The sequence below is a fragment of the Aldersonia sp. NBC_00410 genome (genome assembly GCF_026342035.1).
GTDB lineage: Bacteria > Actinomycetota > Actinomycetes > Mycobacteriales > Mycobacteriaceae > Aldersonia.
Genome location: NZ_JAPENM010000001.1, coordinates 1 through 57,671, shown reverse-complemented (window position 1 = coordinate 57,671; position 57,671 = coordinate 1). Strand labels below are relative to the sequence as shown.

The following is a 57,671-nucleotide window of genomic DNA, read 5'->3' as shown; positions in this document are numbered from 1 at the left end:
CCCGCCGACGCCGAACCCGGTGCTGTCGAACCGGGTGCTCAACCGCACGCTGCTCGCGCGTCAGCACCTGCTCGAACGCTCGTCGCGCAGCACCGACGAGATGTGCACGCACCTGGTCGGACTGCAGGCGCAAGAGGTGCGTCCTCCGTTCATCGGGCTGTGGAGCCGGATCGCCGGCTTCGACCCGGCGGCCGTCTCGGCCGGTCTCGACGACCGAAGCCTGGTCCGGATCACGTTGATGCGCGGCACGATTCACTTGGTTACCGCCGACGATGCGGTCCGAATCGCGCCGCTGATCCAACCCGAACTGGAGAAGGCACCGTTCCGTAAGGGGTTCTTCTTCGGCGCCACGGTCGGGATGGAACGCGAGGACGTGCGGGCCCGGGCGCAGCAGCTGATCGGCGACGAGCCGATCTCGTCGAGCGAGCTGCGCAAGCGCTGCGCCGCGGAGTGGCCCGACCGCGATCCCGGCGCAGTGATGCAGGCACTGCTGTACCTGTTGCCGGTGCTGCAGACGCCGCCGCGCGGGAAATGGGGGCACAACGAGCGGCCGCGCTGGGCACGAACCGAAGCGTGGCTGGGCAGGCCGCTCGAGGATTATCCGGTCGAGGAGCTGCTACTGCGGTACCTGCGCGCATTCGGTCCCGCGTCCACGATGGACATGCAGACCTGGTCACGGTTGACCGGGCTGCGCGAGGTGATCGGACGGTTGGGCGACCGGGTCCGTAGCTACCGCGACGAGCGCGGCAGAGTGCTCTACGACGCGGCGGACGCCGAACTCGCCGACCCCGATCTGCCCGCCCCGGTGCGTTATCTCGGGGTCTACGACAACGCGCTGCTGTCCCATCAGGACCGTGCGCGGGTGGCAACCGAAGCCGCGACGAAGGTGCCGCAGTCGCTCGCCTACGCGCCCTCGCCGGTGCTGTTCGACGGGTACGTGGCGGCCTGGTACCGGATCGATGCCGATGCCGCGAACGCCCGGCTCGTGATCCGGCCGGTCGGCCGGATCAGCAAGCGTGGCGCGAGCGCGATCGAGGCCGAGGGCAGGCGGCTGCTCGCCTTCCTCGAACCGGGGAAAGCGCCGGCCTTTGAGCTCCTGCCTACCGAGTGAGCGTTTCTCGAGTACGTTGTGAAGATGCCCGTTGCCCACGGATTCGGTCCGCCGCCAAGACGTAACGCCCGCGTCACGTCGCGTCGTTAGCCTTGGCCGATGTCCGCCGAGGTGCGCCGCAAGATCGGCGTTGAGGAGGAGTTTCACCTGATCGACGCCGTGACCCGGCGTCTGACTCCCCGAGCCTCCGAGTTGCTCGACCGGCTCGCCGGCGCCGCGTACGTCGCGGAATTGCAGCGCTGCGTCATCGAGACCAACAGCGCGGTGCATACCGATCTCACCGCGCTGCGTGCCGATCTGGTCACGCACCGCAGGATCATGCGCACCGCGGCGGCCGAGATCGGGCTCGGCGTTGTCGCGGCGGGCGCGGTCCCGCTCGCGGTACCGGCCGAGATGGAAGTGACCGAGACGCCGCGCTACCGGCGCATGCTCGCCGATTACCAACTGCTCGCGCGCGAACAACTGATCTGCGGCACCCAGGTGCATGTCGAGCTGCCCGACCGGGACGAGGCCGTGCTGGTCGCGAACCGGGTGGCGCCCTACCTGCCGATCTTCCTCGCACTGAGTGCCAGCTCGCCGTTCTGGTCGGACGGCACCGACACCGGCTACGCGAGTGCGCGCACGCTCATCTGGCAGCGCTGGCCGACTACCGGCGTCGCGCCGCCCGCCGGGTCGGCGGCCGAGTACGACGCGATCATTGTCGACCTGGTGGCCAGCGGCGTCATCACCGATCCGGGCATGGTCTATTACGACGTGCGACCCTCCGCGAAATTGCCGACGCTGGAACTGCGTATCTGCGACAGCTGTCCGAGCGTGGACACGGTGGTGCTGGTGGCCGGTCTGTTCCGGGCGTTGGTCGAGCGCGAGCTCGCGCGCAGCAGGGCCGGGGTCGCACCGCTGGTGATCTCACCGACGCTCGGCCGTGCCGCGCTGTGGCGGGCCGCGAGGTCCGGGCTGGAGGGCGATCTCGTCGACGTCGCGGTGCCCGCTCCGCGTCCGGCGGCCGAAATCGTGTGGGGCCTGGTCGACGAGTTGCGCGACCAGTTGGATGCCAACGGTGATTGGGACGAGATCGCGGTGCTGACCGAGCGCGCGCTCGAGCTGGGCAGCTCGGCCTCGCGGCAGCGTCGGGCGCTGCGCAGGCGCGGCAGGCTCACCGACGTCGTCGATCTGCTGACCGAGGAGACGGCGAGCCTGGAAACGTCGCTGCCCAAGGTGAACGACCCGGACCGCACGCTGCTGCACGGCTACGTGCCGATTGTCGTGGAGCGCAACGACACGGGGTACGACGAGGCGGTACAGCCGGACGGCCGACCGCGTCCCGAGTACGTCGAAGTTCTTACCGGGGCAGCGGGCCTCGGCTCGGCGGCGCTGCGGCAGCTGCAGGTCGCGATCGAACACGAACAGAGCGTGCAGGGCATGACCTTCCGGGTGAGCGGCGAGGGCCGCGCGCAACTGTTCCCGATGGACGTGCTGCCGCGGATCATCACCGCGCAGCAATGGGAAGCCCTGGTGCCCGGACTGGAACAGCGGGCGCTCGCGCTCGACGCCTTCATCGCCGACGTCTACTCCGAGCGGGCCGTGGTGCGCGACGGGATCATGCCCGAGGAGGTCATCGATCGCGCCCCGGGGTTGCGCGACAGCGGTCGCTGCGCAGCGAATTCCGCTGTGCGGGCGCATATCTGCGGCGTCGACCTGGTGTGTTCCGGCGACGGTCGCTGGCTGGTGCTGGAGGACAACCTGCGAGTGCCCTCCGGCATCGGCTACGCCATGGCCAACCGCGCACTCATGACCGACGTGGCCGTCGACATCCCGATGCCGCCGGTGCGCGATGTGTCGGGAATGCCGGACATGATCCGCGATACTCTGCTGGCCGCCGCGCCGCCCGCCGCGCCCGACGATGTCTGCGTCGCCATGCTCAGCTCGGGCTGGGAGGACTCGGCGTGGTTCGAGCACAAGATGCTTGCCGAGCGCGCCAAGCTCCCGCTGGTGCGCACGCAGGATCTGGCCGTAGTCGACGGCGTGTTGCATTTGCACAACGGCTCGCGCTCGGATCGGATCGACGTCCTCTATGTGCGCATGCAGGAGGACATGCTGCTGTCCTCGATCGGGCGCGACGGAAAACCGTTGCGCGCCGGCCTGCTCGACGCGGTACGCCATGGGCGACTCACTATCGCAAACGCACTCGGCAACGGTGTGGGCGACGACAAGGCTGTGTATGCTTATGTCCCGCAGCTCATCTCGTACTATCTTGGACAAGTGCCACTGCTCGAGCAGGTGCGCACCTATCTGTGCGCCGAACGCGACCAGCGCGACTATGTGCTCGAACGGCTCGATCAACTCGTGGTCAAGCCGGTGGACGGCTTCGGCGGGTACGGCATCACCATCGGACCGGAATCGTCGGAGGCCGAACTCAACGCTCGACGGCTCGAATTGCTCGCGCAGCCGGAACGATTCATCGCCCAGGACGTCGTGGCGCTGTCCACCCATCCGACCTTCGACGGCACCGGGTTCCACCCGCACCACGTCGATCTGCGTGCGTTCGTGCACCTGCGTCCCGGGCCCGCCGGCCCGACCGCACGCGTTGCGCAGGCGGCGCTGACCCGAGTGGCGCCGGCGGGCAGCATGATCGTCAACTCCTCCAAAGGCGGTGGCGGCAAGGACACCTGGATCCTCGAGTAGAAGGAGATCGAATGTGCGGACTCTGCGGGGAGGTCCGGTTCGACGGGGCGGCACCCGATATCGCCGCGGTCGGCCGGATGTGCGCGGCCATGGCGCCGCGCGGGCCCGACGGGTCCGGGGTGCATCAGCACGGTGCCGTCGCGTTCGGCCACCGCAGGCTCTCGATTATCGATCTGTCCACCCGAGGCAGCCAGCCCATGGTGGACAGCGAACTCGGGCTCACTCTGGTATTCAACGGCTGCATCTACAACTACCAAGAGTTGCGTGATGAACTGCGCGGGCTCGGCTACCGGTTCTTCTCGAGCGCCGACAGTGAGGTGGTGCTCAAGGGTTTTCACGCCTGGGGCACGCACTGCGTCGATCGGTTCAAGGGGATGTTCGCCTTCGCCGTCGTGTCGCACGATTCGGGCACCGTCACGCTCGCCCGCGACCGGCTGGGTATCAAGCCGCTCTATCTCGCCGAGTCGCCGGGCCGGCTGAGGTTCGCGTCCTCGATCCCGGCCCTGTTGCGGGCCGGAGACGTGGACACCTCGATCGACCGGATCGCGCTGCACCATTACCTGACGTTTCACTCCGTGGTGCCCGCGCCGCACACCATTTATCACGGGGTGCGCAAACTGCCGCCGGCCACGATTCGCACCATCGACGCACACGGTAAATCCACGAGTCGCCGGTACTGGCAGCCCGATTTCTCGCCCGCGCCCGAGCGCGTTGGATGGTCCGCGCTGGATTGGCAGGCGGCACTGCTCGATTCGCTGCGCGCCGCGGTGGCGCGCCGCATGGTCGCCGATGTGCCGGTCGGCGTGCTGCTGTCCGGCGGTATCGATTCGAGCCTCGTCGTCGCGCTGCTCGCGGAGCAGGGGCAGCGGGACCTGGCGACGTTCAGCATCGGATTCGATTCCGCCGGAGGTGAATCCGGGGAGGAGTACGCCTACTCCGATCTGGTCGCCGAGACGTTCGACACCAGCCACCACAAGATCCACATCGACTCGGACCGGTTGCTGCCCGCGGTGCCGCGCACCGTCGCGGCAATGAGCGAACCGATGGTCAGCCACGACTGCGTGGCGTTCTATCTGCTGTCGGAAGAGGTCAGCAAGTCGGTGAAGGTGGTGCAGTCCGGCCAGGGCGCCGACGAGATCCTCGGCGGTTACGACTGGTACCCACCGTTGCAGGGCGTGGACCGCAGCCACACCACCGAGGCCTACGCGAAGGTGTTCTTCGACCGCTCGCACCAGGACGTGAACGCATTGATCACGTCCGAGTACGGCCTCGACTACGACCCGAGCCGTGAGTTCGCCGCCGCGCATCATGCGGCGCCGGGCGCCGAGACCTCCGTGGACGCGGCGCTGCGGCTGGACACCACGGTGATGCTCGTCGACGACCCGGTGAAACGGGTGGACAACATGACGATGGCGTGGGGTCTGGAGGCGCGCGTGCCGTTCCTCGATCACGAGTTCGTCGAACTGGCCGCGACCTGCCCACCGGAGCTCAAACTCGCCGCCGGCGGCAAGGGCGTGCTCAAGGACGCGAGCCGCGCATTGCTGCCGTCCGCGATAATCGACCGCACAAAGGGGTACTTCCCCGTACCGGGGATCCGGCACCTCGACGGCGCGGTGCTGGATCTGGTGCGGGACGCACTCGGTAGCCGTAGCGCCCTGGACCGGGCCATCTACCGGCCGGAGGCGGTCCAGCGGCTGCTCGCGGCGCCCAACGAGGCGCGTACGACGCTGGGCAGCAACGCGCTGTGGCAGGTCGCCATGTTGGAAATGTGGCTGCAGACGATGGAGGAGAACAACGTTGGCGGTGGTGGCTGACTCCGATGGGGCGCCCGTCTTGGATGGGGCACCCGCGGCCGTCGTAGCTGGGGCCGAGGTCGATCTCGACCACATCCGGTTCACCTCGGGTGCGTCCCTGTCCCCGGACGGTTCCGCGTTCGCCTGCATCGTCGACGACGGTGGCTACCCGCGCGCGGTGCAGCGGTTTCTGTCCGGCCGACGCACCACGTCGGCGCGCTGGGTGCAGCTGCCGGTCGACGGCCCGATCACCCGGGTCATTCACTCCGCGGACGGCCGCTGGCTCGCGTGCCAGGTCGCCCCGCACGGCGGAAACCGCACCCAGGTGTGGGTGGTCACCACCGATCCCGACGATCGCGCCGCCCGTCGCCTCGGCACGGCGGACGACCCGATGGTCGAGTTGGTTGGCTGGGACGGCACGCTCGTCGCGCTCGTGGCGACCGACGAGGAAGGCGTGGCGGAGGCCCGACTGGTCGACCCGTCGACCCATGATGTCGTGGTACTCGATCGCCGCTCGGGCGGTCACCTGGTGGACGCCTGGCGGGCCGACGAGGAGGACGGCTACGCCCTGCTGCGCGTCGGTCCACGTGGCTATCGGGAGTTGCTGCTGTTGTCCCGCGGCGAGAAGGCGCCGCTGCTGCCGGCCGACCCGGGCTCGACCACCGAGATGGGCATCATCCTCGACGATCACAGCCCGGCCGGTCCGGCCAATCCGTTCCGGCGCAGCGGGGCATACGGTGCGCGCGCCTACGGTGACCGCATCCTGGTCCGTAGCGACAACGGCTGCGAGTATGCCCGGCTGCTCGAGGTGGTCGCCTCCGCGGAGGGCACGTCCTACCGGGTGCTCGCCGAGCGGCTGGACTGTGAACTCGACGAGTTCATCGTCAGCGACGACACCAGCACCGTGGCGCTGCTATGGAACATCAAGGGCTGCAGTGAACTTCAGATTCTCAACCTTGCGGACGGTTCGCTGAACGACCCGATCGCGCTGCCCGGCATGGTGGCCTCGGAGCTGTCCATCAGCGCCGACGGATCGCTACTCGCGGTAACGGTGCAGGGCCCGGGCATGCCGCCCTCGGTGGAGTTGGTCGATCCGCGCACCGGCGAATGGGGTCCGGTCGAGCCGGCTCGCACCGAGATCGAGAAGATGCACGTCCCACAGTTGGTGGAGTTTTCGGCGCGCGACGGCACGCCGTTGTCGGGCTGGCTGCACCGCACCGGCGGGCCTGGGCCGGGTCCGGTGCTGCTCTATTTTCACGGCGGTCCGGAAGCGCAGGAACGACCCGGCTACAACTTCCTGTTCCCCGGGCTGGTCGCCTCCGGGATCGCCGTGTTCGCGCCGAACGTGCGCGGGTCGAGCGGCTACGGGCGCGCGTTCTCCCACGCCGACGACCGCTACGGCCGGTTCGCCGGCATCGACGACGTCGCGGACTGCGTCGCCTATCTCGTGGACACCGGTATCGCCGATCCCGAGCGGGTGGCCTGTGCCGGCCGTTCCTATGGGGGCTACCTCACGCTGGCGTCGCTGACCTTCCACGCCGGGCTGTTCGCCACGGGTGTCGCGATCTGCGGCATGAGCGACCTGGAGAGCTTCTACGCCAACACCGAGTCGTGGATCGCGGCCGCGGCCTACCCGAAGTACGGCCATCCCGAATTCGACCGCGAGTTGCTGCACGAACTGTCCCCGATTCACCGGATCGATGACCTCGTCGCGCCGCTGCTCGTGGTGCACGGCGCGTACGACACCAACGTGCCGGTCTCGGAGTCCGAGCAGATCGTCGAGGCACTGCGCGAACGGGGGCGACGCGCGGAGCTGCTCTTCTTCGACGACGAGGGCCACGAGATCGTCAAGCGCGAGAACAAGGCGATCATGTCGGCCACGATCGTGGGGTGGCTCGCCGAGATCCTCGCGCCCGCACCGTTGCCCGAAGGGCTGCACGCCGCTCGTGCCGGTGCGGTGCGTCGGTAGAGTTCGGTTCGTGCGAAGCAAGCTGGCGATCGGCACCACACTCGTGTGCGGCCTGCTCCTCACCGGCTGCGGGGGTGGCAAGGCAGAGGAAACGGCTGCGCCGACCACGACCCGGCCACCGGTGGCGGCCCCCGGCCCATTCTTCGGCGAATGCGGATCGGTGAGCGACGAGGAAGTCGAGGCCGCCTTCGCCATCCCGGATCTACCCGTGGTGACCAGGGATTCGGTGGGGTGCGTGTGGGAGACCGGCGACATCCTCGGTCCGAGCGTGAGCTTCAGCTGGTACCGCGGTTCGCCGATCGGGCGCGAGGCCGCGGGGTCCGGGCTGATCGGCCGGCCGCCGGAAAAGATCGAGATCGCCGGGCATGCGGGTTTCCGCGGCTCGATCGCCAACGAACTGTGCGAGATCGGCGTGCAGTACGACGACAGCTTCTTCCACTGGTCGGTCAGCTACTCCGACACTCCCGCGACCGCGGATCCATGCAGGGTCGCGACCGATCTGGCCAACCTCACCGCATCGAGGACGAAATGAGGGCGCAACTGCGTCGCTGGGCCGGCGCGCTGTTGTCGGCGGCGGCGATTGCGACGCTGGCGACCGGATGTTCGAAGACCGTCGAGGGCACCGCGCTCCCCGCTGGGTCGTCGGGGGAGCACGGTGAATTCCGCAATCTGCTCACCGAGTGCGACGCGGTCGGCGACCAGCAGATCGCCGACGCGGTGGGCGCCGAGGCGATCTCGCGGACGTTCTTCGGCGCGATCTGCCGGTGGGATGCGAGCGGGCCGAGCGGACGAATCAAGGTGGTGTTCAACTGGTTCGAGACCGGGTCGCTCGAGGTGGAACGGCAGACCAACGAGCAGCTCGGCTACGGCGTGGAGGACACCACCATCGAGGGCAGACGCGCGATCCTGCTGCACCGGCCCGGCGACGGCGACTCCTGCGGGGTCAGTGCCGGTGCGCCGGACCAGGGTGTGATCGGGTGGTGGGTGCACTACCGGCCGGGGTCGCCGCACCCGGATCCGTGCGACGCGGCGCGTAAGCTGGCCGAGTTGACGCTCTCGCTGAGCAGGTGAGCAGCGGATTTGTAGAGCCGATCGCGGGCGCGTTTTGCCGCAGGGCACGCCGACGCGTATTGTGGAACATTGTGCCCGGAGCGTGCGGGCAGTGTGAATGCAGTGCGTAGGCCAGCGAGAGCGGCTGACTCGGAGAGTCGTGCCCTGAAATGCTGGCTATTGCTGCGTCCGACACGCCCGACCCCGGGATCCGGGACGCGGCGCGCGGTCTGCACGAGGCGCTCGAGTATTTGAGACAGACGTAAACGACACGAAGAAAGCCGGTCTATGCCAACCATCAACCAGCTGGTCCGCAAGGGTCGTCGCGACAAGGTCGCCAAGACCAAGACCGCGGCCCTGAAGGGGAGCCCGCAGCGTCGTGGCGTGTGCACCCGCGTGTACACGACCACTCCGAAGAAGCCGAACTCCGCGCTCCGGAAGGTCGCTCGCGTGCGCCTCACCAGCTCGGTCGAGGTCACGGCCTACATCCCCGGTGAAGGCCACAACCTGCAGGAGCACTCGATGGTGCTCGTGCGCGGCGGCCGTGTGAAGGACCTCCCCGGTGTCCGCTACAAGATCATTCGCGGTTCGCTCGATACCCAGGGCGTGAAGGGCCGCAAGCAGGCGCGCAGCCGCTACGGCGCGAAGAAGGAGAAGAGCTGATATGCCACGCAAGGGGCCCGCACCCAAGCGTCCGCTGATCAACGACCCGGTTTACGGTTCGCCGCTGGTCACGCAGCTGGTCAACAAGATCCTGATGGACGGCAAGAAGTCGACCGCCGAGCGCATCGTCTACGGCGCGCTCGAGCAGGCGCGTGAGAAGACCGGCACCGATCCGGTCGTCACCCTCAAGCGTGCGCTCGACAACGTCAAGCCGGCACTCGAGGTGAAGTCTCGCCGCGTTGGTGGCGCCACCTACCAGGTGCCGGTCGAGGTCCGCCCGGGCCGGTCGAACACCCTCGCGCTGCGCTGGCTGGTGACTTTCGCGCGGCAGCGTCGTGAGAAGACCATGATCGAGCGCCTCGCCAACGAGCTGCTCGACGCGAGCAACGGCCTCGGTGCCGCGGTGAAGCGCCGGGAAGACACGCACAAGATGGCCGACGCAAACAAGGCCTTCGCGCACTACCGCTGGTGACGGCATGCCGGGGCGGAGCACTTTCCGCATCGTCCCGGCGCTTTGAACAGGCGCTTTATCTGCGCCGACCGACTGGAACTACAAGCTACGAGCGGGGAAGAATCCTGTGGCACAGGACGTGCTCACCGACCTGAACAAGGTCCGCAATATCGGCATCATGGCGCACATCGATGCCGGCAAGACCACCACAACCGAACGCATCCTCTTCTACACCGGTATCAGCTACAAGATCGGTGAGGTCCACGACGGCGCAGCCACCATGGACTGGATGGAGCAGGAGCAGGAACGCGGCATCACCATCACGTCCGCGGCAACCACCTGCTTCTGGAACGACAACCAGATCAACATCATCGACACGCCCGGCCACGTCGACTTCACCGTCGAGGTGGAGCGGTCGCTGCGCGTGCTCGACGGTGCGGTTGCCGTGTTCGATGGCAAGGAGGGCGTCGAGCCCCAGTCCGAGCAGGTGTGGCGTCAGGCCGACAAGTACGACGTGCCGCGTATCTGCTTCGTCAACAAGATGGACAAGCTCGGCGCGGACTTCTACTTCACCGTGCGGACCATCAAGGAGCGTCTCGGTGCCAAGCCGCTGGTCATCCAGCTGCCGATCGGTGCCGAGGACCAGTTCGAGGGCGTCGTCGACCTGGTCGAGATGAACGCCAAGGTGTGGACCGGTGAGACCAAGCTCGGTGAGAAGTACGAGGTCCAGGAGATCCCCGCGGATCTGCAGGAGCGCGCCGAACAGTACCGCCAGGAACTGCTCGAGACCGTCGCCGAGTCCGACGAGGCGCTGCTGGAGAAGTTCTTCGGTGGCGACGAACTCACCGTTGACGAGATCAAGGGCGCGATTCGCAAGCTCACCGTGAGCTCCGAGCTCTACCCGGTGCTGTGCGGCTCCGCGTTCAAGAACAAGGGCGTGCAGCCCATGCTCGACGCGGTGATCGACTACCTCCCGTCGCCGCTGGACGTCGAGTCCGTGCAGGGCCACGCGCCCGGCAACGAGGACGAGCTGCTCACCCGCAAGCCGAGCACCGATGAGCCGTTCGCGGCGCTGGCGTTCAAGATCGCCACGCACCCGTTCTTCGGCAAGCTGACCTACGTCCGGGTGTACTCGGGCAAGGTGGACTCCGGCTCGCAGGTCATCAACGCGACCAAGGGTAAGAAGGAGCGCCTGGGCAAGTTGTTCCAGATGCACTCCAACAAGGAGAACCCGGTTCCGGTCGCGTCTGCCGGGCACATCTACGCCGTGATCGGTCTGAAGGACACGACCACCGGCGACACCCTGTGCGATCCGCAGCAGCAGATCGTGCTCGAGTCGATGACGTTCCCGGACCCGGTTATCCAGGTCTCGATCGAGCCCAAGACCAAGTCCGACCAGGAGAAGCTGGGCACCGCGATCCAGAAGCTCGCTGAGGAGGATCCCACCTTCTCCGTGAAGCAGGACGACGAGACCGGCCAGACCGTCATCGGCGGCATGGGCGAGCTCCACCTCGACATCCTCGTGGACCGCATGAAGCGCGAGTTCAAGGTCGAGGCGAACGTCGGTAAGCCGCAGGTCGCCTATCGCGAGACGATCACCAAGCGGGTCGAGAAGCACGATTTCACCCACAAGAAGCAGACCGGTGGTTCGGGTCAGTTCGCCAAGGTGATCATCGCCCTCGAGCCGTTCGTCGGCGAAGACGGTGCGACCTACGAGTTCGAGAACAAGGTCTCGGGTGGCCGCGTTCCGCGCGAGTACATTCCGTCGGTGGACGCCGGCGCTCAGGACGCCATGCAGTACGGCGTGCTGGCGGGCTACCCGCTGGTGAACCTGAAGCTGACCCTGCTCGACGGTGCCTACCACGACGTCGACTCGTCGGAAATGGCCTTCAAGATCGCCGGTTCGCAGGCGCTGAAGGAAGCCGCCCGCAAGGCCGGGCCGGTTATCCTCGAGCCCCTGATGGCTGTCGAGGTCATCACCCCGGAGGATTACATGGGTGATGTGATCGGCGACTTGAACTCCCGCCGTGGCCAGATTCAGGCCATGGAGGAGCGCAGTGGTGCCCGTGTCGTCAAGGCGCTGGTTCCGCTCTCGGAGATGTTCGGCTACATCGGTGATCTGCGGTCGAAGACCCAGGGCCGGGCGAACTACTCCATGGTGTTCGACTCGTACGCGGAGGTTCCGGCCAACGTGTCCAAGGAGATCATCGCGAAGGCGACCGGCGAATAGCCGATCGCCGGCGCTGGCCGAGTAGCTCCGGCGCTGGTTCACCGAAATAAAAAACAACCGCACTGCTGCAACACAGCAAGTACCAACAAGTCCAGGAGGACACCACAGTGGCGAAGGCGAAGTTCGAGCGGACGAAGCCGCACGTCAACATCGGGACCATCGGTCACGTTGACCACGGCAAAACGACGCTGACCGCGGCTATCACCAAGGTCCTGCACGACAAGTACCCGGATCTCAACGAGAGCTTCGCGTTCGATCAGATCGACAAGGCTCCCGAAGAGAAGCAGCGCGGCATCACGATCAACATCTCGCACGTCGAGTACCAGACCGAGAAGCGCCACTACGCGCACGTCGACGCGCCGGGTCACGCTGACTACATCAAGAACATGATCACCGGTGCTGCGCAGATGGACGGCGCCATCCTCGTGGTCGCGGCCACCGATGGCCCGATGCCGCAGACGCGCGAGCACGTGCTGCTCGCCCGTCAGGTCGGCGTGCCCTACATCCTGGTCGCGCTGAACAAGGCCGACATGGTCGACGACGACGAGATCATCGAGCTCGTCGAGATGGAGGTCCGCGAACTGCTGGGCGCCCAGGAGTTCGACGAGGACGCGCCGGTCATCAAGGTGTCCGCGCTGAAGGCGCTCGAGGGTGACCCGGAGTGGGCCAAGTCCATCGAGGAGCTCATGGCGGCGGTCGACGAGTCCATCCCGGACCCGGTTCGCGACACCGAGAAGCCGTTCCTCATGCCCGTCGAGGACGTCTTCACCATCACCGGTCGTGGCACCGTCGTCACCGGCCGTGTCGAGCGTGGCATCGTCAACGTGAACGAGGAAGTCGAGATCGTCGGTATCAAGCCGACCTCGACCAAGACCACGGTCACCGGTATCGAGATGTTCCGCAAGCTGCTCGATCAGGGCCAGGCGGGCGACAACGTCGGCCTGCTGGTGCGTGGCATCAAGCGTGAGGACGTCGAGCGTGGCCAGGTTGTGGTCAAGCCCGGCACCACCACGCCGCACACCGAGTTCGAGGGCCAGGCGTACATCCTGAACAAGGAGGAGGGCGGCCGCCACACGCCGTTCTTCAACAACTACCGTCCGCAGTTCTACTTCCGTACCACGGACGTGACGGGCGTTGTGACGCTGCCCGAGGGCACCGAGATGGTCATGCCCGGTGACAACACCGAGATGTCGGTCAAGCTGATCCAGCCGATCGCCATGGACGAGGGCCTGCGCTTCGCGATCCGCGAGGGTGGCCGCACCGTCGGCGCCGGTCGCGTCACGAAGATCGTCAAGTAGGCTCCGCCTACGGGATCGTCAAGTAAGCTCCACACCAACAGAACGGCGTCGCTCCGCAAGGGGCGGCGCCGTTCTGCTGTCTGGGCACTGCCTGGGCCCCCGGGCCCGCGGTGATCACGAGCAAATGGCCGCACCCACCGGCGTGTCGCGGGCCAGATGTTCGGGCTCGTGGACGAGTCAGGGGTGGGCGACCGGACGGCCGTGCATCATTCCGTTGACGGCCGGCAGTGCCGCGACAGCGACGACGATGGTGAGCACTCCGACGATCCACGCGGTCCACGCCGCGCCCCCGTAGCCGGTGAAGCCCATCACCCATGGCGAGATGAAGAGCAGGAAGCCCCACACCGCCATCGCGACGTCTGTCATCGACACGTCGGGGAAGAGCATCTGCGCCAGTCCGGACACCGCGATCAGCACGCCGAGCGCGATCAGCGTCGCGCGGGCCGCGTCGTCCGTGCCGACCCAGATTGGGCTCAGTGCGGTGAATGCGCCGAGTACCACAGCCGTCACGTCCTGTGCGCGGCTCGAGGTGTAGACGTTCATTGGCGACCTCCGCCCGGAGAGATGTATGACCTCGTTATCCCACCGATCGAGCCCCGGATCAACGATATTCGTGTGACTCGACTCACATTCGTGACCTGCGGATTTCATCGTTACCGGGTCGTTTCCCGAGGTCGGGCCGATCGGGGTGGCGAGGGTCACCGTCACACTTGGTGGTGCCAGTGAAATCGGGCACATCCGGGTGGTAGACACTACGATCATGGACCGAACTGCTCTGGTCACCGGTGGTGCCGGTGGCCGCGGGTCCGTGGTCGGCGCGCTGCTGCCTACGGACGGCCGGCGCATCGGCGCGCGGTCGCCCGCCGCGCCCGCGATCGCGGGTCTCGGGAGGCGCTTCGGTCTCGAGTCGGTCACGACCGATCGAATCGTCGGGCGGCGTGTCGCGGAGAGCGTGCCGCTCGCCGGCGGCCGAGCGAGCGCGCCGATCTTGGACGTGATCGGCTATCTGTTCAGTGCTGTGTCGGTGCCGATCACCGACGCACAGGTTCCAGTCCCGGGAGTGGGTGCATGAGCGAAAAGAGAATTGTCGTCGTCGGTGCGGGGCTGGCGGGTCTGCGAGCCGCCGAGGAGCTGCGCCTCGGCGGTTTCGACGGAACGCTGATCCTGGTCGGCAATGAGAAGCACCTGCCCTATGACCGGCCGCCGCTGTCGAAGGACGTCGTGCGCGGCGAAACCCACGACACCACGCTTCGTCCGGCCGAGTTCTTCGACGAGAACGGGATCGAACTACGGCTCGGTATCGCCGCGGCGGGCGTCGACCCCGAGGCCAGGACGCTGCGCCTGGCCGATGGCGGCGAGATTGCCTACGACGAACTGGTGATCGCGACCGGACTCACCCCCAAGCGCATCCCCGGACTGCCGGAACTGGCCGGTATCCATGAGTTGCGCACCGTCGACGACGCGCTCGCCCTGCGTGAGGAACTCTCCGCGGGACAGCGCGCCCTGGTGGTCGGCGCCGGCTTCATCGGCTGCGAACTCGCCGCGAGTTTCCGCAAGCTCGGCGTGGACGTCATCCTGCTCGAACCGCAGCCGACGCCGCTGGCCGGCGTGCTCGGCGAGCAAGTCGGTGCGCTGGTGGCTCGATTGCACCGCGAGGAGGGCGTGGACGTGCGCTGCGGGGTCGGGCTCGATTCGTTGTCCGGCGACGACCGGGTGCGCAAGGCCAAACTCACCGACGGCGCCGAACTCGACGTCGACGTTGTCGTGGTGGGTGTCGGCTCGAACCCGGTCACCGAATGGCTGGCCGACTCCGGTATCGCGCTGGCAGACCGTTCCGTCGGTGGCGGCGTGCTCGCCGACGAGCAGGGCCGGACCGGCACCCCGAATGTCTGGGCGCTCGGCGACGTCGCGGCCTGGCTGCACCAGACGGGCAAGCAGAAGCGGGTCGAACACTGGACCAGCGCCGGTGAGCAGGCGCGCGTCGTCGTCGCTGCGATGCTCGGTGCCGACTCGGCGCCGTCGGCGCAGGTGCCGTACTTCTGGAGCGATCAGTATGAGATCAAGATCCAGGCCCTCGGTACGCCCGACGCCAAGGACGATGTACACATCGTCGAGGACGACGGACGCAAGTTCCTGGCCTACTACTCCCGTGACGGCAGGCTCACCGCGGTGGTGGGCGGCGGGCTGCCCGGCAAAGTGATGAAGACCCGGATGAAGGTGGCCAACGGCGTACCCATCGAGGAACTGCTCGGCTGACCGGCACTAGTCTGGGCGGCGTGTTCACGGTTGCGCTGATCGACTCCGGGCTCGGGCTGCTGCCGACTTCGGCATGGCTGCGCAAGCTGCGCCCGGAGCTCGATCTGCTGCTGATGATCGACCCGGACGGTGCACCGTGGGGCCCGAAGCCCGAGCCGTGGATGATCGAGCGGGTGGTGGGCACCGCTCGCGCCGCAGTCGAGTTGGGTGCGCAGGTCGTGGTGCTGCCGTGCAACACCGCGAGCGTCACGGCGCTCGACCACGTGCGCGCCGCGCTGGGGCCGCAGATTCCTGTCGTCGGTACCGTGCCCGCCATCAAACCGGCTGCGGCGGTGTGCCGTTCGGTGGCCGTGTGGGCGACGGCGGCCACCACGGCGAGTCGCTATCAGGCCGAGCTGATCGAGCAGTTCGGCAACGGGGCCGACGTGGTCGGCGTGGCGTGTCATGGTCTCGCGGAGGCGATCGACCGCGGCGACCTGAATGCGATCGACGCCGGTATCGCGGCCGCGGTCGCGGCCACGCCGGACGCCGTGGAGGGCGTCGTCCTCGGCTGCACGCACTATCCGCTTGTCGCGGGCGCGATCACGGCCGGCCTGCCGGAAGGGGTGCGGCTGTTCGACAGCGCGGAGGCGGTCGCCGCGCAGACGTTGCGCCGCATCGATGCGCTCGCCTTGCCGATCGGCACCGTGACCGGTACCGCCACCGGCACAGTGCGAGTGATCGCGAGTGGCCGACCCGCTGTATTGCCCTCCGGTGCTGCAGCTTTCGAGCCAGGCCGCATTCTCGGCGCGGAGCGCGCCGGCGAGCCCGCGCAGTGACCGTGGCGGCGACCGCTGCCGACGTGCAGGCCGCGCTTGCCGAACGCGCCGACCCCGCGGATGCCGTCCACCTGCAACGGTTCTTCAAGACCGGCCCCGGCCAGTACGGAGAGGGCGACGTCTTCATCGGTGTTCGCGTGCCTGCCACCAGGTCTGTCGTCAAAGAGTTCGTTGCCCTGCCCGCGGGTGAGGTGGACGAGCTGCTCGACAGTGCGGTGCACGAGCATCGCCTCGCCGCGTTGCTGATCCTCAATGCGCAGTTCGCCCGCGCGTCGCGCCCGCGCACTGCCAATCAGGCGGCGCGCGAGCGGATCGTCGAGCAGTATCTCGCGGCCGTGCGCCGGGGCAGGGTGAACAACTGGGATCTCGTCGATTCCTCGGCCGAATACGTGCTCGGCGCCTGGTTGCTCGATCGCCCGCGGGATGTCCTGGACGCACTCGCCGCCAGCGAGGTGCTGTGGGAACGACGGGTGGCGCTACTCGCCACGTTAGCGTTCATCAAATCCGGTGATCCCACGACCACGTTGACACTGTCCGAGCGTCTGCTCGCGGACCGCGCCGATCTGATCCAGAAGGCGGTCGGCTGGATGCTGCGCGAGGTGGGCAAGCGGGTGGACCGAGCCGTTCTGCTCGATTTTCTCGAGCGGTACGCGCCGCAGATGGGACGTACTGCGCTCAGCTATGCCACCGAGCATTTCGACCCCGAAACACGGGCGCGTCTGCGCGCGGCGCGGGATTAGGTTGTCTCGACTCGGAATACGGCACAGCGGCCGGCCAGGGTCGCGAAGGCGTCCGGGGTGACGGCGTCGACGACACCCGCGTCCTTCATGATCTTCGCCCCGTCTGCGGCCTGTACGGGCCATGCGCGCAGCACGGGTGTGGCTGCTGCCGAGTCCAATTCGACGAGGCGGACCCGCTCGACGGTCTTACCCACCGACAGGTCCGCGATCCCGCCGGCGGCGCGGACATTGCGGGCCCAGTCGGCGCCCGGGAATCCTTCCAGCACATACCGAACGCCGTCGAGAGTGACCACCGTCAGCGGCGTTCGGCGGGGCTTGCCACTGCGGCGGCCCGCAACGGTCAGCACCGGTAGGTCGCGCATTGCGCCGACGCGCCGCACCAGCAGCAGGACACGGTTCAACGGCTTGAGCCAGCGGGGCGGTCTGATGCGGTCCGGGTTGGTCATCGGTGTTCGGCGCCGTTCCTAGAACTCGATTTCGATATCGTCCGCGGTCGGGTGGGCCTGGCAGCCGAGGATGATGCCGTCGGCGATGTCTGCGGGGTCGAGGATCTCGTCGTTGTCCATGTCCACGGTGCCCTTCAGCAGGGTGGCGGCACACGATCCGCATTCGCCTTCGTTGCAGGAGTAGGGCACGTCGATGCCCTTGGCGAGCATGAGGTCGACCAGTGTCTGGCGGCGCGGCCATTTCAGGGTGTGCGTTTCACCGTCGAGCTGCACCGCGACGGTGGCGGCATCGGCTTCGTCTTCGGCGGAGAGTTCAACCGGAGCGGCATCGGTGAACGGGTCGCCGGCCAACGAGTTGAACACTTCGGCGTGCACGCGGGCGCGCGGGATGTCGAGCTTGGCCAGCGCGTCGTGCACGGCGTCCATGAACGGCCCCGGCCCGCACATGAAGGCGTTGTACGCGGTGAATGGGGCGGCGAGGGTGGCCAACTGGGTGGCGGTGGGCAGCCCCTGCACTGCCTCGATCCAGTGCACGATGGTGAGCCGGTCCGGGTATTCGGCGGCCAGTTCACGTAGTTCGGCGGCGAAGATGACCGAGTCCTGGTCGCGGTTTGCGTAGATCAACACCACTTTGCCGCTGCCCTGGTCGAGGGCCGATTTGAGAATGGAGATGACCGGGGTGATGCCGGACCCGGCGCCGAAGAGCAGCAGGTCGGCGTCGAGGTCCTTGGGGCTGAAGTGGCCCGACGGGGGGAGTACCTCGATCCGGTCGCCGGCCTTCAGGTTGTCGCAGAGCCAGTTGGAGCCGTAGCCGTCGACGGTGCGTTTGACGGTGACCTTGGGCTTGTCGTCGGTGTGTGGGGAGGAGGCCAGTGAGTAGCAGCGGGCGACCGAGCCGGTGCGCTCGGAGGGGACGCGCAGGGTGAGGAACTGGCCCGGCTTGTAGCGGAACCGCTCGCGATGCTCCTCGGGAATCTCGAATTCCAGCGAGCACGCGTCGGCGGTCTCGGCGATGACCTCCGCCACGGTCACGATGACCGAGCGGGAGCCGTGTGGCACGTCAACGGTGGTCATCGGCGGCCGGATCCTCCTGTCGGGCGGAAAAAACTAGAACGTGTTCTAGTGGGAATGCTACTGACCTTCCCCGGCAGTGACAAGCAGGCCGATCTGCGCCGGTCAGTCGTCGGGCGGCAGCAGGCCGGCCACGCCGCCGTGCAGACTGCGCGCACCCGCTGTGAGCAGGTCGGATAGCGACGTTTCGTCATCGAGCAGCCACTGTTCGTAGGCGGCTACCGCGATGCCGAGCAGCAGCCAACCAACCGTTCGCGGGCCGTGGTCGGTCGCTGCGGTGCCGGTCCGAATGGCCACATAATCGGCGACGACGCCGCGCCAGCCCTCGTACATCACCATCGAGTAGGCCTGCAGCGACGGGACCGTGAGGATCAGTGCCATTCGGCTTCGGTGCAGCGCGATCTGGTCCGCCGGGACGTCGTTGAAATCGAGCAGCGCCCGGGTCAGGGCGTCGGGGAGCGGAGTGTCGAGCGGGATCTCGCTCAACTGCCTGCGCATCAGGCCGAGATGCCCGTCGAAGTCCCCCCAGGGCAGCGCGTTCTTCGACGGGAAGTAGCGGAAGAAGGTCCGGCGCGCGATTCCGGCCGCTTCGGCGACCTCGTCGATGCTCGTGTCCTCGAACCCGCGCTCGGTGAACAGCTCGATGCCGATACCGCTGATCCGGTCCTTAGTCGTGGCCGGGCGTCGGCCGATATTTCCCGCCGTGCCACGACCGGCAGGTCCCGTCGAGCCACGACCGGCAGGTCCCGTCGAGCCATGGCTCGGTGCGGCCGACGACCTCGAGCTTTGGATCATGTCGCCATCTTCGCAGGCCAGGTGTGCCCCCGTCTTCCGTTTGTGCACTCGATGCCATTACAGTGGTGAGCCAGCTCACAGGTGTACTAGGAGAGAGTCGATGTTCGTTCGTGCCGCTCGCGCGCAGGAGCGCGCGTGACCGCGGACGGATGGGCAGCGCGAACCCGATCCCGGGCGGCCCTGGCCAATGGGCCGCGGGCGGCCGTGCTCACCGAACCGGTTGTGCTCGCCGGCCGGGTCGCCACCTCCCGGGTCGTCTTCGGCCCGCACGAGACGAATCTGTGCAACCGACGGTCGCTCTCGCCGAAATCCGTTGCGTACTACGAACGTCGAGCCCGTGGCGGCGCCGGAATCGTGGTGACCGAGTATGCGTCGGTCGGTCCGGACGACTGGCCGTACGAGCGCGCGCCCCTTGCAACCGAGTGCGTCACGGGCTGGCGGGACAGTGCCGCCGCATGTCACGCCCACGGCACCCTGCTGCTTGCGGGATTGAGCCACAACGGTTCTCAGGGTTCCACCGCGTATTCGCGCAGCATCCTGTACGCGCCCTCCCGGGTCCCGGATCCGGGATCGCGCGAACTGCCGAGTGAAATGCAGCCCGCCGATATCGCCACAGTCGTGTCCGGGTTCGCCGAAGCGGCTGCGCTCGCGGCCGGCGCCGGTGTGGACGGTGTCGAGCTCGATGCCGGCGCGACCGGCCTGCTTCGGCAGTTCCACTCCGGGCTGACGAATGAGCGCACCGACACCTTCGGCACGGACCGGCTGCGCTTCACGCGTGAGGTGATTGCGGGGGTGCGCGCCGCAATTGGCTCGGATCGTATTCTCGCGCTGCGGTTGTCCTGCGATGAGCTGGCGCCGTGGGCCGGCATCACGCCGGAATCGGCGGCCGAGGATGCCGCCGCCCTCGCCGACTCGATCGACCTGCTCACGGTGGTCCGCGGCGGCGCTCTGCACCTCGCGGCATACCGGCCCGACGCGCACATGCCACCGGGATTCAACCGCGACCTGTCCCGTACCATCCGTAGCCGGGTCGCCGGACGCGTCCCGATTGTTTTGCAGGGCAGCATGATCGACGCCGAATCTGCGCAGCAAGCCCTCGACGACGGGGTCGCCGACCTCGTCGAGATGACGCGCGCGCAGATCGCGGATCCCGATCTCGTGCGCAAGGTGCGCAGCGGCCACCGGCCCAGGCCGTGCGTGTTGTGCAATCAGGCCTGTCTCGTCCGCGATGTTCGCAACCCACTCGTGGGCTGCATCGGGAACCCCGACGCGGGCCATGAAATGGATCGCCCGCCGGTACCGCAAGAACAGTCGGGTGCCGCCCTTGTCGTCGGCGGTGGCGCCGCCGGGTTGGAGGCTGCCCGGGTACTCGCCGAGCGAGGGCATCCGGTGACACTGCGCGAGCGCTCGAACCGGTTGGGCGGCATGGCCCGAGCCGCTGCGGTCGGGGAGAGTCGCACCATGCTCGCCCGGCTCACCGACTGGTTGGCGAACGAATGTCACTCCCTCGGAGTGCGGATCGAACTCGACGCCGAGGTCGGCGCGGACGACATCGACGCCGCTCGTCGGGCCGGCGAAACCGTGATCGTGGCGACCGGAAGTCGGGACGCCCCAACGCGATACCGCGTCGACCCACCGGTTCGGCTGCTCACTGCGCCGATGGTGCTTGTGGGCGCACAACTACCGGCGGGACCGGTACTGCTCGACGATCCGATCGGGGGACCGATTGCGGTCGCGCTCGCCGAATGGCTCGCCGCACGCGGACACGAGGTCGCGATTGCTACCGGTGATCGGCTCGTCGGCAGCCAACTCGCCATGACGGGCGATCTCGTCGGGGCCAACCACCGGCTGCAACGGGCCGGTGTCGCACGACATCTCGGGGTGGTCATCCGCTCGGCGGGTGCAGACGGCACGATGCTCGAGGACGTGTTCACCGGCGAGCAGTTCGGCGTCGCCTGCGCAACCTTGGTCGACTGCGGGCATCGTGTGCCCGACGACGCGCTATGGCGGGCGCGGCCCGAAACCGTGCGAATCGGGGATTGCGTCGCACCGCGCACGCTCGCCGAAGCGATCCGCGAAGGACGGGCCGCAGCGCTCGCTACCCGCCCCGCGAGTACCGCCACTGCCACGTCCGTTGGCGGGCTCGAGGTGTGACCGCCAACTTCCCGCGCCTTTTCGACCCGCTGCGAATCGGGCCGCGCACACTGACGAGCCGCATTGTCTTCTGCGCGCACCTGACGAACTACGCAACCGACGGACTGCCGACCTCGCAGCACGCCGCGTACTACGCGGCCCGCGCGAAAGGTGGTGCGGGGCTGATCATCACCGAGGAGCACACCACTCACCCCACCGATCACCCCTACGAGAAGCTGATCCGGGGGTACGACCCGGCGTCGATACCGGGGTACCGCGCCATAACCGACGCGGTACACCGGTACGGCGTGCCGATTCTCGCCCAGCTCAACCACAATGGTGGCCAGGGGACCGGCATGTATTCGAGGCTGCCGTTGTGGGCGCCCAGCGCGATTGCCGACCCGATGTTCCGTGAGGTGCCCAAGCAGATCGACGATCGCGAGATCGCCGAGGTCGTCGAGGGGTTCGCTCTGGTCGCGGGGCACTGCCGCGACGGCGGCTTCGACGGGGTGGAGTTGCAATGCTCGCAATCGTCGATCATCCGGGCATTCCTGTCGCCCGCCACGAACCGGCGCACCGACCGGTTCGGCGGCAGCGTGGCCAACCGCGCGCGGCTGCTGCTCGATGTGGTGGCCGCGGTGCGGCAGGCGCTGGGACCGGAGCCGATCCTGGGGGTCCGGCTGTGCGGTGACGAAAAGATCGACGGTGGAACGGAACTCGACGACGCCGTGGCGGTGGCTCGCCTCGTCGCCGCAACCGGGCAGATCGACTATGTGAACACCGCGATCGGGGTCGCCACCGCGTCGCTGCACACCATCGAGGCATCGATGGCGACGCCGCGCGGCTATGCCAACTACATTCCCGCCGCGATCCGCGCAGCCGTCGACGTGCCGGTGATCGGTGTTGGTCGGTTCGGTGATCCGGAGCAGGCCGAGCGTGCACTGGGCGACGGGGTGTGCGATCTGGTCGGCGTGGTGCGGGGCCAGATCGCCGAACCCGAGTTCGCCGCGCTCGCTCGCGCGGGACGCGCGCCGGTGCGTACCTGCCTGGCGTGCAATCAGGACTGCATCGGGCGGGTCGGACTCAACCACGCGCTTGGTTGCGTGGTGAATGCCCGGGCCGGGGCCGAGTGGTTGCCGTCGCCGACCACGCGGGCGGGTCGGCGGGTTGTGGTGATCGGGGCAGGTCCGGCCGGGCTGCAAGCCGCCGCGTCGGCAGCAGAGCATGGCCATCGGGTGACGCTGTTCGAGCGCGACGAGGTTGTCGGCGGCCAGGTGCGGCTTGCCGCGGCGGCACCCTTTCGTGGCGAATTGTCCATGGTGACAGCCGATCTGCATGACCGGTGCAAGCGGGCCGGGGTGGAGATCGTGCTCGGCACCGACGCCGATCCGGTGGTCATCCGGGGTGTTCGGCCCGACACCGTCGTGCTGGCGACCGGGGCGCGTCCGATCCGGCCGCGCTGGGCGGGGACGGTGCGCTCGATCGTCGATGTGCGAGAGGTGCTGTCCGGCGCGGTCGTCCCCACCGGGCGGATCCTGGTCTATGACGAACTGGGCTTTCACCAGGCCACGTCGGTCGCCGAGTTGCTTGCCGACCGCGGGTGTGTGGTCACCCTGGCGACGAATGCACTGGTGGTCGGGCAGGATCTCGGCCTCACCCTCGATCTGCCGGGGTGGCTGCGCCGGGCGGCCGCGAAGGGGATCGAGACGCGCACCGACGTGGTGCCGATGAGCGCGGTGGCCGTCCCGCCCGTGGTCTCGGTCCAGATCTTGCACCATCCCACCGGGCGGGTCGGCACCGAAGCCTTCGATTGGGTGGTGTGCTCGTTGCATCAGCAGCCGGCGAATGAATTGCGGAAACAGTTGGTGGACAGTGAGTTCGATACACTGTGCATCGGTGATGCGCGCGTGCCGCGACGGATCGACGCGGCGATTCGGGAAGGCCATCGGGTGGGGACAACGCTATGACCGATAAGGATCAACTGGGGACGCGGGCCTGGCCCGAACTGCGGGACGTGTCCGGTGCACTGCTCGTCCCCGTCGGATCGGTCGAACAACACGGACCGCATCTGCCGCTGGCGACCGACACCACGATCGCGACGGCCGTGGCCGCCGCGCTGCCCGGCCTGCATGCACCCGCGGTGGCATTCGGTGCCAGCGGTGAGCACGAGGGTTTCGCCGGGACGATGTCCATCGGTACGGCAGCGCTGAGCTCGGTGCTGGTGGAGCTGGGTCGGTCGGCTTGCCGCTGGGCGCCCCGGATCTGTTTCGTGAATGGTCACGGCGGCAATTCGGTTGCCGTGGCGGATGCGGTGCGGCTGTTGCGATTCGAGGGACGCGACGCGGGCTGGCTGCCGTGCGCCGTGCCCCGCGCGGACGCGCACGCGGGCCGTACCGAGACCTCGTTGATGCTGCACCTGGACCCGGAATCGGTACGTACGGACCTCGCCGAGGCGGGCAATACCGAATCGATCGCGGCGCTGCTGCCGCGACTGCGCGCGGGTGGCATGGCGGCCGTCAGCGCCAACGGCGTGCTGGGTGACCCGACCGGCGCGTCCGCAGCGGAGGGCGAGCGCCTCTTCGAACAGATGGTGGTGCTGGCCGCCGACTGTTTCGCCAGGTGGGCACCGGACGGATTCGGGCGATTGCAATAAGTTCCACATTCATTCGCCGGTTGCCTCCGCCGCGCCGCGCCGGATCGCATAGCATCGCATGAATGCGTCAGGGCCGACTTCCCGATGGGTTCGGGGTGCGGATCGATCCACGCGTGCGCTCATATTCGGACGGCCGGGTTCTGATCGGTGGTTCACCGACTCGGATGCTGAAGCTCGCCCCGGCCGCCGCGGCGATGATCGGCGGTGACGGGTTCCTCGAGGTCAACGATCAGCAGACCGCCCAGGTGGCTCGACGCCTGCTCGACTCGGGTGTCGCCAACCCGCGCCCCCAGCTGCTTCCCGCCGTGGACGATGTCACCGTCATCGTCCCCACCCGCAACAACCGGGAGGGACTCGAACGGCTGCTCGGGGCGCTGCGCGGGCACCATGTGATCGTGGTGGACGACGGGTCCGAATCGCCGATCGACATCTCGGCATTCACCGGGGGCAGCGGCCGGATTTCGGTGCTGCGGCAGGAGATATCGCGCGGTCCGGCGGCCGCGAGAAACGTGGGGATGCGTTCGGCAACAACGGAATTCGTGGCGTTTCTGGATTCCGACGTGGTTCCGCGGGCCGGCTGGCTCGAGGTGATGCTCGGGCATTTCAGCGACCCGTCGGTCGTACTGGTCGCGCCGCGCATCGTGGCGCTCGACATCGAGTCGAACGATCTCGCCCGCTACGAGCACAGCCGGTCGTCCCTCGATCTGGGACCACGCGAGGCGGCGGTCCGCGCGCGCAGTGTCGTCTCCTACGTGCCGAGCGCGGCGATCCTGGCCCGGCGCCGCGTCCTGCTCGACGAGGGTGGCTTCGACGAGACGATGCGCGTCGCCGAGGACGTGGACCTGTGCTGGCGGCTCGAAGAATCCGGGTGGCGGTTGCGATACGAGCCGGCCGCGCACGTGGCGCACGACCACAGAGTGACGTTCCGGCACTGGTTCACCCGGAAAATGTATTACGGCACGGGCGCAGCTCCGCTCGGCGAGCGCCACGCCCGCGCGGTGGCGCCGTTGTCGGTATCCCCCTGGACCATCGCGGCCGCTGCGCTGCTCGCCACGCTGACCAAGTGGGGTGTGTTCGGAGCGCTCGTCGCGATGGGAACGACGGTGTTCCGGCTGCGCCGGACGTTCGTGGAGTTGGACCAACCGACCCGTGTCGCGGCGATCTACGCCGCCCGTGGGTTCGGGTCCGGGCTGTGGCAACTCGCCTCCGCAGCATGTCGGCACTACTGGCCGGTGACCCTGATCGCGACGCTGTGTTCGAGCCGGATCCGGCGCATCGCCGTCGCGCTTGCCATCGGCGAGGGTATCGCAGACTGGTTGAAGCACAGGGAAACCGGTGGACTCGACCCGGTCCGCTACATCGCCTACAAGCGCCTCGACGATCTCGCCTACGGAGCCGGACTCTGGCGCGGCGCCGCCCGGGCACGCAGCGTCGAGGCACTCAAGCCCACCTTCGGTGGCTGACTACCTGATCGTCGGGGGCGGCAGCTGCGGCAGCGTGCTCGCAGCCCGGCTCAGCGCGTTGCCCGGCGCCGAGGTCACGTTGCTCGAGGCCGGGCCCGCATGGCTGCCTGCGGAGGTGCCCGCCGAACTGGTCGATCCCGCGGCATTGCCGATCGGGCCGGATTCGAGGTGGGTCAGGCATTTCCCGGTCGCGCTCGCCGACGGCATCTCGGGCGCGGTGCCGCGGGGGCGTGTGCTCGGTGGGTCGAGTGCGGTGAACGGGTGCTACTTCGTCCGTGCGACGCCGCGTGACTTCACCGGCTGGCCTGCGGGGTGGTCGTTCGACGAGGTGTTGCCCGCGTTCCGGCGCTCGGAATCCGACCGGGACTTCACTGACGACGTGCACGGCACCGCGGGTCCGATTCCGGTGCGGCGCGAGCCGCCGGAGCGCCTGTCCGTGACGAGTGCTGCCTTCACTCGAGCGTGCCTCGACGCAGGCCACGCGTATTGCGCGGACCACAATGCGCCCACCGCCTCCGGTGTCGGTCCGGTTCCGTTGAATGTCGAGGGCGGCCGTCGAATCAACGTTGCGGCAGCCTATCTCGCGCCCTTGGCCGAGCGCGCGAACCTGCGGATAAGTGGATCGACGCGCGCGCTCGGGATCGTTTTCCACGGCAGTAGGGCGATCGGGGTACGTGCGGTGCGCGGTGGCGTCGAAGAGTTCATCGCCGCCGATCACGTCGTGCTCTGTGCCGGTGCGATCGAATCCGCGCAGTTGTTGCTGTGCTCGGGTGTCGGTGCGCCCGCCGGGCTGCGCGCACTGGGGATCGCGGTGGTCGCACCGTTGGCCGGGGTGGGGACCGGATTGGCCGACCACGCCGAGATCGGCGTCCCGTACCGACTGCGGGCCGGGCTCGACGACGGATCGGTCCCGGTGCTGCAGTCGATGCTCAACGACAGCACCGTCGAACTCCGGCCGTACACAAGGTCGTTCGAACACCTCGCCGATACGGTGCACGAGCCACGCCGGATGCTCGGTCTCGCGCTGATGGCACCGGAATCGCGCGGAACGCTGTCGCTGGCCACCGCGGACCCGGCGCAGGCGCCGGTGATCGCCTATCGCCATCTCGATGCCGCGTCCGACCGCGCGGCGCTGCGCGCGGCGTCCGAGGTCGCCCGGGATGTCCTCGAGCGGATGCGCGCCGCCGGGGTGGTGGCCGAAATCGATCCGGACTACGCGCCGCATGACGACTGGCTGCGCGCGCGCCTGGGCACCTCGCAGCACATGACGGGGACATGCCGGATGGGGACGGCCGACGATCCCCTGGCGGTAGTGGGGGCGGACTGCCGGGTGCACGGCGTCGACGGTCTCTCCGTGGTCGACGCGTCGATCGCGCCGACTCCGATCAGCCGTGGCATCCATGCGACCGCGGTGATGATCGCCGAGCGTGCGGCGGAACTGATGGCCAAGGATGCGGGGGCACCCCCATCGGGGGGTAGTTCGAGTGTGTCGGGGGTCACTACTCTTTTGAGCTGAGGGCCTGCGGCCGGAAGGAGACCACGATGTCTACGGCACTACCCAGCTACGTTTCGGGCATTTCGGACAAGCCGATGCTCGGTGACACGATCGGCGACAACTTCGATCGGACGGTCGCGGCATTCGGGGACCGGGACGCGCTGGTCGAGCACGCGTCCGGGCGCCGGTGGACATATCGGCAGTTGGCCGACGAGGTCGACACCTTGGCGCTGGGGCTGCTCGCCGCGGGCGTCCGGAAGGGCGACCGGGTCGGGATCTGGGCACCCAACTGTGTCGAGTGGGCCGTCGTGCAATACGCCACGGCAAAGATCGGCGCGATCCTCGTCAACATCAATCCCGCCTACCGGTCGCATGAACTCGAATACGTGCTCAACCAGGCGGGCGTCGCGATGATCGTCGCCGCGCCGTCGTTCAAGACCTCGGACTATGCCGGGATGATCGCCGAGGCGGCACCGAAGTGTGCCGGGCTCGAGCAGGTGGTGCTGCTCGGCTCGCCCGAGTGGGAGCGACTCTTCGAGCAGGGTCGCGCCGGTGACCGTGACGAATTGCGGCGGGCGCAACGGGAACTCTCCGCAGACGACGCAATCAATATTCAATACACCTCGGGCACAACGGGTTTCCCGAAGGGTGCGACGCTCAGCCACCACAATATCCTGAACAACGGGTACTTCGTCGGCGAACTGTGCGGGTACACCGAAAGCGACATCGTGTGCATCCCGGTGCCGTTCTACCACTGCTTCGGAATGGTGATGGGCAACCTTGCGTGCACGAGTCATGGTGCGGCGATGGTGATTCCGGCTCCCGCATTCGATCCGAAGGAGACCCTGTCCGCCGTGGCCGAGCACGGTTGTACCTCGCTGTACGGGGTGCCGACGATGTTCATCGCGGAGCTTTCCGATCCGAGTTTCGAGTCCCACGATCTGTCCACGCTGCGCACCGGGATCATGGCCGGCTCGCCGTGTCCGGTGGAGGTGATGAAACAGGTGCTCGAGCGGATGGGGATGAGCGAGGTGTCGATCTGCTACGGCATGACCGAGACCTCGCCGGTGTCGCTGCAGACCCGGCGCGACGACTCACTCGTTCAGCGCACCGCGACCGTCGGCACCGTCGGCCCGCACCTCGAGGTCAAGATCGTCGATCCCGCCACCGGATTGACGCTGCCCCGTGGCGAGGCGGGCGAACTGTGCACGCGCGGCTACTCGGTGATGCTCGGCTACTGGGAGAACGTCGAGAAGACGAACGAATCGATCGACAGCGCCCGCTGGATGCACACCGGCGACATCGGCGTGATGGATTCCGATGGTTACGTGGCGATCACCGGGCGCATCAAGGACATGGTGATCCGCGGCGGCGAGAACATCTACCCGCGCGAGATCGAGGAATTCCTCTACACCCACCCCGACATCCTCGACGCACAGGTGATCGGTGTGCCGGATGCCAAGTACGGCGAGGAACTGATGGCGTGGATCCGGATGCGCGAGGGAACGACACCGCTGGACGCGGACGCGGTGCGGGCCTTCTGCACGGGAAAGCTTGCGCACTACAAGATCCCGCGCTACGTGCACATCGTCGACGAGTTCCCGATGACCGTGACCGGCAAGGTGCGCAAGGTCGAGATGCGCGATGTCTCGGTGCAGCTCCTCACCGACTGAACGGAACCGTTCCGTCGATCAGATCGACTGAACGGTTCCGTTCAGTCGATAGCGAGGGTGTGCGCTGCGCGAAGTAGGCGAGCTCGCGGCGCGGTCAGGACGACTCGGCTACCGGAACCTTCGCGAGATCGCGCCAGCCCGCGAGAACCTTGTGCACCTCTTCGGCGCCGTGCAAGGGGTATGGGGGTGCGGGCAGGTGCCCGGGATACAGCAGGAAGGCGGTGCTCTGCGGACCACCCATCCCGCCGTGCGAGCCGACCTGTTCCTCGAACGCGGCGATCTCGTCGGTTTCGGGCCAGTATGCGCCGCCCACCATGATATCGGCGACATTGTCGAAGGCGTCTGTGCGGCGGATCTTTTCGAGCGCATCGCGACCGAATCCGGCGAGCGGGTTCGCGCCGGTGACCGTGCCGGTTGCCATGTCGATCTCGCCGCCGTTGCCGAGCACGACCGATCCGCCGCCGGGTTTGGCGACGAGCAGGAAACCGATGCCCGGATGCACGCGCAGCCCGTCGAGCAGACCCGGATGGGCGTCCTCGATCGCGGCGGTGTCGGCCCGACCGGGGAGGGTCGGGAAGCTGATCAACCCGAGGTTGCCCGAGCCGAGGACCACGGGCGCTCCCTCGGGAACGGCCGGCTCCTCGGTCGCGGTCGTCGAGTGCACGCTCGCCGCCGCATACGCGCGTCCCTCGGCGCCGGCCTGACGATGCGCTGCGTCGGTGGGCGCCGCGGCCCCAGCCTGGGGACGCCCACAAAGCCGCATTACGAGCGCTTCCAGTGTCTCGTTGTAGCGCTGCAGGAACGTTGCGCCCTGGCTCTGACCGTGGTCGGACAGCAGCACCACGTGGTAGGACCGGTCGGCCTGGTCCACGACGGCGAGCAGCATGTCGATCACATCATCGAGTTTGGTGAGCACCGCGAGTGTCTCCGGCCGGGAAATGCCGGAGTGATGCGACACCTCGTCGTAGCCGATCAGGTCGAGGTAGATGATGCTGCGCCCCTTGATGAGATCCCCGACGACCGCCGCAACGGTGACGTCGGTGGCGAGCACCGTCGCGAATGCGCGCACGAACGGATACACCCCGCCGCGTGGCACACGGGGCCGGATATCGCGGCGCCGCTGCCGCAACGACTGCCGCAGTTCCCGTTGAATCTCGGCGAACATGCGGACGAACGTGCGCAGCGCGCTGGCCGGATCGGCGAAATACGAGCGGTACCCGGCACCGCCGCCAAGTTGCGCGCCGCGCATGCGACTGACCACGAGCACGTTGTCCTCGGCGCCGCCGGTGAACAGGTTGCCGCGGCTCGCCCCGTCCTCCGAAAGCAGCCCGGGCAGGTCGGCGCGCTCCAACTCGCGCTCCTCGTTGCTGCGCGGGTCGCTGAAAACGGAGATCAGGCCGGTGGTCTTGTCGTACCAGCGGAACGCGGGAACGTTGTGGTTCGAACCGTGCAGCACACCGAGCTGCGTGGCGCCGGTCTGGCTGCTCCAATCGGTGTGCCATGGCATCAACCGGTGCGTTTCGCGGACCAGCCGCGCGATCGAGGGCGTGACGCCATCTGCGATGGCCCGGCGCAATACGTCGTAGCCGAGGCCGTCGATCTGAATGCACAGCAGGCCCGGGCTCGCATCGGCAGCTTCGGGCTTGCGGCGCAATCGAAAACGCTGGCGACGCACCTGCATCACCCGATACGAGGTGTCCGAGCGGGAGGCGATGGCGCCGGAAACCACCGAGCTGAACAATGACAACAGCGCCGCCATCACGAACGCCGCGATCGGGTCGTTCACCGACGCCACTGGGACCAGATAGAGCGTGAAGAACATGATCGCACCCGCCGAAACGAAGACGATCACGAAGAGCAGCACCGGACCGAGCCAGGCCATCGAACGCACGATCAGCGGCCACAGCACCGCGTTCAGCACGCCGAACACCAACGCGAGCACCAACGCCGCGGGCAGCGTTTCCCAGTCCGTGATGCCGTAGTCGACCGGGTCGAGCGTGATCCCGTCGAGCGCCCAGTCCAGTACGAGGATCGCCAAGGCCGACGAGAGCCACAGCACAAGGAATTCGATAAAGACGCGCAAGACTCCGGCAGTCGTCCGCATGGCATCCTTTCGTCCGTCTTGGGATCGTAGTGGTGTGGACGACGTAGCGGACGACTCCGGAGCGGCCTTCGCGGGTCCGGGAATGCGCTGGCTCGGCCATGCGACCACCCTGATCGCCGACCGCGGCACCGTCGTGCTGACCGATCCGGTGCTCACTCCGCGCGTCGCACATCTGCGTCGTCGCCGAGGGCTTCCGCCGACCGGGCCGCATGTCTTCGACCCCGACGTTGTGGTGCTGTCGCATCTGCATGCCGACCACACGCATCTGCCGTCCCTGCGGATGATTGCCGACGACGTGCCGATTGTCGTTCCCCGGCGTGCGCCGGACGCGGTACCGGCACTTCGGGCGGTCGGATCCCGGCTCATCGAGGTCGAGCCGGGCGACACCGTGCAGATCGGCGGCGTCACCATCCGGGCGGTGCCGGCGGCGCACGACGGTCGGCGCTGGCGTCGCGGCCCGCACACCACCGCGGCCCTCGGGTACGTCGTGTCCGGCGATTCGCAGACCTACTTCGCCGGGGACACCGATGTGTACCCCGATCTCGGGCAGTGGGTGGCGCATGCCGATCTCGCGTTGTTGCCGGTCGGAGGCTGGGGTCCGACGCTGGGCGCGGGCCATATGGATCCGCAGCGCGCGGTCCTCGCCGCGCAGACCATCGGTGCACGGCGCACGGTCCCGATCCACTACGGCACGTTGTGGCCGATCGGCATGGATTCGGTGCGGCCGGGCAAATTCTTCGGTCCGGGAGCGGACTTCGTGCGGCGGGCACGCAGGGACGGTCTCGACGTCTGCGAGCTGCTCCCCGGCGACTATCTCGGCGGGCAGTTCCGGACGTGACCCGCGTTACAGTGGTCGAATACGCAACAACCGGGTAGGTCTCGCGCCCGAGGCGGTCGTCGAGTGCCGGCAGGTGGGAAGAAGATCTTGATGTCGATCGAGCGTTCGCAACCTGCCCGCCAGTGGGCCGCGACGCGCCCCGGTGACGATCTCGCGCAGCTCGCCCAGAAGGTTGCCGCGGCACACCGGTCGTTCGTGGAGAGCGCCGATGCTGCGGGGGTACGTGCGGTCGTCAGGGATTCCTGGCTGCGTAGCGACCGTGGCGGGGTCAGTCCGGATTCGCTGGCCGAGCAGTCGGTCCTGTCGGGTGTCGACCTAGACCGATATCGTTCCGCACACCCGATGGCGCTCATCCGCCCGGTCATCGACAAGTTGCTGGTGGAGGATCTCGCCGAATCCGGGCTCATCGTGGCGATCACCGACGAAAACGGCCGTCTGCTCTGGGTCGAGGGGGACAGCGCCGCCAAGGACCGCGCGGTACGGATGAACTTCGCCGAGGGCGCGGATTGGAGCGAGCGCAGCGCCGGCACCAACGCACCCGGCACCGCGCTCGCCGTCGACCACGGGGTGCAGATCTTCGAAGCCGAGCATTTCAGCCGCGCCGTGCACGAATGGAGTTGCTCGGCGGCGCCGGTGCACAACCCGAACACCGGGCAGATCCTCGGCGCCATCGACATCACCGGCGGGCCGCGCGTCGCCGTCCCGGAGGTGCTCGCGCTGATCCGGGCCACGGTCGCGACCGTCGAGTCCGAACTGCGTTTCCATCTGCTCGAACGTCCGCACCTGTTCGATTCGGAAACGCCGCGGGTCGAGTTTCTGTGCACCGCGACGCCGACGATCATCCGGGGCGGGCAACCGTCGCCGCTGCAGCGCAGGCATGCCGAGATCCTGCTGCTGCTCGGCGCGCATCCGGAGGGACTGAGCGCCGAACAGTTGGCGGTATTGCTCGACGAGCACGAACTCGACGCCGTGACGATCCGCGCCGAGGTGTCGCGGCTGCGCAAAGTGTATGGCGCCGAAGGGCTTTCGTCGCGCCCATATCGGCTTCGCGCGCCGGTCAACTCCGACGTGCGCGATGTGTGCGACGCACTCGACCGCGGTGACCTCGAGCGGGCCATCGGGCTCTACCGCGGGCCGGTGCTGCCCGCGTCGGACGCCCCGGGGGTGGTCCGGATTCGCGCGGACCTGCGTGAACAGATGCGTGCCGCGATGCTGCGCGCGGGCGATCCCGGGCAGCTCGGACGCTGGCTCGCGACCCCGGAGGGACGCGAGGACAGCGAACTCTGGGCGGTGTACCGAGCGGCCCTGGATCCAGGGTCGACGGCATTCGCTCGTGCATCGGCGCGGATCGCCGTGCTCGATCGCGAACTCGGCAGCTGAATCCTCGCTCCGCTCGGGTAGGCCTGAACTCACGCCCAACGTTGTTGCAACGTTCGAGTCCCTATGGTCCGGGTCACAGCGCTTCATCAACTGCGGCGCTTCACCACGCCATCGAGGAGTTCGCATGACCGTCTACGCACGCCCCGGCGCACCGGAATCGCTGATGTCGTTCCAGCCCCGCTACGACAACTGGATCGGGGGCGAGTGGGTTCCGCCGACGAACGGCCAGTACTTCACCAATCCCACCCCGGTCACGGGCGAAAACTTCTGCGAGGTGGCGCGTTCCACCGCCGAGGACGTCGAGAAGGCGCTCGATGCCGCGCACGCCGCGGCCCCGGCGTGGGGTAAGACGTCGGTGGCCGATCGCGCCGTGATCCTGAACAAGATCGCCGACCGGATCGAGGAGAACCTCGAGGCAATCGCGCTCGCCGAGTCCTGGGACAACGGCAAGCCGATCCGCGAGACGCTGAACGCGGATATCCCGTTGGCAGTCGACCACTTCCGCTACTTCGCGGGCGCCATCCGCGCGCAGGAGGGCTCGCTGTCGGAGATCGACGACGACACGGTGGCCTACCACTTCCACGAGCCGCTCGGTGTCGTCGGTCAGATCATTCCGTGGAACTTCCCGATCCTGATGGCGGTCTGGAAGTTGGCACCCGCCCTGGCTGCCGGCAACGCGATCGTGCTCAAGCCCGCCGAGCAGACGCCCGCCTCGATCCTGTTCCTGTTCGACGTGATCGGCGACCTGCTGCCACCCGGTGTGGTGAATATCGTCAACGGTTTCGGCACCGAGGCGGGCAAGCCGCTCGCGTCGAGCAACCGGATCGCGAAGATCGCCTTCACCGGTGAGACCACCACCGGCAGGCTGATCATGCAGTACGCCAGCCAGAATCTGATCCCGGTCACGCTCGAACTCGGTGGCAAGAGCCCGAATATCTTCTTCTCGGATGTGTTGGCCGCCAACGACGACTACCAGGACAAGGCGCTCGAGGGCTTCACCATGTTCGCCCTCAACCAGGGTGAGGTGTGCACCTGCCCGTCGCGTTCGCTGATTCAGGCCGACATCTACGACGAGTTCCTCGCCATGGCCGCGATCCGCACCAAGGCTGTTCGGCAGGGCGATCCGCTCGACACGGACACGATGATTGGTGCGCAGGCCTCCAACGACCAGCTCGAAAAGATCTTGTCCTACATCGAGATCGGCAAGGGTGAGGGTGCTCAGGTGCTCACCGGCGGTGAGCGTGCACAGCTCGGTGGCGACCTCAATGGCGGCTTCTACGTGCAGCCGACGATCTTCACCGGCCACAACAAGATGCGGATCTTCCAGGAGGAGATCTTCGGACCAGTGGTGTCGGTGACGTCGTTCGACGACTACGACGAGGCCATCTCGATCGCGAACGACACCCTCTACGGTCTCGGCGCCGGAGTGTGGTCGCGCAACGGCAATGTCGCCTACCGCGCGGGCCGCGACATCAAGGCGGGTCGCGTGTGGACCAACTGCTATCACCAGTACCCGGCACACGCCGCGTTCGGTGGGTACAAGCAGTCCGGCATCGGTCGCGAGAACCACCGCATGATGCTCGACCACTACCAGCAGACCAAGAACCTGCTGGTGTCCTACTCGCAGAAGGCCCTCGGCTTCTTCTGATGAGCCGTGCTCGCGTGGTGTCCGCGCCGCGACTGGTAGCCACCGCGGGGGCGATGGATCTGTTGCGTCGCCTCCGCGGTGGCTACGGTCCGCTGATGATGCACCAGTCCGGTGGTTGCTGCGACGGTTCCGCGCCGATGTGTTACCTGGATGGGGAATTCATCGTCGGCGACCGCGACGTGCTCGTCGGTGTGCTCGATCTGCGACTGGCACCCGGTGCGGTCCGGACCGACACGCCGGAAGGTGAAGATGCTGTGCCGGTGTGGATTTCGGGCCCGCAGTTCGAGGCCTGGCGGCACACCCAGCTGATCCTCGACGTGGTGCCCGGCCGCGGCTCGGGATTCAGCCTCGAAGCGCCGGAGGGCTTGCGCTTCCTCAGTCGTGCGCGGGCATTCACGGCAACGGAGACCGCCGCCCTCGACGCCGAACCTTCGATCACCGGGGCGGACTGGGAGCAGGGCAGGCGGCCGGCGCCGGCTGCCGAACCCACTGTGGTCGCCGAGGCTGTGGAAGCCTGTCCGGTACCGAATCGATAGCAGTGCGTGTTTGCTGCGGGGTACCGTCGGGGTAGTGACTGGGCACAGTCGACGGCATCGTCGTCGATTGGGCAGAGTCGACGGCATCGTCGCCGTCGCGTGGACTCGGAACGGAGCGGCCCATGTGGGACATCATCGGCACCATCATCTTCGGCGCGGTCATCGGTGTTCTGGCCCGGCTGGTGCTGCCGGGCAAGCAGCCGATGGGTTTTCTGATCACGGTCCTCATCGGTATTGCGGGCGCGTTGATCGGATACTGGGTTTGGGGCGCGATCTCGGACGAGGGTGACACGTCCGGAATCGATTGGATCCGCTGGATCATCAGCATCGCCGTCGCAGCCGTGCTGTGCCTCGCCTACGGCTCGATCGCCTCGCGAAGTAAAGCCGGATAGTAGCTAGCGGACCACATCTCGGCCCCGGGCGATCAGCTCGGGGCCGAGCTGGGTTCGAGGGTCCAGTGCCGCGAATGCCATGCGCTGCAGCACCTTTCGGCTCGTTACCGGATCGGCGGGATCGGCGCTGTGTGGCGTCGAGTTGATCAGTCCGAATGTCCCGTGCGCCATTACGCGCGCCGCGGAATCGTCCAGGCTGCTGTCGATCCGGCGCAGCACGTCGACCCAGATCTCCACATAGCGGCGCTGTGTCACCCGCACTTCGCGGCGTGCCTCGTCGGGCAGCGAGGTGAGCTCGCGATCCTGCACCCGGATGAGGTCCGGCTCGCCGAAGGCGAAATCCAGGTGAAACTCGACCAGGCCGATGAGGGCGTCGTGCGCGTCGCTTGCGCCGGCCGCCACCGTCGTGCCGCCATCCAGGAGACGGTGGCTGATATCCACCAACAGCGCAGCGAGCAGCGCATCTTTGTTCGGGAAGTGCCGGTACACGGCCGGACCGCTGATTCCGGCCGCCGCGCCGATGTCTTCGAGTCGCACCCCCGCGAAACCACGTTCGGCGATGAGACGTGCCGCTGCGCGCAACAACTGCCTGCGCCGGTCCGCCTTCGCGCGCCCACGCACGGTCAGTGGCGGGTCGGGGATCGGCTCGGTGCCTGTCACTGCCCTGTCCTCGTCACTGCCCTGTCCTGTCCTCGTCACTGCCACATCCTGCCAATGCCGCGGGTGGTCGCGAGGGTGGCCTGTACAAACCGGGCGCGCCCAGCTAACCTCATTTCAGTTATTCTATATTAACTCAAACTTGGGGATGGTGGCGTGACCGCGACGCAAACCTACCGTGAGCAGCATCGCCTGCTCGTCGGTGAACTCCGCGACAAGCTCGCAACGGCCGCGCTCGGCGGCCCGGCAAAGGCGCGCGACCGGCATGAGTCCCGCGGCAAGCTGTTGCCGCGCGACCGCGTCGACACGTTGCTCGACCGCGGCAGTCCGTTTCTCGAAATCGCGCCGCTCGCGGCCGATGGGATGTACGACAACGATTGCCCTGGTGCCGGGATCATCACCGGAATCGGCCGGGTCTCCGGCCGTGAATGCGTGATCGTCGCCAATGACGCGACCGTGAAGGGCGGAACGTACTACCCGGTCACGGTGAAGAAGCATCTGCGCGCGCAGGAGATCGCGCTGCAGAATCAGCTGCCGTGCCTCTATCTCGTCGACTCGGGCGGTGCGTTCCTGCCGATGCAGGACGACGTGTTCCCCGATCGCGAGCACTTCGGCCGCATCTTCTACAACCAGGCGACCATGAGCGCCAAGGGCATCCCGCAGATCGCCGCGGTGCTCGGTTCCTGCACCGCCGGTGGCGCGTACGTGCCTGCGATGAGCGACCAGGCGATCATCGTGCGTAATCAGGGCACCATCTTCCTCGGCGGGCCACCGCTGGTGAAGGCGGCAACCGGCGAAGTCGTGACCGCCGAGGAACTCGGTGGCGGGGAACTGCATTCGAAGGTTTCCGGCGTCACCGATCATCTCGCCGAGGACGACCGCGACGCACTGCGGATCGTGCGCGATATCGTGTCGACCTTCGCCCCGCGCGCTGCGCGGCCGTGGGAGGTCGCGCCGACCATCGAGCCGCTCGCCGACCCGGGGGAGTTGTACGACGTGGTGCCCACCGACTCGCGGACCCCCTACGACGTGCACGAGGTCATCGACCGCGTGGTGGACGGCAGCAAGTTCGACGAGTTCAAGCCCGAGTACGGCAAGACGCTGATCACCGGGTTCGCTCGCATTCACGGGCATCCTGTCGGCATCATCGCCAACAACGGCGTGCTATTCGGCGAATCGGCGCTCAAGGGAGCGCATTTCATCGAGCTGTGCGACAAGCGTTGCATCCCGTTGGTGTTCCTGCAGAACATCTCCGGGTTCATGGTCGGCCGGGACTATGAGGCCGGCGGCATCGCCAAGCACGGCGCGAAGATGGTCACCGCGGTGGCCTGCGCGCGCGTGCCGAAGCTGACCGTCGTCATCGGCGGCTCCTACGGCGCGGGCAACTACTCGATGTGCGGTCGCGCGTATTCGCCTCGGTTCCTGTGGATGTGGCCCAACGCCCGCATCTCGGTGATGGGTGGTGAGCAAGCCGCGTCGGTGCTCGCCACGGTCCGGTCCGATCAGCTCGACGCGAGCGGGACGCCGTGGACCGCCGAGCAGGAGGAGCGGTTCAAGGCTCCGATCCGGGCCCAGTACGAGCATCAGGGCAGCCCCTACTACTCCACCGCGCGGTTGTGGGACGACGGCATCATCGACCCAGCGGATACCAGAACAGTGCTCGGACTGGCTCTTTCGGCGTGTGCACAAGCGCCGCTCGAGCCGGTCTCCTACGGCGTCTTCCGGATGTGATGCAAATGAACGTGACAACTTCTGCTACCCAGCTTTTCGATACCGTGCTCGTCGCCAACCGCGGTGAGATCGCCGTGCGGGTGATCCGCACGCTGCGCCGGCTCGGCATTCGCTCGGTTGCCGTCTACAGCGACGCCGACGCCCGAGCGCTGCACGTGCGCGAGGCAGACGTAGCCGTGCACATCGGGCCGGCGCAGGCGACGCAGAGCTATCTCGATATCGGCAAGGTGCTCGACGCGGCACGGCGCACCGGCGCGCAGGCCATCCATCCGGGATATGGCTTCCTGTCGGAGAATTCGGCCTTCGCACTGGCCTGTGCCGAAGCCGGAATCGCCTTCCTCGGACCCTCGGCAAGCGCGATCGAGACGATGGGCGACAAGATCACCGCCAAGAACGCGGTCGCCGCGTTCGAGGTGCCGATCGTGCCCGGCATCTCGCGGCCCGGCCTCACCGACGACGACTTGGTTGCCGCAGCCGACGAGGTCGGCTATCCGGTGCTGATCAAGCCGTCCGCCGGCGGTGGCGGAAAGGGCATGCGCCTGGTCACCGAGATCGCCGGGCTGCGCGACGCGCTCGTCTCCGCGCGACGCGAGGCCGGGTCCGCCTTCGGCGACGACACGCTGTTCCTCGAACGGTTCGTGCACCGTCCGCGCCATATCGAGGTGCAGATCATCGCCGACACCCACGGCAACGTGGTGCATCTCGGCGAACGCGAGTGCAGCCTGCAGCGCCGCCATCAGAAGGTGGTCGAGGAGGCACCCTCGCCGCTGCTCGACCCGGCGACCCGCGCCCGCATCGGTGCGGCGGCGTGCGCCACCGCGCGCAGCGTCGGCTATGTCGGCGCGGGCACCGTGGAATTCATCGTGTCCGCGGATGCGCCCGACGAGTTCTTCTTCATGGAGATGAATACCCGTCTACAGGTGGAGCATCCGGTCACCGAGCTCGTCACCGGCCTCGACTTGGTCGAGTGGCAGGTGCGCGTTGCGGCGGGGGAGAAGCTGGGCTTCGCCCAGGACGACGTCACGCTCGACGGTCACGCGATCGAGGTCCGGGTGTACGCCGAGGATCCCGCCCGCGGCTTCCTGCCGACCGGTGGCACGGTGGCGGGGCTCGTCGAGCCGAGCGGCACGGGCGTGCGGGTGGATTCGGGTATTGCTGTCGGCACCGTGGTCGGCAGCGACTACGACCCGATGTTGAGCAAGGTCATCGCGCACGGTCCGGACCGCGCGACGGCGTTGCGCCGGCTCGACCGCGCACTCGCTGACACGCATGTGCTCGGCGTGGTCACCAATATCGAGTTCGCCCGGTTCTTGCTGGCCGACGAGGAGGTGCAGGCCGGTGCCCTCGATACCGGACTGCTCGACCGCCGGCTCGAAACCTTCGAGGCGGCAACCACTCCCGACGAAGTACTGATCGCCGCTGCCGCATACCGCTGGCTCGCCGGGTGGCCGGTCCCGGAAACGGCCGATCCCTGGGCCGTGCCGTCCGGTTGGCGGGTCGGCGCGCACGCCGTGTCGACGGTTCGCCTGCACACCCCGTCGCGCATCGACCACGTTCACCTGAGTGGGCGTCCGGATGCGGCGGATGTGCGGATCGAGGACGGTCCGGTCCGCGCGCTGACGGTCGAACGCAGCAGTGTAGGAATCGCGCTGGCGGTGGACGGATTGCGCAGCGACTACCGCGTGGTCGAGCACGACGACCAGTTGTGGATCGCGGGCGCAGGCGGAACCTGGTCGGCGCACGAGGCCCGCGAACCGAATATCCGTGCCGCCGACGCGCACACCGGCGAGGCCGAACTGACCAGTCCGATGCCGGGCAGCGTGATCGCGGTCGCCGTCGAGGACGGTGCCGAGGTGAGTGTGGGTGACACCGTTGTCGTCGTGGAGGCGATGAAGATGGAGCACGCACTCGCCAGTCCTGTCGACGGCACCGTCGAACTGCTCGTCAAGGCGGGCGAACAAGTCAAGGTCGATCAACTGCTGGCGCGGGTGGTGCCGAACACCCCCGAATCCGACCACGAGTCCGGAGCCGAAGCCACGAAAGACGCCGAGGAGTAACCATGTCCGACTACCTGTCCACCGGATCTTTGCCCGACGAGTATGCACAACTCGCCAAGACCGTCCGGGATTTCGCGAACACGGTGGTGGCTCCGGTCGCCGCCGAGCACGACGCCAACCACACCTTCCCCTACGAGGTGGTGGCCGGTATGGCCGAGATGGGCCTGTTCGGGCTGCCGTTCCCCGAAGAGTACGGTGGCATGGGAGGGGACTATTTCGCGCTCTGCCTCGCTCTGGAGGAACTCGGCAAGATCGATCAGAGCGTGGCGATCACGCTGGAGGCCGGGGTGTCGCTGGGCGCCATGCCGATCTACCGTTTCGGCAACGAGGCGCAGAAACAGGAGTGGTTGCCGCAGTTGACCAGTGGTAGCGCGCTTGCCGCGTTCGGGCTTACCGAACCGGGCGCGGGAAGCGATGCCGGCGGCACCAAGACCACCGCCAAGCTGGACAGCGGCGAGTGGATCATCAACGGCAACAAGCAGTTCATCACGAACTCGGGTACCGACATCACCCGGCTGGTCACGGTCACCGCAGTGACTCGCACCCAGCCCGGTGGCAAGAAGGAGATCTCGACGATCCTGGTGCCCACCGACACACCGGGATTCACCGCGGAGCCGGCGTACAACAAGGTCGGCTGGAACGCCTCTGACACGCATCCACTGACTTTTTCCGATGTGCGTGTCCCGGAGGCGAACTTGCTCGGCGAACAAGGCCGCGGCTACGCGAACTTCCTGCGCATCCTCGACGAGGGGCGCATTGCTATTGCCGCGCTCAGCGTCGGCGCCGCTCAGGGATGTGTGGACGAGAGCGTCAAATACGCCAACGAACGCACCGCGTTCGGCCGCGAGATCGGTCGCAATCAGGCCATCGCGTTCAAGATCGCGCGAATGGAGGCCCGCGCGCACGCGGCCCGCACCGCCTACTACGACGCGGCGGCATTGATGCTGTCCGGCAAGCCGTTCAAGAAGCAGGCCGCGATCGCCAAGCTCGTGGCGTCCGAGGCGGCGATGGACAATGCGCGCGACGCCACCCAGATCCACGGTGGCTACGGATTCATGAACGAGTACCCGGTCGCGCGCCACTACCGCGACAGCAAGATCCTCGAAATCGGCGAGGGCACCACCGAGGTGCAGCTGATGCTGGTGGCGCGGGAGCTCGGACTGTGAGCGGCGAGCACCTGCACGAGCACAGGCACATCGTGCAACGCGGCCTGTGGTTCGAAGAATTCGAGACCGACGTCATCTACAAGCACCGCCCGGGCAGGACGATCACCGAGGCCGACAACGTGCTGTTCACGACGCTGACGATGAACACTCAGGCGCTGCACCTCGACGCCGCGTTCGCCGACGCCCTGCCGCCGTTCAATCAGCGGCTGGTGAACTCGATGTTCACGCTGTCCACGCTCGTCGGCCTGTCCGTCGCCCAGCTGACGCAGGGCACCATCGTCGCAAACCTCGGGTTTTCCGAGATCAACTTCCCGAAGCCGCTGTTCCACGGTGACACGATGTATGCGGAAACCGTGGTGACAGACAAACGGGAATCGAAGTCTCGACCCGGCGAAGGCATCCTGACCTTCGCTCATACCGCGCACAATCAACACGGTGACATTGTGGCGACGGCGGTGCGCAAGACACTCGTCCGCAAGCACCCCGGACATACGAAGGAGAGCAATTCGTGACCGACTGGCCCATCCCCGGACCGTCCTGGTTGTTCTGCCCCGCCGATCGCCCCGAGCGGTTCGCGAAGGCGGCGGCCGCGGCCGATGTGGTGATCCTCGACCTCGAAGACGGCGTGGGCGCCGACGATCGGACCTCCGCGCGTCGGGCGCTGGTGGACACCCCGCTCGACCCCGCGCGCACCGTGGTGCGGATCAATCCCGGTGGCACCGAGGATCAGCATCTCGACCTGGCCGCGCTGCGCGACACCGAGTACCGCATCGTGATGCTGCCCAAGGCCGAATCCGTCGAGCAGGTGCGCTCGCTCGTCGGGTTGTCGGTGATCGCGTTGGTGGAGTCACCGCTCGGGGTTCTCAGGGTGCCGGAGATCATGACCGCGCCGAACGTGATCGGGTCGATGTGGGGCGCAGAGGATCTGATCGCCGGACTCGGCGGTAAGTCCAGCCGGCATCCGGATGGCAGTTACCGCGACGTGGCCCGGCATATGCGGTCGACCACATTGCTGGCCGCCAAGAGCTACGGTCGTTTCGCACTCGACGGGGTGTATCTCGACATCCCCGACCTGGATGGCCTGCGCATCGAGACCGCCGACGCGGTGGCGAGCGGATTCGACGCGAAGGTCTCCATCCACCCCAGTCAGGTCACGGTCGTCCGGGACGGTTACCGACCGTCCGAGGACGAACTTGCTTGGGCGAAGCGAGTTCTCGTCGCCGCCGAGGACGAGCGCGGCGTATTCAAGTTCGAGGGCAAGATGGTGGACGCGCCGGTGTTCCGGCACGCCGAGGCGATTGTTCGGCGCGCAGGCGCCTGAGGAGAGGAGGTCGATTGAATGAGTAAGGTCTACGAATCGGTGGCCGAGTCCGTCGCGGACATCGGTGACGGCTCGACGCTCGCAGTTGGCGGTTTCGGGCTGTGCGGAAATCCGACCGAATTGATCGATGCTCTCGCCGCGCGCGGCGTGAAGTCGCTCGAGGTGTATTCGAACAACTGCGGGGTCGATGACTGGGGTCTCGGCATTCTGTTGGCAGCCGGTCAGATCCGTCGGGTCACGGCGTCCTACGTCGGTGAGAACAAGGAGTTCGCGCGCCAGTATCTGTCGGGCGAGCTCGAGGTGGAACTGACCCCGCAGGGCACGCTCGCGGAACGGATGCGAGCGGGCGGCGCGGGGATTCCGGCGTTTTTCACCCCCGCCGGTGTCGGTACGCCCGTGTCGGACGGTGGCCTGCCCTGGCGGTACAACGCGGACGGTTCGGTCGCGCTTGCGTCGCCACCGAAGGAGACTCGCGTGTTCGGTGGACAGCGATACGTGCTCGAGGAGTCGATCGTCGCGGACTTCGCGCTGGTGCATGCGCAGATCGGCGATACCGAGGGCAATCTGGTGTTCAACAAGACGGCGATGAACTTCAACCCGCTCGCCGCGATGGCCGGGCGCATCACGATCGCCGAGGTCGAGCAACTGGTAGAACCGGGTGAACTCGACCCCGAGCAGATCCACCTGCCGGGCGTGTTCGTGAAGCGCGTGGTGCACACGGGCGAGCAGGAGAAGCGCATCGAGAAGCGCACCGTTCGGACGGAGGGCAACCGATGAGCTGGACACGAGACCAGATGGCCGCCCGCGCCGCGTCCGAGATGGTCGACGGCGAGTACGTGAACCTGGGCATCGGGCTACCGACCCTTATCCCGAGCTTCCTGCCGCCGGGCGTGCGGGTGGTGCTGCATTCGGAGAACGGGATCCTGGGCACCGGTCCGTACCCGACCGAGGACGCGGTGGATGCCGACCTGATCAACGCGGGCAAGGAGACGGTGACCGTCAATCCGGGGGCGGCGTTCTTCGATTCGGCACTGTCGTTCGGCATGATTCGCGGCGGGCATATCGACACCGCGGTCCTCGGGGGCATGCAGGTATCGCGCAACGGTGACCTGGCCAACTGGATGGTGCCGGGCAAGATGGTCAAGGGCATGGGCGGCGCGATGGACCTCGTGCACGGTGCGCGGCGCGTCATCGTCCTGATGGAACACAACGACCGGGACGGTGGCGCGAAGATCGTCGAAACGTGTTCGCTGCCCTTGACCGGACAGGCCGTGGTGCACCGCATCATCACCAACCTCGCGGTGATCGACATCGAAAGCGGGAGGTTGATCCTGCGTGAACTCGCACCCGACGTGACCGTCGAACAGGTGCAGGCCGCCACCGGTGTGGAGCTGAAGGTAGAACTCGAAGGGACGAGCAAATGAGCAAGGACAACGTTTCCGTCATCGTCGCCGGGGCGCGGACCCCGGTTGGGCGGTTGCAGGGCGGGTTGAAGGACCTGTCCGGATCCGACCTTGGCGGGGTTGCCATCAAGGGCGCCCTGGAAAAGGCCGGCGTCTCGCCTGACCAGGTCGAATACGTGATCATGGGGCAGGTGCTGTCCGCCGGGGCCGGGCAGATGCCGGCCCGACAGGCCGCTGTCGCCGGCGGGATTTCGATGAACGTTCCGGCGCTGTCGATCAACAAGATGTGCCTGTCCGGTATCGACGCCATTGCGCTCGCCGACCAGCTGATCCGGGTCGGCGAGTTCGACGTCATCGTGGCCGGCGGCCAGGAGTCGATGACGCGGGCGCCGCACCTGCTCGAGAACAGCCGCGCGGGCTTCAAGTACGGCGATGTCACCATGCGTGACCACATGGCCTACGACGGTCTGCACGATGTGTTCACCGACCAGCCGATGGGCAACCTCACCGAGCAGCGCAACCAGGACGAAGATCAGCGCCTCACCCGCGAGGAGCAGGACACGTTCGCCGCGGACTCTCATCAGAAGGCAGCTCGGGCCTGGAAGGACGGGCTGTTCGCCGACGAGGTCGTGCCGGTAACGATCCCGCAGCGTCGCGGCGACCCCATCGTCGTGACCACCGACGAGGGCGTGCGCGGCGATACGACCGTCGAGTCGCTGTCGAAGCTGCGCCCGGCGTTCGCGAAGAAGGACGGCACGATCACCGCAGGTAGCGCCTCGCAGATCTCCGACGGCGCCGCTGCAGTCGTGGTGATGAGCAAGGCCAAGGCGGAGTCGCTCGGACTGAGCTGGATTGCCGAGATCGGCGCGCACGGCAACGTCGCCGGCCCGGATTCGACGCTGCAGTCGCAGCCGGCCCGTGCGATCGCCCACGCTTGCGAGCGTGAGGGCATCGACCCGAAGGATCTCGACCTCATCGAGATCAACGAGGCGTTCGCCGCAGTCGGTATCGCCTCGACCCGGGAACTGGGCGTCGATCCGGCGAAGGTGAATGTCAACGGTGGCGCGATCGCGATCGGTCACCCGATCGGCATGTCCGGCGCGCGCATCGCGCTGCACCTCGCGCTCGAACTGCAGCGTCGTGGCGGCGGCATCGGAGCGGCGGCGCTCTGTGGTGCCGGCGGACAGGGTGACGCCCTGATCCTCCGGTCGAAGACTGCCTGATTCGAGCGGTGCCGTGCGCGATTAGGCTGGCTCGAATGGCCAGCCTGTCCGATCCGCGTGTCCGCGAGTTCCTCGCGCACGGCACCCGTACTGCCAAACTGGCTTTCACCGCTGCCGATGGGCGGCCACTCGTCGCCCCGGTGTGGTTCGTGCTCGAGGGCGACGCACTGGTGTTCAACACCAACGGCCGCACCGCGAAGGGGCGCGCACTGCTGCGCGACCCCCGCGTCGCGGTCTGCGTCGACGTCGACGAGCCGCCGTTCGCCTTCGTCCAGGTGCAGGGCGTCGCGGAGGTATCCGAGGACCCAGTCGAACTGGTACGTACCGCGACCCAGATCGGGCGGCGCTATATGGGCGCCGATCGTGCCGATGAGTTCGGCCGTCGCAACGGCGTGCCCGGCGAGTTCGTCGTCCGGGTGCGGCCGACGAAGGTGATCGCAAATTTCGATGTGACGGGTTGAGTAGGTGACTGTCCACTTCATCGGCGCTGGACCGGGCGCCGCCGACCTGCTGACCGTGCGCGCCGTGCGGCTCATCGAGACCAGCCAGGTGTGCCTCTATGCGGGCACCTATCTCGATGCCGCGGTGCTCGATCATTGCCCGCCGGGCGCCAGCCGCATCGACACTGCGCAACTCGACCTCGACGAGATCACCGCGCACCTCGTCGCCGCGTACGAGCGGGGACAGAACGTGGCGCGACTGTGTTCGGGTGATCCGTCGATCTACTCGGCACTCGCCGAGCAGACCCGTCGGCTGGACGCGCACGGTGTGCCCTGGGACGTGACTCCTGGCGTGCCCGCCTACGCCGCCGCCGCGGCCCGGCTCGGGGTCGAGCTGACGGTCCCCGAGGTGGTCCAGTCCGTGGTGCTCACCCGCGCGCACGCCAGATCCACGCAGATGCCGGCATCCGAGGCGCTGGCCAACTTCGCACAGACCAGGGCGACGCTGGTGCTGCACCTGGCGATTCGGCACGTCCCCGAACTGGTGGAGAACCTGATCCCGGAGTACGGCGTCGACTGCCCGGTCGTGGTCGTGTACCGGGCAAGTCAGCCCGGTGAGCTGGTGCTCCGCGGCCGGCTCGGTGACATCGCCGAGCGCGTCGAGGCCGCCGGTCTGCGGCAGGCCGCGGTGATCATCGCCGGTGCGGCCGTCGGACGCGCCCGCGGTGGCGATTCGCACCTCTACGACAGCCGCCGCGACCGCGGTTCGGTGGGTTGAGGCGACACCCACTTCGACCAGGCGGGGCACCCGCCGCGCCTGCATTCGATGCGCCGATCGGCACCCCGTGTCACGGCGGAGTCTCGAAACATGACCCCCGGCGCTGTGTTGCGTGGCACGTTCGATATAAAACTGTAACGCAAGACACATTCGGTAGATAAACACATGGATGTTTCACACTTGTCGGCCGTTCCTCCCCTCTTGGTGGAGGTGACGGCATGTCGGGGTGTCCGCGGCCGGCCGGCTGCGGACGCAGGTGTTAGGGGAACGGATTGGATCGCGTGAACTTCGACGGATTCGATGAAGAGACCGTCGCAGGGCGGTCCATGCGGCCGTTTCCGCTCACCGCCGCACAGCGCGGTATCTGGTTCGCCCAGCATCTCGCGCCCGACACTCCGATCCTGATCGCGACCTATGTCGAGATCCACGGCATCCTCGATGTCGACGTGCTCTCGCAGGCGTGCAGCGACGCTGCGCATGAGTTCGGCAGTTCGATGCTGCGCCTGGTCGAGGTCGATGGCGTGCCGCACCAGGTGGTCGACCCGACCCTCGGCTTCGTCAACAAGAGCGTCGATCTGCGCGATTCGCCCGATCCGGTCGCGGCGGCGCGGGAGTGGATGCTCGCCGATCACTCCACCCCACGCGACCTGCTCACCGACCGGCTGATCAACTCCGCGGTGCTGCGCCTCGGCGACGAGCACTACTACTGGTACACCTGCGCCCACCACATCGCGCTCGACGGGTTCGGCGCGATCCAGCTGCTGAGCCGGACCGCGGAGCGCTACACCGCCGCGATCCGCAACGAAGAGCCGGCGCAGGCCCGGATCGCGGACCTGACCGCCATCAACGACACCGAGGACGAGTACTACGGCTCAACCCGCGCCGAGAAGGACCGCGCGTACTGGCTGGCGAAGGCCGCGGACCTCCCCGCACCCGGCACCCTCGCGGTGCGTGCCGGCACCATGGACAGCCGGTCCCGGGTCGTCGGCGGCCTACTGCCCGATGGCGTCGCGGCCGCGATGCGCGACGCGGCGGCGACCCTCGATACCGCGGAAACCGCAATCACGATTGCGGCGGTCGCGGTGTTCCTCGCGCGGTTGACCGACACCTCCGATCTGGTGCTCAGCCTGCCGGTCTCGGCCCGAACGAGCGCGGTGCTGCGCCGCTCCGGCGGCATGATGTCCAACGTCGTCCCGCTGCGTTTTTCGGTCACGCCGACAACGTCGCTGCGCGATCTGGTCACTGCCGCCCAGCTCGAGCTGACCGGTGCGCTGCGCCATCAGCGGTACCGCGCGGAGGATTTGCGCCGCGATATCGGCAGCGGATCCGCGCGCGGGTTCTACGGACCGGCGATCAACATCATGAACTTCCCGTCCGACGTCGTTCTCGGCGAGTACGCGGGCCGGTTCAACGTGCTGTCCACCGGTCCGGTCGAGGATCTGTCGGTCAACATCTACCCGAGCGAGGACGGCCTCTCTCGCGTCGACTTCGAAGCAAACCCCAACCGCTACAACGAGTCCGAACTGCGTGCGCACTACGACCGTTTCGTTGCCGTGATCGGCGCGCTGCTCGCTGCCGATCCCGCTGCGCCGGTGGGGGATATCGAAATCCTCAACAGTGATGAGTTGGCGTCGCTCACCGGGGTGCTGCGGGCGGGCGCGATGCCGGTGCGGTTGTTGGCGGAGTTGTTGACCGCAGGTGTGGGGCGGGATCCACGGGCGACGGCGGTGCGGTTCGAAGGCCGGTCCTACACGTACGCGCAGTTGGACGAATCGTCGAATCGGTTGGCGTGGTGGTTGATTGGTCGGGGTGTGGGGCCGGAGAAGTTGGTGGCGTTGGCATTGCCGCGGTCCTACGACATGGTCGTAGCGGTGTGGGCGGTGGCCAAGACCGGTGCGGCGTATGTACCGGTGGACCCAACCTATCCGGCGGACCGTGTCGAGTACATGCTCGCTGATTCTGCAGCGCTGCTGGGTATTACGGCTTCGGCACATGTACAGGGTCTGCCCGGTGGGGTGGAGTGGCTGGTGCTGGATGCGCCGGATACCGACCAGACGCTGGCCAAGTACGAGGCGACCCGGACGGTGCCGGCGGCGCCGATTCGCCCGGGCAACACGGCTTACGTGATCTACACCTCGGGTTCGACGGGGCGCCCGAAGGGTGTCGCCGTTACGCATGCCGGATTGGCGGAACTGACGCAGTACGCGACCGAGTTGTATGCGGTGGATTCGGATTCACGGTTCCTGCATGTGTGTTCGCCGAGTTTCGATCCGTCGGTGCTCGAGTGGACCGCCGCCTTCTCACGCGGCGCGACCTTGGTGATCGCGCCCGCGGGGGTGATCGGTGGCGTCGAATTGACCGAGCTGCTGGCCACCGAGCGGGTGACGCACGGGATGATCACCCCGGCGGTGCTGGGCACGATGGATCCGGCGGGGTTGCCGGACCTCGAGACGGTGCAGACCGGTGGGGATGTGTGCACGCCGGAGTTGGTGGCGCGTTGGGCGCCGGGGCGTCGGTTCCTCAACGGGTACGGCCCGACCGAGACCACGATCATCTCGTCGTATGCGGAACTCGACGCGGGTGGGCCGGTGACGATCGGGTCGCCTATCCCGGGGACGTCGGGGCTGGTGCTCGATGCTCGGTTGCGTCCGGTGCCGGCAGGAGTTGCCGGCGAACTCTATCTGTCGGGAAGCGCGCTGGCCCGCGGCTATCACGCCCGACCGACGCAGACAGCGGGCAGATTCGTGCCCAATCCATGGGGTGCGCCGGGCGCGCGGATGTATCGCACCGGAGACGTCGTGCGGTGGTACGCCGTCGACGGTGTGCCCTCGCTGAACGACCCGAGCGCGGCACCCCTCGCGCTCGAGTACCTCGGCCGCAGCGATTTTCAGGTCAAGGTGCGCGGATACCGCATCGAGCTCGGAGAAATCGACGCAGCGGTCGCTGTACACCCGGACGTGGACTTCGTTGTGACGGTGGCACACCAAGCCGCATTCGGGACCATGCTGGTCTCCTACGTCACCGCGAAGCGCGGCCGGTCGGTCGACACGAACGATCTAACCTCGTTCGTTGCCCGGACGTTGCCAGGCCACATGGTACCCGCGTCGGTAGTCGTCATCGACGCGGTTCCGCTCACACCGGTCGGCAAACTGGATCGCGCGGCGTTGCCGGCCCCGGTGTTCGAGACGCACGAATTCCGGGCACCGAGCACCCCGATTGAGCAGATCGTCGCCGGCATCTTCGCCGAGGTCCTCGGTATCGACCGGGTGGGCGCGGACGACGAATTCTTCAATCTCGGCGGGAACTCGTTGAGCGCTACGCAGGTTGCCTCGCGCCTCGGTGCCGCGCTGAACGCGACCGTCCCGGTGCGGCTGGTATTCGACGCGCCGACGGTGTCCGGCCTCGCCGCGCGCGCCGAGGTCGATGGGGGCCGCGACGGACGGCACCCACTTGTTGCCGCCGAGCGCCCGGAAGTGGTGCCGCTTTCGCTCGCACAGCAGCGAATGTGGTTCCTCAACCAGTTCGACTCATCGCTGTCGGCCGACAATATCGTCGTGGCGATCCGGCTGCGTGGCGAACTCGACATCGCCGCGATGCAGATCGCGATCCTCGACGTGATCCAGCGGCACGAGTCGTTGCGGACCGTCTTCCCATTGTCGACCACCGGAGCCACGCAGGTAGTTCTCGATGCGCCGCAATCGGTTCCGGACCTCACGCCGATCGAAGTGACGGCGGAGGAACTGTCGCGTCTGCTCGGCGAGACCAGCTTGATCAGCTTCGACGTCACCACCGAGGTTCCGCTGCACGCGCGGCTGTTCGCACTCAATGACACCGACCACGTGCTGACGGTGGTTGTTCATCACATCTCCGCGGACGGCTGGTCGATGGGCCCGCTCGCGCGCGACGTGATGATCGCCTACTCCTTACGGACCGGGTGGCGGCCGCCGACATGGGCGAACCTCCCGGTGCAGTACGCCGACTTCGCGCTGTGGCAGCGGGAATTGCTCGGGTCCGAGGATGATCCGGAATCACTGATCTCGCGCCAGCTCGCCTACTGGACGAACAACCTTGCAGGGCTGCCCGATGAGACGGCGCTGCCCAAGGATCGGCCCCGCCCGGCGGTGGCCACCTACGCTGGCGCGCAGGTCGGCTTCGAGATCTCGCCCGAGTTGCACAAGCAGATCGATGGACTCGCGCGCCGCCACAACGCCACCCGGTTCATGGTGGTGCATGCTGCGCTCGCCGTGCTGTTGGCACGGATCTCGGATGGCGACGATATCGCGATCGGCACACCGGTAGCCGGACGCGGCGAGGCTGCTCTCGACGACTTGATCGGCATGTTCGTCAACACCCTCGTGCTGCGCACGGAGATTCAGCCCGGCGAATCGTTCACCGGTCTGCTCGAGCGGGTGTGCGAATCCGACCTCGCGGCGTTCGGACATTCGGACGTGCCGTTCGAGCGCCTCGTGGAGGTACTCAATCCGGTTCGCTCTCAGGCGCGCCACCCCCTCTTTCAAGTTGGGCTGGCGTTCCAAAATCTCGCTTCGGTGCGGTTCGAGTTGCCGGGGCTGACGGTTGAGGGAATCGACGCCCCGGTAGTGGCTGCGAAATTCGATCTGTACGTCACACTCACCGAGAATTCCGGTGAGCACGCCGGTATCGCCGGGTCGATCGACTACGCGACAGACATGTTCGATACCTCGACGGTCACCCGGCTGGCCGAGCGCTTCGTCCGGCTGCTCGACGCGGCTGTGTCCGATCCTGCTGTGCCGGTTGGTGATATCGACTTGCTCGATGCCATTGAACGCAGCGTCGTGCTCGTGGAGCGTAATGCGACGGAAGTCGGTGCGTTCGAGGGTTTGTTGTTGGATCGGTTCGAGCGGGCCGCTGCCGCCGCCCCGGGTGCGACCGCGGTGCTGTTCGAGGGTGAGTCGCTGTCCTACGGCGAGTTCGCGGCACGGGTGAATCGGCTGGCGCGGCATTTGGTGTCGTTGGGTGTGGGTCCGGAGTCGCGGGTTGTGCTGGGGATGCGGCGCAGTCTGGATCTGGTGGTCGGTATGTATGCGGTGGTCACCGCGGGTGGGGCCTATGTGCCGGTGGATCCCGATCACCCGGCCGAGCGGATCGGGTGGGTGCTCGAGTCCTCGGATCCGGTGGTGGTCTTGTCGACCACGCGGGACGGGTTCGAGGCAGGGGTGAGGTCCGTCCTGAATGTGGACGGCCACGACCTGTCTGCGTATTCGACTGCCCCGGTGACGGATGCGGATCGGGTGGCGCCGGTGCGCCCGGACAACGCGGCCTATGTCATCTACACGTCGGGTTCGACCGGTAGGCCGAAGGGTGTGGCGGTCAGCCATGCGGCGATTGTGAACCAGGTCGGCTGGATGATCGGCGAGTACGACATCACCGCCGATGACATTTACCTGCAGAAGACGGCGACGACGTTCGATGTGTCGTTGTGGGGTTATTTCCTGACCCTGGCGGTGGGTGCGCGGCTGGTGGTGGCGACTGCGGATGGTCATCGCGATCCGGGGTATCAGTGCCGGGTGATCGCCGAGCAGGGTGTGACGCTGACCGATTACGTGCCGTCGATGTTGTCGGTGTTCGCGCGCGAAGCCCGCGCGGAGCAGTTGGTGACGTTGCGCGATGTGTTCGTGATCGGCGAGGCGTTGCCGCTCGAGACGGTGCAGGCGTTCGCGAGCGTGTCTTCGGCGCGGGTGCAGAACTTGTACGGCCCGACGGAGGCGGCGGTGTCGATCACCGCGGTCGAGGTCCCCGCGGATGCGGCGAGTGTCACGATTGGTGTGCTGCAAGGTAATTCGCGGGCTTATGTGTTGGATGCCCGGTTGCGTCCGGTCCCGGATGGTGTCTCGGGTGAGTTGTATCTGGCGGGTGTGCAGTTGGCGCGCGGGTATCACGGTCGCCCGGATCTGTCTTCGGACCGGTTCGTGGCGGACCCGTTCGATCCGGCGGGTGGGCGCATGTACCGCACCGGTGACCTGGTGCGCTGGACAACTGATTCCTCCGGTACCGGTGTCCTGGACTACCTGGGGCGTACCGATTTCCAGGTGAAGTTCCGTGGTCAGCGCATCGAGTTGGGTGAGATCGAGACCGCTCTCCTTGCGCAGGAGCAGGTGGGTCAGGCGGTAGTGCTGGTGCGCGCGGACGACCTGGGTGACCGGTTGGTGGCCTATGTCGTCCCGAGTATGGCGGGGACCGAGATCGATGTGGACGCGTTGCGCTCGGCGATCAAGTCGCTACTGCCGTCGTACATGGTGCCCGAGTCGGTGATGGTGCTGGACGCGTTCCCGTTGAATGTGTCGGGCAAGCTGGACCGTAAGGCGCTGCCGGCGCCGGTGTTCGAGGTGGCGGTGTTCCGTGCCCCGACGACTCCGGTGGAGCAGGCGGTGGCGGGGGTGTTCGCCGAGGTGCTCGGGATCGAGCACGTCGGCCTGGACGACGACTTCTTCGCTTTGGGCGGCAACAGTCTGCTTGCGACGCAGGTGACGTCGCGCCTGGGCGCGGCGTTGGATGCCAGGGTGCCGGTGCGGGTGCTGTTCGAGGCGCCGACGGTGGAACGTCTTGCGGTGGCGGTGGAATCGCATACCGGTACGGGCCGCGTGGCGTTGGTGGCCGGTCCGCGTCCGGAGCGGGTGCCGTTGTCGATGGCGCAGTCGCGGATGTGGTTCCTGAACCGGTTCGACCCGGACTCGGCGGTGAACAACCTTCCGATGGCGATCCGGTTGTCGGGTGCCTTGAATGTGGATGCGCTGCAGGCCGCGATTGGCGATCTGCTGGTGCGTCACGAATCGTTGCGCACCATCTACCCCGAGATCGATGGGCTCGGGTTCCAGCAGGTGCTGCCGGCCGCCGAGGCGCATCTGGATCTCGTGCCGGTGCCGGTGACCGAGGCGGAACTGTTCGGTGCGGTGGCCGGGATTGTCGGTCGTGGGTTCGATGTGACGGTCGAGGTGCCGGTCCGGGCGCGGCTGCTCCGGGTCACCGACGTCGCAGACGTCACCGATGCCGCTGTTGTCGGCGATGAGTTCGTGTTGGTGGTGGTGGTGCATCACATCGCCGCGGACGGGTTCTCGATGGGTCCGTTGGCGCGGGATGTGATGGTGGCTTATGAGTCGCGGACGCGTGGTGAGGTGCCGGGGTGGGCGCCGTTGCCGGTGCAGTACGCCGACTTTGCGTTGTGGCAGCGTGCGGTGCTCGGCTCCGATGGTGATGCCGAATCGTTGATTTCGCGGCAGATCGACTATTGGAAAACGCAACTCGCGGGTGTGCCCGATGAATTGGGGCTGCCGTTCGATCGGCCGCGGCCGGCGGTGGCGTCGGGTCGTGGTGCCACGGTCGGGTTCGAACTCTCGGCCGAGCAGCATGCCGGGGTGGTGGAGTTGGCCCGTGCGCACGATGCGACGCCGTTCATGGTGGTGCACGCTGCGCTGGCGGTGCTGTTGGCGCGGTTGTCGGGGACCGGCGATATTGCGGTGGGCACGCCGATTGCGGGTCGTGGTGAGCGTGAGCTCGATGATCTGGTCGGTATGTTCGTCAACACGCTCGTCCTGCGTACCGAGATCGCTCCGAGTGAGTCGTTCGCGGCACTATTGGCGCGTTTGCGGGAGACGGATCTGGGTGCGTTCGGGCATGCGGATGTGCCGTTCGAGCGGTTGGTGGAGGTGTTGGATCCGGTTCGGTCGCCGGCTCGCAATCCGTTGTTCCAGGTGGCGTTGGCGTTCCAGAATTTGGGTACGACGCGGTTCGAGTTGCCGGGGCTCACGTTGGCGGTCTTGGATGCGGTGGCGGATACCGCGAAGGTCGATCTGCAGGTCACTTTCGCGGATCGGTTCGGCGACGGTTCCGACGCCGGCATGGCCGGGTCGCTGACTTATGCCACGGATCTTTTCGACGAATCGACGATGGTCGTCTTCGCGCAGCGACTGACGCGAGTGCTCGAGGCCGTTGCCGCCGATCCCACCGCGACGGTCGGGGATATCGCGATCCTTGATTCCGAGGAGCAGTCCCGGCTGTCGGGAGCCCGTGGTCCCGCTGTTCCGTACAGCAGCCTGCTGCCCGAGGTCTTCGAGTCTGCGGCGGCGCGGTGGCCGGACATCACGGCGGTGCGTTTCGACGGCGAGTCGATGTCATATGCGGAGCTCGATGCCGAGTCGAATCGGTTGGCGCGTTGGCTGATCGGTCGCGGGGTTGGGCCGGAGACGCGGGTTGCGTTGGCGTTGCCGCGCTCGCTGCACATGTTGGTGGCGGTGTGGGCGGTGGCCAAGGCCGGTGGTGTTTTCGTGCCGGTGGATCCGCGCTACCCCGTGGATCGGGTCAGTTTCATGTTGACCGATTCCGGTGCACTGGTGGGTATTACCGCATCGGGACTGGCGTCTGCGCTGCCCGGCGAGGTCGACTGGCTGACGTTGGATACCGATGGGACCGCGGCGCTGCTGGCCGGGATTCCTGCCGAGCCGGTGACCGACGCGGACCGGTCGGGTGCGCTGCGCGCGACGAACGCGGCGTACATGATTTACACCTCGGGTTCGACCGGTCGGCCGAAGGGTGTGACGCTCACGCATACCGGCCTTGCCGGACTGGTGGCCTCGGTGCGGGAGCTGTACGGCGACGAGCCGGGTTCGCGGTTCCTGCATGTCGCGTCGCCAAGTTTCGATGCTTCGGTGTTCGAATGGGTTTCGGCGTTTGCACGTGGTGCGACGCTGGTCGTTTCGCCGCCGTCGGTCGTCGGTGGCGGCGAGCTGACCGCTCTGTTGGCGAGCGAGGCAGTGACCCATGCTGTCATCACTCCCGCGGTGCTGGCCACGGTCGATCCCGACGCGGTGCCGGAGTTCACCTGCGTGTCGACCGCTGGTGATGCGCTCGCGGGTGATTTGGTGCGCCGTTGGGATCGCCCGGGCCGGCGGTTTTTCAACTTGTACGGCCCAACCGAGGGCACCGTGATGGCGACCTATGGGCCGGTCGGTCCGGAGGGGTCGATCACCATTGGTCGTCCGATCCACGGCATGTCGGTGCGTGTGCTCGATACTCGGCTGCACCCCGTGCCGAGTGGTGTCCCGGGCGAGTTGTATTTGGCGGGTGCCGCGCTGGCGCGTGGTTACCAGCGGGCCGAGTTGACCGCGGACCGGTTCGTGGCCGATCCGTACGGTGGCTCGGGTGACCGGATGTACCGCACGGGTGATGTGGTGCGTTGGACCGCAGTGCCGGCGGGTCGCTCCGCAGGCTCCGCTCCTGCCGGTGAGCTGGAGTATTTGGGGCGCAGTGATTTCCAGGTGAAGATCCGGGGTCTGCGGATCGAGCTCGGTGAGATCGATGCAGCGCTGGTGGCTCATTCGGCGGTGTTGTCGGCAGTCACATTGGGTCATCAGGATCCGGTGCGTGGTGTGTCGCTGGTGTCGTATGTGGTTGCTGCGGATGGTGCGACGGTGGATGTGGCGCAGTTGACGGCGGCGGTCGGGGTGGGTCTGCCGTCGTACATGGTGCCGGCGCAGATCATCGTTCTGGATGAATTCCCGTTGACCCCGATCGGGAAGCTGGATCGTAAGGCGTTGCCGGTGCCGGTGTTCGAGGCGGTGGTGTTCCGGGCGCCGACGACGCCGATCGAGCAGGCGATCGCGTCGGTGTTCGCCGAGGTGCTTGGGGTTGAGCGGGTCGGTTTGGATGATGATTTCTTCGAGCTGGGTGGCAACTCCCTGTTGGCGACACAGGTGACGTCCCGGCTGGGCGCGGCGTTGGATGCCAGCGTGCCGGTGCGGGTGTTGTTCGAAGCGTCCACCGTGGAACGTCTTGCGGTGGCGGTGGAATCGCATGCTGGTTCTGGTCGAGTGGCGCTCGAGGCGCGGCCGCGGCCGCAATTGGTGCCGCTGTCGTTCGCGCAGCAGCGCATGTGGTTCCTGAACCGGTTGAATCCGGATTCCGCGGGCGACAACATCCCGATGGCGATCCGGTTGACCGGCGATTTGGATGTCGATGCTCTGCGGTCCGCGGTGCGGGACGTGGTCGAACGGCACGAGTCGTTGCGGACGGTGTATCCGGAGGATGCGGCGGGTCCGTTCCAGCGGATTGTGGGGGCCGGTGAGGTGCCGGTGGATCTGTCGCCGGTCGAGGTCATCGAGTCCGGTGTCTTGGGTGCGGTGCTCGATACCGTGCTGGTCGGTTTCGATGTGACGACTGCTGTGCCGGTACGGGCTCGCTTGTTGCGGGTTATGGATGCGGCGGCGCCGGAGCATGTGTTGGTGTTCGTGGTGCATCACATCGCCGGTGATGGTGTGTCGATGGGTCCGCTGGCCCGGGACGTGATGATCGCCTATGAGGCACGCACCCGCGGTGAGGCGCCGGGCTGGACTCCTCTGCCGGTGCAGTATGCCGATTTCGCGTTGTGGCAGCGGCAGGTCCTGGGTTCCGAGGACGATCCGCAGTCACTCATCACGAACCAGATCGATTACTGGACAACCCAGTTGGCGGGTGTGCCGGATCAGCTGGATCTGCCTTCGGATCGGCCGCGGCCGGCGGTGCAGTCCTTCCGTGGCGCAAAGATCCAGTACATCCTGCCGGAGCAGTTGCATGCCGCGTTGGCCGCGGTGGCGCGCGCGAATGAGGCGACGGTGTTCATGGTTGCCCATGCCGCGCTGGCGGTGGTGTTGGCGCGGTTGTCGGGGACCGACGATATTGCGGTCGGTTCGCCGATCGCGGGTCGTGGGGAGCGGGAGCTCGATGATCTGATCGGTATGTTCGTCAACACGCTGGTGCTGCGCACGGCGGTGGATGGCGGTGAGTCGTTCACGGAGTTGTTGGCGCGGGTGCGGGAGACGGATCTGGGTGCGTTCGGGCATGCGGAGGTGCCATTCGAGCGGTTGGTGGAGGTGCTCAATCCGGCGCGGTCGACGGCGCGTAACCCGTTGTTCCAGGTGAGTCTGTTCTTCCAGAACTTTGCGCAGGCCGGGTTCGAGTTGCCGGGTCTGCGGGTGGGTGCGGTCGAGTTCGACGCGGCGATGGCCAAGACCGATTTGCAGGTCGCGATCACGACTGCCCCGGGCGTCGATGGATCGCCCGGGGCGCTTGCCGTCGAGTTGATCTACGCGACCGATCTGTTCGACGAGTCCACGATCGAGAACTTCGCGCAGCGCTACACCCGTGTGCTCGAGGCGGTGGCCGCGGATGCGTCGAGCGTGGTGGGTGATATCGAGTTG

At 67.3% G+C, this 57,671-nt stretch carries 42 protein-coding genes (1 of these 42 running past the window's edge); 36 read left to right on the top strand and 6 right to left on the bottom strand.

Going from position 1 to position 57,671, the window contains the following annotated elements:
• The 10 genes from OG921_RS00210 to tuf all read left to right on the top strand — a co-directional run.
• On the top strand, positions 1 to 1,111 hold the 3' portion of the coding sequence (locus OG921_RS00210; protein WP_266110342.1) for a winged helix DNA-binding domain-containing protein. The gene continues 8 nt to the left of window position 1, outside the view; only the last 1,111 of its 1,119 coding nucleotides appear in the window; the start codon falls outside the window, past its left edge; the stop codon is at positions 1,109 to 1,111.
• Between the two features lie 99 nt (positions 1,112 to 1,210).
• On the top strand, positions 1,211 to 3,793 hold the full coding sequence (locus OG921_RS00205; RefSeq protein ID WP_266110341.1) for a carboxylate--amine ligase/circularly permuted type 2 ATP-grasp protein: 2,583 nt from the start codon (positions 1,211 to 1,213) through the stop codon (positions 3,791 to 3,793).
• An 11-nt stretch (positions 3,794 to 3,804) separates the two neighbouring features.
• Positions 3,805 to 5,607, top strand: a complete 1,803-nt coding sequence (locus OG921_RS00200; RefSeq protein ID WP_266110340.1) for an N-acetylglutaminylglutamine amidotransferase — start codon at positions 3,805 to 3,807, stop codon at positions 5,605 to 5,607.
• 97 nt (positions 5,608 to 5,704) lie between these two features.
• On the top strand, positions 5,705 to 7,555 hold the full coding sequence (locus tag OG921_RS00195) for a S9 family peptidase (RefSeq protein WP_266110990.1): 1,851 nt from the start codon (positions 5,705 to 5,707) through the stop codon (positions 7,553 to 7,555).
• 10 nt (positions 7,556 to 7,565) lie between these two features.
• The gene (locus OG921_RS00190) at positions 7,566 to 8,087 is read left to right on the top strand and encodes a DUF3558 domain-containing protein (protein ID WP_266110339.1); all 522 of its coding nucleotides are present in this window, start codon (positions 7,566 to 7,568) and stop codon (positions 8,085 to 8,087) included.
• On the top strand, positions 8,084 to 8,626 hold the full coding sequence (locus OG921_RS00185; protein ID WP_266110338.1) for a DUF3558 domain-containing protein: 543 nt from the start codon (positions 8,084 to 8,086) through the stop codon (positions 8,624 to 8,626). The genes OG921_RS00190 and OG921_RS00185 overlap by 4 nt, the downstream gene beginning before the upstream one ends.
• 267 nt (positions 8,627 to 8,893) lie before the next feature.
• The gene (gene rpsL / locus OG921_RS00180) at positions 8,894 to 9,268 is read left to right on the top strand and encodes a 30S ribosomal protein S12 (protein ID WP_266110337.1); all 375 of its coding nucleotides are present in this window, start codon (positions 8,894 to 8,896) and stop codon (positions 9,266 to 9,268) included.
• A 1-nt stretch (position 9,269) separates the two neighbouring features.
• Positions 9,270 to 9,740 (top strand): 30S ribosomal protein S7, encoded by a 471-nt coding sequence (gene rpsG, locus OG921_RS00175; protein ID WP_266110336.1) that lies wholly within the window; start codon positions 9,270 to 9,272, stop codon positions 9,738 to 9,740.
• Between the two features lie 106 nt (positions 9,741 to 9,846).
• Positions 9,847 to 11,949: an elongation factor G gene (gene fusA / locus OG921_RS00170; RefSeq protein ID WP_266110335.1), complete on the top strand. Its 2,103-nt coding sequence runs from the start codon at positions 9,847 to 9,849 to the stop codon at positions 11,947 to 11,949.
• Positions 11,950 to 12,056: 107 nt separating this feature from the next.
• The gene (gene tuf, locus OG921_RS00165; protein ID WP_266110334.1) at positions 12,057 to 13,247 is read left to right on the top strand and encodes an elongation factor Tu; all 1,191 of its coding nucleotides are present in this window, start codon (positions 12,057 to 12,059) and stop codon (positions 13,245 to 13,247) included.
• 177 nt (positions 13,248 to 13,424) lie between these two features.
• Here tuf and OG921_RS00160 read toward each other — a convergent pair whose 3' ends face one another.
• The gene (locus tag OG921_RS00160; RefSeq protein WP_266110333.1) at positions 13,425 to 13,790 is read right to left on the bottom strand and encodes an SPW repeat protein; all 366 of its coding nucleotides are present in this window, start codon (positions 13,788 to 13,790) and stop codon (positions 13,425 to 13,427) included.
• Between the two features lie 217 nt (positions 13,791 to 14,007).
• On the opposite strand from OG921_RS00160, the gene OG921_RS00155 reads away from it, so the two are divergent.
• From OG921_RS00155 to OG921_RS00140, 4 genes are read left to right on the top strand one after another with little or no spacing between them, the layout of a single operon-like run.
• A complete protein-coding gene (locus tag OG921_RS00155) occupies positions 14,008 to 14,319 on the top strand; it encodes a hypothetical protein (RefSeq protein ID WP_266110332.1) in 312 nt (103 codons plus the stop codon).
• Positions 14,316 to 15,503 carry an NAD(P)/FAD-dependent oxidoreductase gene (locus tag OG921_RS00150; RefSeq protein WP_266110331.1) on the top strand — a complete coding sequence of 396 codons (1,188 nt, stop codon included), beginning with the start codon at positions 14,316 to 14,318 and terminating at the stop codon, positions 15,501 to 15,503. The genes OG921_RS00155 and OG921_RS00150 overlap by 4 nt, the downstream gene beginning before the upstream one ends.
• A 20-nt stretch (positions 15,504 to 15,523) precedes the next feature.
• Complete coding sequence (locus tag OG921_RS00145) at positions 15,524 to 16,321, top strand: glutamate racemase (protein ID WP_266110330.1); 798 nt, start codon at positions 15,524 to 15,526, stop codon at positions 16,319 to 16,321.
• Positions 16,318 to 17,061, top strand: a complete 744-nt coding sequence (locus OG921_RS00140) for a DNA alkylation repair protein (protein ID WP_266110329.1) — start codon at positions 16,318 to 16,320, stop codon at positions 17,059 to 17,061. The genes OG921_RS00145 and OG921_RS00140 overlap by 4 nt, the downstream gene beginning before the upstream one ends.
• On the opposite strand, the gene OG921_RS00135 is transcribed toward OG921_RS00140, so the two are convergent.
• The 3 genes from OG921_RS00135 to mftR all read right to left on the bottom strand — a co-directional run bounded on the left by OG921_RS00135 (position 17,058) and on the right by mftR (position 19,373).
• Positions 17,058 to 17,507, bottom strand: a complete 450-nt coding sequence (locus OG921_RS00135; protein ID WP_266110328.1) for a nitroreductase/quinone reductase family protein — start codon at positions 17,505 to 17,507, stop codon at positions 17,058 to 17,060. The genes OG921_RS00140 and OG921_RS00135 overlap by 4 nt on opposite strands.
• A gap of 18 nt (positions 17,508 to 17,525) precedes the next feature.
• Positions 17,526 to 18,581, bottom strand: a complete 1,056-nt coding sequence (locus tag OG921_RS00130; RefSeq protein WP_266110327.1) for a ferredoxin--NADP reductase — start codon at positions 18,579 to 18,581, stop codon at positions 17,526 to 17,528.
• 102 nt (positions 18,582 to 18,683) lie between these two features.
• Positions 18,684 to 19,373: a mycofactocin system transcriptional regulator gene (gene mftR / locus OG921_RS00125; RefSeq protein ID WP_266110326.1), complete on the bottom strand. Its 690-nt coding sequence runs from the start codon at positions 19,371 to 19,373 to the stop codon at positions 18,684 to 18,686.
• A gap of 204 nt (positions 19,374 to 19,577) precedes the next feature.
• On the opposite strand from mftR, the gene OG921_RS00120 reads away from it, so the two are divergent.
• From OG921_RS00120 to OG921_RS00095, 6 genes are all read left to right on the top strand, one after another.
• Complete coding sequence (locus OG921_RS00120; RefSeq protein WP_266110989.1) at positions 19,578 to 21,527, top strand: mycofactocin system FadH/OYE family oxidoreductase 1; 1,950 nt, start codon at positions 19,578 to 19,580, stop codon at positions 21,525 to 21,527.
• Complete coding sequence (locus OG921_RS00115; RefSeq protein WP_266110325.1) at positions 21,524 to 23,473, top strand: mycofactocin system FadH/OYE family oxidoreductase 2; 1,950 nt, start codon at positions 21,524 to 21,526, stop codon at positions 23,471 to 23,473. Before OG921_RS00120 ends, OG921_RS00115 begins: the two co-directional genes overlap by 4 nt.
• Positions 23,470 to 24,159: a mycofactocin biosynthesis peptidyl-dipeptidase MftE gene (gene mftE, locus OG921_RS00110; RefSeq protein ID WP_266110324.1), complete on the top strand. Its 690-nt coding sequence runs from the start codon at positions 23,470 to 23,472 to the stop codon at positions 24,157 to 24,159. The genes OG921_RS00115 and mftE overlap by 4 nt, the downstream gene beginning before the upstream one ends.
• Positions 24,160 to 24,221: 62 nt before the next feature.
• The gene (mftF, locus tag OG921_RS00105; RefSeq protein ID WP_266110323.1) at positions 24,222 to 25,622 is read left to right on the top strand and encodes a mycofactocin biosynthesis glycosyltransferase MftF; all 1,401 of its coding nucleotides are present in this window, start codon (positions 24,222 to 24,224) and stop codon (positions 25,620 to 25,622) included.
• Complete coding sequence (mftG, locus tag OG921_RS00100) at positions 25,615 to 27,138, top strand: mycofactocin system GMC family oxidoreductase MftG (RefSeq protein WP_266110322.1); 1,524 nt, start codon at positions 25,615 to 25,617, stop codon at positions 27,136 to 27,138. Before mftF ends, mftG begins: the two co-directional genes overlap by 8 nt.
• 26 nt (positions 27,139 to 27,164) lie before the next feature.
• Positions 27,165 to 28,790 carry an AMP-binding protein gene (locus OG921_RS00095; RefSeq protein ID WP_266110321.1) on the top strand — a complete coding sequence of 542 codons (1,626 nt, stop codon included), beginning with the start codon at positions 27,165 to 27,167 and terminating at the stop codon, positions 28,788 to 28,790.
• A gap of 94 nt (positions 28,791 to 28,884) precedes the next feature.
• Here OG921_RS00095 and OG921_RS00090 read toward each other — a convergent pair whose 3' ends face one another.
• A complete protein-coding gene (locus OG921_RS00090; RefSeq protein ID WP_266110320.1) occupies positions 28,885 to 30,894 on the bottom strand; it encodes a phage holin family protein in 2,010 nt (669 codons plus the stop codon).
• Between the two features lie 82 nt (positions 30,895 to 30,976).
• Here OG921_RS00090 and OG921_RS00085 point away from each other — a divergent pair, with 82 nt between their 5' ends.
• The 5 genes from OG921_RS00085 (at position 30,977) to OG921_RS00065 (ending at position 35,688) form a co-directional block, all read left to right on the top strand.
• Positions 30,977 to 31,732, top strand: a complete 756-nt coding sequence (locus OG921_RS00085; protein WP_266110988.1) for an MBL fold metallo-hydrolase — start codon at positions 30,977 to 30,979, stop codon at positions 31,730 to 31,732.
• Between the two features lie 90 nt (positions 31,733 to 31,822).
• The gene (locus OG921_RS00080; protein WP_266110319.1) at positions 31,823 to 33,112 is read left to right on the top strand and encodes a transcriptional regulator; all 1,290 of its coding nucleotides are present in this window, start codon (positions 31,823 to 31,825) and stop codon (positions 33,110 to 33,112) included.
• A gap of 124 nt (positions 33,113 to 33,236) precedes the next feature.
• Positions 33,237 to 34,760, top strand: a complete 1,524-nt coding sequence (gene adh, locus OG921_RS00075; protein ID WP_266110318.1) for an aldehyde dehydrogenase — start codon at positions 33,237 to 33,239, stop codon at positions 34,758 to 34,760.
• The gene (locus tag OG921_RS00070) at positions 34,760 to 35,296 is read left to right on the top strand and encodes a DUF779 domain-containing protein (protein WP_266110317.1); all 537 of its coding nucleotides are present in this window, start codon (positions 34,760 to 34,762) and stop codon (positions 35,294 to 35,296) included. Before adh ends, OG921_RS00070 begins: the two co-directional genes overlap by 1 nt.
• Positions 35,297 to 35,418: 122 nt before the next feature.
• Complete coding sequence (locus OG921_RS00065; RefSeq protein WP_266110316.1) at positions 35,419 to 35,688, top strand: GlsB/YeaQ/YmgE family stress response membrane protein; 270 nt, start codon at positions 35,419 to 35,421, stop codon at positions 35,686 to 35,688.
• 3 nt (positions 35,689 to 35,691) lie between these two features.
• On the opposite strand, the gene OG921_RS00060 is transcribed toward OG921_RS00065, so the two are convergent.
• Positions 35,692 to 36,348, bottom strand: coding sequence for a TetR/AcrR family transcriptional regulator (locus OG921_RS00060; protein ID WP_323182663.1), 657 nt, complete (start codon positions 36,346 to 36,348; stop codon positions 35,692 to 35,694).
• Between the two features lie 153 nt (positions 36,349 to 36,501).
• Here OG921_RS00060 and OG921_RS00055 point away from each other — a divergent pair, with 153 nt between their 5' ends.
• From OG921_RS00055 to OG921_RS00005, 11 genes are all read left to right on the top strand, one after another.
• Positions 36,502 to 38,076 (top strand): carboxyl transferase domain-containing protein, encoded by a 1,575-nt coding sequence (locus tag OG921_RS00055; protein WP_323182623.1) that lies wholly within the window; start codon positions 36,502 to 36,504, stop codon positions 38,074 to 38,076.
• A gap of 5 nt (positions 38,077 to 38,081) precedes the next feature.
• Complete coding sequence (locus tag OG921_RS00050) at positions 38,082 to 40,133, top strand: acetyl/propionyl/methylcrotonyl-CoA carboxylase subunit alpha (RefSeq protein WP_266110315.1); 2,052 nt, start codon at positions 38,082 to 38,084, stop codon at positions 40,131 to 40,133.
• Positions 40,134 to 40,135: 2 nt separating this feature from the next.
• Positions 40,136 to 41,299, top strand: coding sequence for an acyl-CoA dehydrogenase family protein (locus tag OG921_RS00045; protein ID WP_266110314.1), 1,164 nt, complete (start codon positions 40,136 to 40,138; stop codon positions 41,297 to 41,299).
• Positions 41,300 to 41,310: 11 nt separating this feature from the next.
• Positions 41,311 to 41,811, top strand: coding sequence for a MaoC family dehydratase (locus OG921_RS00040; RefSeq protein WP_266110982.1), 501 nt, complete (start codon positions 41,311 to 41,313; stop codon positions 41,809 to 41,811).
• Positions 41,808 to 42,620 carry a CoA ester lyase gene (locus OG921_RS00035; RefSeq protein WP_266110313.1) on the top strand — a complete coding sequence of 271 codons (813 nt, stop codon included), beginning with the start codon at positions 41,808 to 41,810 and terminating at the stop codon, positions 42,618 to 42,620. Before OG921_RS00040 ends, OG921_RS00035 begins: the two co-directional genes overlap by 4 nt.
• Positions 42,621 to 42,638: 18 nt before the next feature.
• On the top strand, positions 42,639 to 43,397 hold the full coding sequence (locus OG921_RS00030; protein WP_266110312.1) for a CoA transferase subunit A: 759 nt from the start codon (positions 42,639 to 42,641) through the stop codon (positions 43,395 to 43,397).
• Positions 43,394 to 44,044: a CoA transferase subunit B gene (locus tag OG921_RS00025; RefSeq protein ID WP_266110311.1), complete on the top strand. Its 651-nt coding sequence runs from the start codon at positions 43,394 to 43,396 to the stop codon at positions 44,042 to 44,044. Before OG921_RS00030 ends, OG921_RS00025 begins: the two co-directional genes overlap by 4 nt.
• The gene (locus OG921_RS00020; protein ID WP_266110310.1) at positions 44,041 to 45,246 is read left to right on the top strand and encodes an acetyl-CoA C-acetyltransferase; all 1,206 of its coding nucleotides are present in this window, start codon (positions 44,041 to 44,043) and stop codon (positions 45,244 to 45,246) included. The genes OG921_RS00025 and OG921_RS00020 overlap by 4 nt, the downstream gene beginning before the upstream one ends.
• A 35-nt stretch (positions 45,247 to 45,281) precedes the next feature.
• A complete protein-coding gene (locus OG921_RS00015) occupies positions 45,282 to 45,707 on the top strand; it encodes a PPOX class F420-dependent oxidoreductase (RefSeq protein WP_266110309.1) in 426 nt (141 codons plus the stop codon).
• Positions 45,708 to 45,711: 4 nt separating this feature from the next.
• Complete coding sequence (gene cobM / locus OG921_RS00010) at positions 45,712 to 46,464, top strand: precorrin-4 C(11)-methyltransferase (RefSeq protein WP_266110308.1); 753 nt, start codon at positions 45,712 to 45,714, stop codon at positions 46,462 to 46,464.
• A 281-nt stretch (positions 46,465 to 46,745) separates the two neighbouring features.
• Positions 46,746 to 57,671, top strand: a 10,926-nt coding sequence (locus tag OG921_RS00005; protein ID WP_266110307.1) for a non-ribosomal peptide synthetase, incomplete at its 3' end; no start/stop codon positions are given.

What these genes read in the sequence shown, in the direction of transcription:
- OG921_RS00205 (WP_266110341.1), top strand. Translation starts at nt 1,211, where the DNA reads ATGTCCGCCGAGGTGCGCCGCAAGATCGGCGTTGAGGAGGAGTTTCAC.
- OG921_RS00200 (WP_266110340.1), top strand. Translation starts at nt 3,805, where the DNA reads ATGTGCGGACTCTGCGGGGAGGTCCGGTTCGACGGGGCGGCACCCGAT.
- OG921_RS00185 (WP_266110338.1), top strand. Translation starts at nt 8,084, where the DNA reads ATGAGGGCGCAACTGCGTCGCTGGGCCGGCGCGCTGTTGTCGGCGGCG.
- rpsL (WP_266110337.1), top strand. Translation starts at nt 8,894, where the DNA reads ATGCCAACCATCAACCAGCTGGTCCGCAAGGGTCGTCGCGACAAGGTC.
- rpsG (WP_266110336.1), top strand. Translation starts at nt 9,270, where the DNA reads ATGCCACGCAAGGGGCCCGCACCCAAGCGTCCGCTGATCAACGACCCG.
- OG921_RS00160 (WP_266110333.1), bottom strand. Translation starts at nt 13,790, where the DNA reads ATGAACGTCTACACCTCGAGCCGCGCACAGGACGTGACGGCTGTGGTA.
- OG921_RS00155 (WP_266110332.1), top strand. Translation starts at nt 14,008, where the DNA reads ATGGACCGAACTGCTCTGGTCACCGGTGGTGCCGGTGGCCGCGGGTCC.
- OG921_RS00150 (WP_266110331.1), top strand. Translation starts at nt 14,316, where the DNA reads ATGAGCGAAAAGAGAATTGTCGTCGTCGGTGCGGGGCTGGCGGGTCTG.
- OG921_RS00135 (WP_266110328.1), bottom strand. Translation starts at nt 17,507, where the DNA reads ATGACCAACCCGGACCGCATCAGACCGCCCCGCTGGCTCAAGCCGTTG.
- OG921_RS00130 (WP_266110327.1), bottom strand. Translation starts at nt 18,581, where the DNA reads ATGACCACCGTTGACGTGCCACACGGCTCCCGCTCGGTCATCGTGACC.
- mftR (WP_266110326.1), bottom strand. Translation starts at nt 19,373, where the DNA reads ATGATCCAAAGCTCGAGGTCGTCGGCCGCACCGAGCCATGGCTCGACG.
- mftE (WP_266110324.1), top strand. Translation starts at nt 23,470, where the DNA reads ATGACCGATAAGGATCAACTGGGGACGCGGGCCTGGCCCGAACTGCGG.
- mftF (WP_266110323.1), top strand. Translation starts at nt 24,222, where the DNA reads ATGCGTCAGGGCCGACTTCCCGATGGGTTCGGGGTGCGGATCGATCCA.
- OG921_RS00095 (WP_266110321.1), top strand. Translation starts at nt 27,165, where the DNA reads ATGTCTACGGCACTACCCAGCTACGTTTCGGGCATTTCGGACAAGCCG.
- OG921_RS00090 (WP_266110320.1), bottom strand. Translation starts at nt 30,894, where the DNA reads ATGCGGACGACTGCCGGAGTCTTGCGCGTCTTTATCGAATTCCTTGTG.
- OG921_RS00085 (WP_266110988.1), top strand. Translation starts at nt 30,977, where the DNA reads ATGCGCTGGCTCGGCCATGCGACCACCCTGATCGCCGACCGCGGCACC.
- OG921_RS00080 (WP_266110319.1), top strand. Translation starts at nt 31,823, where the DNA reads ATGTCGATCGAGCGTTCGCAACCTGCCCGCCAGTGGGCCGCGACGCGC.
- adh (WP_266110318.1), top strand. Translation starts at nt 33,237, where the DNA reads ATGACCGTCTACGCACGCCCCGGCGCACCGGAATCGCTGATGTCGTTC.
- OG921_RS00070 (WP_266110317.1), top strand. Translation starts at nt 34,760, where the DNA reads ATGAGCCGTGCTCGCGTGGTGTCCGCGCCGCGACTGGTAGCCACCGCG.
- OG921_RS00065 (WP_266110316.1), top strand. Translation starts at nt 35,419, where the DNA reads ATGTGGGACATCATCGGCACCATCATCTTCGGCGCGGTCATCGGTGTT.
- OG921_RS00050 (WP_266110315.1), top strand. Translation starts at nt 38,082, where the DNA reads ATGAACGTGACAACTTCTGCTACCCAGCTTTTCGATACCGTGCTCGTC.
- OG921_RS00045 (WP_266110314.1), top strand. Translation starts at nt 40,136, where the DNA reads ATGTCCGACTACCTGTCCACCGGATCTTTGCCCGACGAGTATGCACAA.
- OG921_RS00030 (WP_266110312.1), top strand. Translation starts at nt 42,639, where the DNA reads ATGAGTAAGGTCTACGAATCGGTGGCCGAGTCCGTCGCGGACATCGGT.
- OG921_RS00025 (WP_266110311.1), top strand. Translation starts at nt 43,394, where the DNA reads ATGAGCTGGACACGAGACCAGATGGCCGCCCGCGCCGCGTCCGAGATG.
- OG921_RS00020 (WP_266110310.1), top strand. Translation starts at nt 44,041, where the DNA reads ATGAGCAAGGACAACGTTTCCGTCATCGTCGCCGGGGCGCGGACCCCG.
- OG921_RS00015 (WP_266110309.1), top strand. Translation starts at nt 45,282, where the DNA reads ATGGCCAGCCTGTCCGATCCGCGTGTCCGCGAGTTCCTCGCGCACGGC.